The sequence below is a fragment of the Pseudomonas sp. MPR-R2A5 genome (assembly GCF_058793055.1).
In genome coordinates this window covers 23,706-80,090 of the sequence record NZ_JBXAFK010000026.1, presented here as the reverse complement: position 1 = coordinate 80,090, position 56,385 = coordinate 23,706, and the positions used below count along the sequence as shown (strand labels likewise).

Sequence of the window (56,385 nt, the reverse complement as noted above, 5' to 3'; positions counted from 1 at the left end):
GGCGAAATGCTCAAGCGCGCCAAAGCCGGTGAGCACGACATGGTTTCCGCAGGCTGGGTAGGTGATAACGGCGACCCGGATAACTTCCTTACGCCCAACCTGAGTTGCGATGCGGCCAAGAACGGCGAAAACTACGCCCGTTGGTGCAATAAAGAATTTCAGGACCTGATCGACAAGGCGCGTGCCCTCACTGAACCCGCCCAGCGCGCTGCACTCTATGAACAGGCACAGGACGTTTTCGACAAGGACCAACCATGGCTTCCCATGGCTTACCCGAAACTGTTCACCGCCATGCGCAAAAACGTAGAAGGCTTTACCCAAAGCCCTCTAGGTACCAATAACTTCGCCACCACCCAGGTGAAGTAAATAAGAAAAACGCTCGGCACCGTCGACCTTGACGGTGCTGGACTTGCCTAACCGGCTGATTGAGGTACACCACAAGATGTTTAGTTTTATTGCCCGCCGATTGGGGTTATTGATCCCCACGTTTTTCGGCATCACGTTGCTGACATTTGCGTTGATTCGCATGATCCCCGGCGACCCCGTCGAAGTCATGATGGGCGAGCGACGCGTCGACCCCGAGATGCACGCACAGGCAATGGAACGCCTCGGCCTTAACAAGCCGCTGTATGCGCAATACCTGGACTATGTGGGCAAGCTCGCCCATGGCGACCTTGGCGAATCGCTGCGCACGCGGACCAGCGTGTGGACCGAGTTCACCGCCCTCTTCCCGGCGACCCTGGAACTGTCCATGGCCGCCCTGTTGTTCGCCGGCATCCTGGGCCTGTTGGCCGGGGTGATCGCGGCCCTGAAGCGAGGATCCCTGTTCGACCATGGGGTGATGGGCATCTCCCTGGCGGGATATTCGATGCCGATCTTCTGGTGGGGCCTGATCCTGATCATGTTCTTCTCGGTAAGCCTGGGCTGGACCCCGGTTTCCGGGCGTATCGACCTGCTCTACGACATCGAGCCGCGCACCGGCTTCATGCTGATCGACACCCTGCTGGCTGACGAGCCGGACGCCTTCTGGGATGCGCTGCACCACCTGATCCTGCCGGCCATCGTGCTCGGCACCATCCCTTTGGCGGTGATCGCGCGGATGACCCGTTCGTCGATGCTCGAAGTGCTGCGCGAAGACTACATCCGTACCGCCAAGGCCAAAGGCCTGTCGCCTGCACGCGTGGTGTTCGTCCACGGCCTGCGTAACGCGCTGATCCCGGTGCTGACCGTGGTTGGCCTGCAAGTCGGCACCCTGCTGGCCGGTGCGGTTTTGACCGAAACCATCTTCTCGTGGCCCGGCATCGGCAAATGGCTGATCGAAGCCATTGGCGCGCGGGACTACCCGGTGGTGCAAAACGGCATCCTGCTGATCGCCTGCCTGGTGATCCTGGTGAACTTCGTGGTGGATATCCTCTACGGCTTCGCCAACCCACGCATCCGTCACCAGCGCTGAGATCATGACCATGACCACACCTACTCCCGTGTCAGCAGTCGATCAAAGCCTGCTGTATCCGTCCCCGTACAAAGAATTCTGGCAAGCCTTCTCCAAGAACAAAGGCGCGGTCGCCGGCCTGCTGTTCATGTTGCTGATCGTGTTCTGCGCGCTCTTCGCCCCTTGGGTGGCGCCGCATAACCCGAGCGAGCAGTACCGCGACTTCCTGCTGACCCCGCCGTCATGGCTGGAAGGCGGGCAGATCCAGTTCCTGCTCGGCACCGACGAACTGGGCCGTGACTTGCTCTCGCGCCTGATCCAGGGTTCGCGCCTGTCGCTGCTGATCGGCTTGTCGTCGGTGGTGATGTCGCTGATCCCGGGCATCCTGCTGGGTCTGTTCGCCGGGTTCTTCCCGCGCCTGCTGGGCCCGACCATCATGCGCCTGATGGACATCATGCTGGCCCTGCCGTCCCTGCTGCTGGCGGTTGCCATTGTCGCGATCCTCGGCCCTGGCCTGATCAACACCGTGATCGCCATTGCGATCGTGTCCTTGCCGTCCTATGTCCGCCTGACCCGTGCTGCGGTGATGGGCGAACTGAACCGCGACTACGTGACCGCCGCACGCCTGGCCGGTGCCGGCCTGCCACGCCTGATGTTCATCACCGTGCTGCCTAACTGCATGGCACCGCTGATCGTACAGGCCACCCTGAGTTTCTCCTCGGCGATCCTCGATGCCGCGGCCCTGGGCTTCCTCGGCCTTGGCGTACAACCGCCAACCCCGGAGTGGGGCACCATGCTGGCTTCGGCCCGTGACTACATCGAACGCGCCTGGTGGGTGGTGAGCCTGCCTGGCTTGACCATTTTGCTCAGCGTGCTGGCAATCAACTTGATGGGTGACGGCCTGCGCGATGCGCTGGACCCGAAACTCAAGAACGCCGCCTGAGGAGATTCCCATGTCACTGTTAGAAATCAAGAATCTCAACGTGCGCTTCGGCGACAAGACCGCCGTGCCGGTGGTCGATGGCCTCGACATCAGTGTCGACAAAGGCGAAGTACTGGCAATCGTTGGTGAGTCTGGCTCGGGTAAATCCGTGACCATGATGGCGCTGATGGGCCTGATCGAGCACCCCGGCATCGTCACTGCCGACGCCCTGAACTTCGACGGCAAGGACATGCTCAAGCTGAGCAACCGCCAGCGCCGCCAAATCGTCGGCAAAGACCTGGCAATGGTATTCCAGGACCCGATGACCGCGCTGAACCCCAGCTACACCGTGGGTTTCCAGATTGAAGAAGTGCTGCGCCTGCACTTGAAAATGTCCGGCAAGCAAGCACGCAAGCGCGCTATTGAGCTGTTGGAAAAGGTTGAGATCCCAGGCGCTGCCAGCCGGATGGACGCCTACCCGCACCAACTGTCCGGCGGTATGAGCCAGCGTGTGGCCATCGCCATGGCGATTGCCGGCGAGCCCAAGTTGCTGATCGCCGACGAACCGACCACCGCATTGGACGTGACCATCCAGGCGCAGATCATGGACCTGCTGCTGGCGTTGCAGAAAGAGCAGAACATGGGCCTGGTGCTGATCACCCACGACCTCGCCGTCGTGGCGGAAACCGCCCAGCGCGTGTGTGTGATGTACGCCGGCCAGGCGGTGGAAGTCGGCCAGGTACCGCAACTGTTCGACATCCCGGCACACCCCTACAGCGAAGCGCTGCTCAAGGCGATCCCCGAGCACAGCCTCGGCGCCACGCGCCTGGCCACGCTGCCGGGTATCGTGCCCGGCCGCTATGACCGCCCGCAGGGTTGCCTGCTGTCGCCGCGCTGCCCGTACGTGCAGGAAAGCTGCCGCCAGACCCGCCCAGGTCTTGACCCTAAATCAAACAGCCTAGCGCGCTGCTTCTACCCCTTGAACCAGGAGGTGGCGTAATGGCCGTCGTTCTTACCGCCCGCGACCTGACCCGTCACTACGAAGTGTCCCGTGGCCTGTTCAAGGGCCACGCACTGGTACGCGCGCTCAATGGTGTGTCGTTCGAGCTGGAAGCCGGCAAGACCCTTGCGGTCGTGGGCGAATCCGGTTGCGGCAAATCCACCCTGGCCCGCGCGCTGACGCTGATTGAAGAACCGTCCTCGGGGTCCCTGAAAATCGCCGGCCAGGAAGTCGCCGGCGCCGACAAGGCCCAACGCAAGCAATTGCGCAAAGACGTGCAGATGGTGTTCCAGAGCCCGTATGCCTCGTTGAACCCCCGCCAGAAGGTCGGTGATCAACTGGGCGAGCCGCTGCTGATCAACACCCACCTGTCCGCCGCCGAACGTCGCGAAAAGGTCCAGGCGATGATGAAGCAGGTGGGCCTGCGCCCTGAGCATTACCAGCGCTACCCGCACATGTTCTCCGGTGGCCAGCGCCAGCGCATCGCCCTGGCCCGCGCCATGATGCTGCAACCCAAAGTGCTGGTGGCGGATGAGCCGACCTCCGCACTGGACGTATCGATCCAGGCCCAGGTGCTCAACCTGTTCATGGATTTGCAGCAGGAATTCAACACCGCCTATGTGTTCATCTCCCACAACCTGGCGGTGGTGCAGCACGTGGCCGATGACGTGATGGTGATGTACCTCGGCCGCCCGGTGGAAGTGGGCCCCAAGGAAGACATCTACGCCAGGCCTCTGCACCCTTACACCCAGGCACTCCTGTCGGCCACCCCAACCATCCACCCGGACCCGAACAAGCCGAAGATCAAGATCGTTGGCGAGCTGCCTAACCCGCTGAATCCGCCGCCTGGCTGCGCTTTCCACAAGCGCTGCCCGTACGCGACCGAGCGTTGCAGCAGTGAGGAGCCGCTGTTGCGGCCGTTGGATAACCGTCAGGTGGCATGCCACTACGCGGAGCAATTCGTGGCCTGAAGCAGCCCCACCCTCTTGTAGGAGCGAGCTTGCTCGCGAAGATCGTCAACGATAACGCAGCCTTTTCAGGTTTATCGTGGCGCTCTCCGTTTTTTCGCGAGCAAGCTCGCTCCTACAGAGGTTGGGGGTTAACGCGTTCTACAGCCCCTCCCGTCAGGTTGCGCATCAACCGGGCGGGAGGGGCTTTTTTTTGCCAGGTCTACGTCTGGCTATCGCCTTCATCATCCGGGTTGTCATCGTCCGGCTCGTCGGTGGTGGAGTCGTCATCGTCCTTGCTGCCACCTTGGCCCTCGTCGCCTGGCTCCGCTTCGGACTTGGCCAATTGCAGGACCTTGCCATGCCCACTCTGCGCCGCAGACACTGCCGCCCCACTCTGCACCGGGTTATGTGCCCAGGCCGTCGACATTCCCAACGACAACAGCACCAGTACCTTCAGCAACAACACTAAGCGTTGAACAATATTCATGGTTGATTCCGTCCGGTCAGTAGGTGAATCGCGCACGGCGGCCGTTTAGTACCGCCAGCGTTGACGCTAGTCCCGATGCCGGATTCTTGCCAATCCCCTGCCTGGTCGAAAGCAAAAATGTGAAAGGGGGCTTGCCCCCGATGGCGGAGTGCCAGCCCCCAATGTACGGGCTGACACACTGCTATCGGGGGCAAGCCCCCCTCCCACATTCTGTTTGGCGACGCTCAGGAATTAATGGTGCTCGCGAGTAGCCCGGAATTTCACATCCGGCCAACGCTCTTCCATCAGCGCCAGGTTGACCCGTGTCGGCGCCAGGTAGGTCAAGTGACCGCCGCCGTCGACCGCAAGGTTTTCCACAGCCTTGTTGGAGAACTCTTCCAGCTTCTTCTTATCGCTGCAGTCGATCCAACGCGCCGAATACACGGTGATTGGCTCGTAGGAGCACTCAACCTTGTATTCCTCTTTCAAGCGGCTGGCGACCACATCGAACTGCAGCACGCCCACAGCGCCGAGGATGATGTCGTTGCTGCGCTCGGGGAAGAACACTTGGGTCGCGCCCTCTTCCGCCAATTGCTGCAAGCCTTGGCGCAACTGCTTGGATTTCAGCGGGTCGCGCAGGCGCACACGGCGGAACAGTTCCGGGGCGAAGTGCGGAATGCCGGTGAAGCCCAGCGTTTCGCCTTCGGTGAAGGTGTCGCCGATCTGGATAGTGCCGTGGTTGTGCAAGCCAATGATGTCGCCAGCGTAGGCTTCTTCAAGCTGCTCACGCTCGGAGGAGAAGAACGTCAAGGCGTCGCCGATACGCACGTCCTTGCCGGTACGCACGTGGCGCATCTTCATGCCTTTTTCGTATCGGCCGGAACAGATGCGCATAAAGGCGATACGGTCGCGGTGCTTGGGGTCCATGTTCGCCTGGATCTTGAACACGAAACCTGAAAACTTCTCTTCCACCGGTTCCACGGTGCGCTCGTTGGCCACGCGTGGCAGTGGGCGCGGCGCCCAGTCCACCACGGCGTCGAGCACGTGGTCGACCCCGAAGTTGCCCAGGGCCGTACCGAAGAATACCGGGGTCAACTGGCCGTCGAGGAATTCCTGCTGGTTGAACTCATGGCAGGCACCCTGCACCAGTTCCAACTGGTCGACAAAACGGTCGTACTCGTCACCCAGGTGGGCGCGGGCCTCGTCGGAGTCGAGCTTCTCGATGATTTTCACATCCGTACGTTCATGACCGTGGCCGGCGGTGTAGACAATGATGTAGTCGTCGGCCAGGTGGTACACGCCCTTGAAGTCGCGGTAGCAACCAATCGGCCAGGTGATCGGCGCAGCCTTGATCTTCAGGACCGCTTCGATTTCATCGAGCAGTTCGATCGGGTCGCGGATATCGCGGTCGAGTTTGTTGATAAAGCTGACGATCGGCGTATCACGCAGGCGGCACACATCCATCAAGGCGATGGTACGTGGCTCGACGCCCTTACCGCCGTCGAGGACCATCAAGGCCGAGTCCACCGCGGTCAGGGTGCGGTAGGTGTCTTCGGAGAAGTCTTCGTGGCCCGGGGTGTCGAGCAGGTTGATCATGTGATCGCGATACGGAAACTGCATGACCGACGTGGTAATGGAAATACCCCGTTGTTTTTCCATTTCCATCCAGTCGGAGGTGGCATGGCGGTCAGATTTGCGGGATTTCACCGTGCCGGCCACTGCGATTGCCTTGCCCATCAGCAAGAGCTTCTCGGTGATGGTGGTTTTACCGGCATCGGGGTGGGAAATAATGGCGAAAGTGCGGCGTTTCGCGACTTCGGCGGCCTGGTGGGTCATGGGAAATCGCCTGGCAGGTGAGTCAAAAAAGGGCGGCGAGTATAGCGCAAACCCAGGCTGGCGGACCACCGTTCACCCCATTGGGGGTGGCTAAATACTGCCAAGTGTGGAACCTTTTAAAAGGTAGAGACGTCCACTCCCCTGCTACCGCACTCGGAACAGGGGCTGAAAAATCAGCAAGTTAGCCTGACGAGGCTGCGCTCATGGCTTGACCTCATGCCGCTTTTGCCGGCATTGGCAAGCTGCTTTTCGCGACCACATTCGAAGACAGCCAGGAATGGCATGCCACGAAGGAATGTGTTCGCCGACAGAAGAAAAAAGGAGTCCGCCTGTGGCTATTCGCTATGGCAAAGGGCTGATAGGAGGAGCGGTTGTCGTCGCTCTCCTGGCCCTGCTGGTCCACTGGATCGGCATCAACACGATCGAACTGTACCGCGACGATTTATTGTTTTACCTGCAAGCTCATCTGATTCTCGTCCTGGTCTCCATGCTGGCCGCCCTGATTGTGGGCATCCCCGCCGGTATCCTGCTCAGCCGACCGAACATGGTCGGGCGCGCAGAACGCTTCATGCAGATTTTCAACATCGGCAACACCGTCCCTCCCCTGGCCGTACTGGCCATCGCCCTCGGCGTCCTCGGCATCGGCAGCGGCCCGGCCATCTTCGCGCTGTTCCTCGCCTCCTTGCTGCCCATCGTGCGCAACACCTACGAAGGCCTCAAAAACGTTCAAGGCTCGTTGAAAGAAGCCGCCACCGGCATCGGCATGACCCCGCGCCAGGTGCTGTTTCGCGTCGAATTGCCCAACGCCGTGCCGATCATCATCGGCGGTGCGCGCGTGGCCCTGGCGATCAACGTCGGTACCGCGCCGCTGGCGTTCCTGATTGGCGCCAACAGCCTGGGTAGCCTGATTTTCCCCGGCATCGCCCTGAACAATCAGCCGCAACTGCTGCTCGGCGCCGCGTGCACCGCGTTGCTGGCGTTGCTGCTCGACGGCCTGGTGACCATGGCCAGCCGCCTCTGGCTGGAACGCGGGTTGCGTCCGTCTTAAGGCTCGGCAAAGGAAATCACATGAAAAAACTGACTCTGATATTGAGCTGCGTCCTGCTGTTTGCAGGTTTTGCGCACGCCGCTGAAAAACCCGTGATCCGCATCGGCGCCCGGGTGTTCACCGAACAGACCCTGCTCGCCGAAATCACCTCCCAGTACCTGCGCACCAAGGGTTACGACGCCCGTGTGACCGGTGGCCTGGGCAGCAACCTGGCACGCAGTGCCCAGGAAAGCGGGCAACTGGACCTGATCTGGGAATACACCGGCGTGTCGCTGGTGGCCTACAACCACGTCGATGAGAAGCTCGACAGCGCACAGTCCTACGCCAGGGTGAAAGAACTCGACGCGAAAAAAGGCCTGGTCTGGCTGTCGCCGTCGAAATTCAGCAACACCTACGCGTTGGCCCTGCCCGAGAACGTCGCCAAGGAATTCCCGCAGATCAACAGCATCAGTGACCTGACCCAAGCCTTGGCCGAGAAAACCAAAGGCACGCGCCTGGTCGCCCTAGACACCGAATTCGCCAACCGTTCCGACGGCATGGGCGGCATGGTCAAGCTGTATGACATGAACCTCACGCGCAAAAATACCCGGCAGATGGACGCCGGCCTGGTCTATACCGCGCTGCGTAATGGCCAGGTATTTGCCGGCCTGGTCTACACCACTGACGGTCGCCTGAACGCGTTCAAATTGAAGCTGCTGGAAGACGACAAGCACTACTTCCCGGACTACACCGCCGCCCCCGTGGTGCGCCAGGTTTACCTGGACGCGCATCCGCAACTGGAGGCTGACCTCAAGCCCCTGGCCGCGCTGTTCGACGACAAGACCATGCGCGAGTTGAACGCGCGGGTCGACGTCGACCATGAAAGCCCATCCGCTGTTGCCGCCGATTTCCTGCGCCAACATCCGATCAACTAAGAAGGAGAAGACATGGAATTCCTGAACGCCTTTTCCCATCTTGATTGGGCCCAAGTCCTGCACCTGACCTGGCAGCACATCACCCTGGTCGGCATCGCGGTCATCCTCGCGATTGTCGTCGGCGTGCCCCTCGGCGTGCTGATGACCCGCTTCCCAACCCTCGCCGGCCCCCTGCAAGCCAGCGCCACGGTGCTGCTGACCGTACCGTCCATCGCGCTGTTCGGCCTGCTGCTGCCGTTCTACTCCAAATTCGGCCAGGGCCTGGGGCCGATGCCGGCGATCACCGCGGTATTCCTCTATTCCCTGTTGCCGATCATGCGTAACACCTACCTGGCCCTGACAAGCGTGGATCCGGGCATTCGCGAGGCCGCCAAAGGCATCGGCATGACCTTCGGCCAGCGCCTGCGCATGGTCGAACTGCCCATCGCCGTGCCGGTGATCCTCGCCGGGGTACGCACCGCCGTGGTGATGAACATCGGTGTGATGACCATCGCCGCCACCATCGGCGCCGGCGGCCTGGGTGTACTTATTCTGGCTTCCATCAGCCGCAGCGACATGTCGATGCTGATCGTTGGCGCCGTGTTGGTCAGTCTCCTGGCCATCTTCGCCGACCTGCTTCTGCAATGGCTGCAACGCTCGCTGACTCCAAAAGGACTGCTCAAATGATCGAACTTCAAAACCTGACCAAGACTTTTCAAAGCAACGGCAAAACTGTCTCCGCCGTTAACGACGTAAGCCTGACCGTCAACGAAGGCGAGATTTGCGTATTCCTCGGCCCTTCGGGCTGCGGCAAGAGCACCACGCTGAAAATGATCAACCGCCTGATCAAGCCCACCTCGGGCAAGATCCTGATCAACGGCGAAGACACCACCGACCTGGATGAAGTGACCCTGCGCCGCAACATCGGCTATGTGATCCAGCAAATCGGCCTGTTCCCGAACATGACCATCGAGGAAAACATCGTGGTCGTGCCGAAATTGCTCGGCTGGGACAAACAAAAATGCCACGACCGCGCCCGCGAGTTGATGAGCATGATCAAGCTCGAGCCCAAGCAGTATTTGCATCGCTATCCGCGTGAACTGTCCGGCGGCCAGCAACAGCGGATCGGCGTGATTCGCGCACTGGCGGCCGATGCCCCGCTGCTGCTGATGGATGAGCCGTTCGGCGCAGTCGACCCGATCAACCGCGAGATGATCCAGAACGAGTTCTTCGAGATGCAACGCGCGCTGAACAAGACCGTGATCATGGTCAGCCACGACATCGACGAAGCCATCAAGCTGGGTGACAAGATCGCCATCTTCCGCGCCGGCAAGCTGCTGCAGATCGACCATCCGGACACCCTGCTGGCGCATCCGGCCGATGAGTTCGTCAGCAACTTCGTGGGCCAGGACAGCACCCTCAAGCGCCTGCTGCTGGTGAAGGCTGAAGATGCGGCCGACAACGCCCCGTCGGTGAGCCCGAAAACCCCGGTGGCCGAGGCCCTGGAGCTGATGGACGAAACTGACCGCCGTTATGTGGTAGTCACGTGCACCGAGAACAAGGCACTCGGCTATGTACGTCGTCGCGACCTGCACCGTCAGACCGGCACCTGCGGCCAGTACCTGCGTGAGTTCAACGCCACGGCGGCGTACGACGAGCATTTGCGCATCCTGTTGTCACGCATGTACGAGTTCAATCGCTCGTGGCTGCCGGTGATGGATGCGGAGCGGGTGTTCCTGGGTGAGGTGACCCAGGAGTCGATTGCCGAGTACCTGAGTTCCGGTAAGTCGCGTGGGGGCAAGACCAGTATTGTTTCGCCTGCAGAGACTGCCCTGGCCTGATCTGACACAACACGCTTAAAACTGTGGGAGGGGGCTTGCCCCCGATGGCGGTGTATCAGTCAATATATTCATGACTGACACACTGCCATCGGGGGCAAGCCCCCTCCCACATTTGGCCTGTGGTGTGTCAGGGAAATCCTCCTAATTATCCGCCTGCGGGGAACATCAATCCGTCACACCTGTCGGTTACATAAGTAGCTGCACGCGGTCCCGCGACGAACGCGTGCAAAAACGCGACATTTTTAGTTGATCTATGGCCCCTCACGTCCTAAAGTTCGCGCCGAACGTCCATGCTGGAAACGATCCATCCGGCTCAAGTACTGACGACGAGACAGCAAGGCCAAGGGTAGCGATAGCCCCATGGCCTTTTTGCTTTCGGCGACATGCCTTGGGAAGTAGGCGAACCAAAGTGGGGATACGGAGGACGTTCAGTTGCACCCATTGATCAAATCAGTTTGCCCTTAGGAGTTCCCAGCATGTCGATCAACGTCGAAGATTATTTCGCGCGCGCCACTTTTGACAAAATGAAGGCGTTCGCCGACAAGCAAGAAACCCCGTTCGTGGTGATCGACACCGCGATGATCAGCCAGGCCTACGATGACCTGCGCGCCGGTTTCGAATTCGCCAAGGTGTATTACGCGGTCAAGGCCAACCCTGCCGTCGAGATCATCGACCTGTTGAAAGACAAGGGTTCGAGCTTCGACATCGCCTCGATCTACGAGCTGGACAAGGTCATGGACCGCGGCGTCAGCGCCGACCGTATCAGCTACGGCAACACCATCAAGAAATCCAAGGACATCCGCTACTTCTACGAGAAGGGCGTACGCCTGTTCTCCACCGACTCCGAAGCCGACCTGCGCAACATCGCCAAGGCCGCGCCGGGCTCGAAAGTGTATGTGCGTATCCTCACCGAAGGTTCGACCACGGCTGACTGGCCTCTGTCGCGCAAGTTCGGCTGCCAGACCGACATGGCCATGGACCTGCTGATCCTCGCCCGTGACCTGGGCCTGGTGCCGTACGGCATTTCGTTCCACGTGGGCTCGCAGCAACGCGACATCAGCGTGTGGGACGCGGCAATCGCCAAGGTCAAAGTGATCTTCGAACGCCTGAAGGAAGAAGACGGCATCCACCTCAAGCTGATCAACATGGGCGGCGGCTTCCCGGCCAACTACATCACCCGTACCAACAGCCTGGAAACCTACGCCGAGGAAATCATCCGTTTCCTCAAGGAAGACTTCGGCGACGACCTGCCGGAAATCATCCTGGAGCCGGGCCGTTCGTTGATCGCCAACGCCGGCATCCTGGTCAGTGAAGTGGTATTGGTTGCACGTAAATCCCGTACCGCCGTCGAGCGTTGGGTGTACACGGATGTGGGCAAGTTCTCCGGCCTGATCGAAACCATGGACGAAGCCATCAAGTTCCCGATCTGGACCGAGAAGAAAGGCGAGATGGAAGAAGTGGTCATCGCCGGCCCGACCTGCGACAGCGCCGACATCATGTACGAAAACTACAAGTACGGCCTGCCGCTGAACCTGGCGATCGGTGATCGTTTGTACTGGTTGTCGACCGGTGCGTACACCACCAGCTACAGCGCCGTTGAGTTCAATGGCTTTCCACCGTTGAAGTCGTACTACATTTAAGACCGCTGCGCTGAAAAAAACCCATGACGTGTCATGGGTTTTTTTTAGGGCTCAGGAAAGGCTCGCGGCCCGTTGTCGGTAGGCATCAGCCATCGCCCGAATCTGCGGATCATTCGCCGCCGCCAGCGCCTTGTGCGCCACTCGCAAAAACTTCAGGTTCCCGCCGGCCAGCGCCTTGCGCAACCACTCCAGCGCCGCGTCGACCTGGCCCTTGTCGGCCAGCACCGCTGCATAACTGAACTGGCCACGAAAATCGCCGGCTTCGGCTGAGCGTCGATACCAGGCCACGGCAGCATCCAGATCCCTCGGGCAATACTGCCCCTCTTCCAGATAGCGCCCCAGCAGGTTCATCGACTTGGCGTGGCCTTGCTCTGCCGCCTGGCGATAACACGCCAACGCATGGGGTTGATCCTCGGCAACACCGCGCCCGGTGGCCAGCAGATTGGCGTAGTTGTACAACCCCCAATCCAACCCGGCGTCTGCCGCCAGCCGGTATTCACGGGCCGCCGCCGCTTCGTCCACGGCGCTCCCCCAGCCATGCTCCCGGCAACGTCCCAGCATATTGCGCGCCATCCGGTGCCCGCCCTGGGCCGCGATCTGGAACCAGCGCAGTGCCAGCGCTTCATCGCACTCGATACCACGGCCCTCCAGCAGGATTTGCCCGAGTAAAGCCTGGGCGTCGACCACACCCTCCTTGGCCGCGATCAGGATCGCCTGGGCTGCTCGAACGGGAGAGTCATCGAGCATGGATTGCAATTGCTCGACGTTGAGCACTTCTTCACGCCGCAATAAAAACCCCATGCTCAGACCTCGACCCAGCGGCGCAACAGGTTGTGGTAAGTGCCGGTGAGCTGGATCAACGCTGGGTGGTCGGGGACAGCGGCGGTCAGTTGCTGGATCGCGCCATCCATTTCGAACAGCAAGGTGCGCTGGCTGTCTTCGCGCACCAGGCTTTGGGTCCAGAAGAACGAGGCGTAGCGTGCGCCACGAGTTACCGCGTTGACTTTGTGCAGGCTGGAGCCGGGGTACAGCACCATGTCGCCGGCCGGCAACTTGACCCGTTGCAGGCCGAAAGTGTCCTGGATCTCCAATTCGCCGCCGTCGTAGTCCTCCGGGTCGCTGAAGAACAGCGTCGACGACAGGTCGGTGCGTACCCGCTCATGGCTGCCCTTGGGCTGGCGCACGGCGTTGTCGATATGGAAGTCGAAACTGCCTCCTGCGGTGTAGCAGTTAAGCAACGGCGGGAAGACCTTGTGCGGTAACGCTGCCGACATAAACAGCGGGTTTTGCCACAAGCGCTCGAGCATCGCCGCACCGATTTCCTTGGCCAAGGGGTGGCCTTCGGGCAATTGCAGGTTGTGCTTGGCTTTGGCGGACTGGTGCCCGGCGGTGATTTTGCCGTCGGCCCAATCGGCGGTTTCCAGGGCTTGGCGGATGCGCAGCACTTCCTCACGAGAGAACAGGCCGGGAATGTGCAGCAGCATGGGACGATACCTGGGAACGAAGAGGCGCCAATGGTATTGATTCTTATCCTCTCTGTAAAACGCCTAGACGGATGAGCGTGTAAAAACCGTAAGCCAAAAGTGTAAAGAATGTAAATTCAGTACAAATAGCAATGTATCTCAATTGATATAAAATCTTGTTACACCTATATTTCGCGACCTCACATCCTTGGGGAAAGGACACGTCATGTCGCGCACCACTCTAAAAACACCTGCCAGTTCACCACGCCTGCTGGCTTCGGCCATCGGCGTCGCCCTCGGTGCCAGCTCCGTCGCCCACCTGGCGCAAGCGGCCGAAGACACCGGGCAGAAAGGCCAGCGCAACAGCATCTCCCTGGGGGCTACCAGCATCACCGGCGAAGAACAGGACAACACCTCCTACCAGGTCGAAAAAGCCTCTTCGCAAAAGTACACCGCGCCGCTGGTGGATACGCCGCGCTCAGTCACCGTGGTGCCGCAACAGGTACTCAAGGACACCGCCGCCACCTCGTTGCAGGACGCCTTGCGCACAGTACCGGGCATTACATTCGGCGCCGGCGAAGGTGGCAACCCACAGGGGGATCGCCCGTTCATCCGTGGTTTTGACGCCCAGGGCGACACCTACCTGGACGGCGTACGCGACACCGGCGGCCAGAGCCGTGAGATCTTCGACATTGAATCCATTGAAGTCAGCAAGGGCCCGAATTCCTCGTTCGGCGGGCGCGGCTCGGCCGGTGGCAGCCTCAACCTGGTGAGCAAGACGCCACAAGCACGGGACTTCACCAATGGTGGCTTCACCTATGGTTCCGACCAGACGCGCCGCTATGTGCTCGACGTCAACCGTCAGTTCCTCGACACCGCCGCATTCCGCCTGAACCTGATGAGCCACGAACAAAACGTGGCCGGTCGCGACGCCGTGAACTACGACCGCTGGGGCGTAGCGCCCTCGCTGACTTTCGGCCTGGGTACGCCGACCCGCGTCAACGTCAGCTACTACCACATGGAAAGCGACGACCTGCCGGACTCGGGAATCCCCTACGGCTACGGCTCCTCGACCGCCACCGCTCACGTGCATGACAAACCCAACGACGGTGGCGACAGCAATAACTTCTATGGCCTCAAGAGTCGCGACTTCCGCAAGACCCGCGCTGACATCAGCACGTTTTCCTTCGAGCACGACTTGAACGACACCATGACGCTGAAAAACACCCTGCGCCATGGCAGCACCGGCCAGGACTACGTGCTCACGCAACCGGACGACAGCAAACTCAACGTCAACAAGTACGGCACCGTGTGGCGCCGCGCCAACACCCGTGTCTCAACCACCACCACGACCACCAACCAGACCGATCTGTTCGGCAGCTTCCAGGCGCTGGGCTTCAAGAACACTTACTCCACCGGCCTGGAGTTCACCGGCGAAGAAACCCGCGTCAGCGGCTACACGGTCAGCCCCAACGCCAACCCGACGTGCACCGTGGTCAAGGGCAGCCTGGGCGGCCAATGTACGTCACTGAGCAACCCGACCCCGGATGATGCCTGGACCGGCAGCGTCGCACGCAACTACAACGGCACCAACACCAAGGCCACCAGCCGTGCCGCCTATGTATTCGACACCATCGAACTTGACCCGCAATGGCTGCTGAATGTCGGCCTGCGCTACGACACCTTCGACACCGAAGCCAACACCAATGCCACCACCGGCCGCACCAAGATCAAGGACGACAGCCAGTTCTTCAACTGGCAGGCCGGCCTGGTCTGGAAGCCGGTGGAGAACGGCAGTATCTATGCGTCCTATGCCACCTCGGCAACGCCAGCCGGTGGCTTGGTGGGTGAAGGTGCCGACGGCAACCCACTGTCTGCGGGCGCCGCCACCAGCGACCTGCAACCGGAAGAGACCGTCAACTACGAGCTGGGCACCAAGTGGGACCTGTTCCACGATCGTCTGTCACTGACCGCTGCGGTGTTCCGCACCGAGAAGAAAAACACCCGCATCCTGGTCGACGCCCTGACTTACCAGAACGCCGGCGAATCCCGCGTCGACGGCCTGGAATTGTCCGCCAGCGGCAAGCTCACCGAACAATGGCAAGTGTTCGCTGGCTACAGCTACCTCGACAGCGAACTGGTCAGCGCCGGCCTCAATGGACGTAACGGCGTTGTCAGTACGGGCTCGAACAAAGGCAACCAGATGCCGAACACGCCGAAGAACACCTTCAGCCTGTGGACCACCTACGACATCACCTCGAAACTGACCATCGGCGGCGGCGCGTTCTACGTCGATGATGTCTACGGCGATGCAGGCAACACAGTCTACGTGCCGTCCTATACCCGCTTCGACGCCATGGCCAGCTACAAGCTGACCAAGAACGTCGACCTGCAACTGAACGTGCAAAACCTGACTGACAAGACCTACTACGACAAGGCGTTCTCGACCCACTTCGCCAACCAGGCAGCCGGCCGTACGGCATTGTTGACCACCAGCTTCCACTTCTAAGGCGGCCAACCGCTCGCCCAAGCCCCACGCATCGGATGCGCGGGGCTTTTTGCGTGTAAAAAAGAATGTTTCTCGAACAGCCACGGCATAATGCGCGCCGTGCCCTACATATCCAGATAGACGAGGCGGTCCGACGTGTTGAAGAAAACCCTGTTCCAGTTGCACTGGTTCTTCGGCATCACTGCCGGTCTGGTGCTGGCCTTGATGGGGATCACCGGGGCTGCGGTCTCGTTTCAGGATGAAATCCTGCGCGCGCTCAACCCCAGCGTATTGTTCGTGCAAAAGCGCGAAGCCGGCGTACTGCCACCCGCCGAACTGGTGCGCAAGCTCGAAGCCACCGAAGGCAAGACCGTTTCGATGCTGTGGGTGGAAAGTGACAGCGGCAACGCCGCGCGCGTGTCCTTCACCCCGCCACCCGGCGAACGCCGTGGCCAGATGCGCTACTTCGACCCCTACACCGGCGACTATATGGGCGATGCCGTCGGCCAGGACGTGTTCGGTTTTATCCTGCAGTTGCACCGTTTCCTCGCCATGGGCGAAACCGGCCGCCAAATCACCGGGGCCTGCACCCTGATCCTGCTGTTCTTCTGCCTGTCCGGCCTGTACCTGCGCTGGCCGCGCCAAGTGGCGAGCTGGCGCGCGTGGTTGACCCTGGACTGGCGCAAAAAAGGCCGCAGCTTCAACTGGGACCTGCACTCGGTATTCGGCACCTGGTGCCTGTTGTTTTACCTGTTGGCCGCGCTGACCGGGCTGTACTGGTCCTACGACTGGTACAACCAAGGCGTGACCAAACTGTTGTCCGACGCCCCGCAGAACGAGCGGATGCGCAAGCGTGGTCCACCCCCTCAGGGGCCGGCGCCGGTCGCCAACTATGACGCGATGTGGAGCAGCATCTACAGCAACGCCGGCCCCGGCTTGAGCGCCTACAACATCCGCATGCCGGCGGTCGCCGGGCAACCGGCCATCGTGTATTACCTGCTGGCAAACTCCCCCCATGATCGCGCGCTCAACCAGCTCAACCTGGACCCGGCCACCGGCGAGGTCAAATCCCATGACCGCTACGCCAGCAAGCGCCTCAAGTCGCAGTTGCTGACCAGTGTCTATGCGCTGCACACCGGCAGTTACTTCGGCCTGGTCGGACGGATTGTCCTCACCTTCAGTTCGCTGCTCATGCCGCTGTTCTTTATCACCGGCTGGCTGTTGTACCTCGACCGTCGCCGCAAAAAACGCCAGGTGCGTGATGCGCGCAACGGCCTGGCAGCCAACCCCAGCGATGCAGCGGCCTGGCTGATCGGTTTTGCCAGCCAGAGCGGCTTTGCCGAGCAATTGGCCTGGCAGACCGCCGGACAATTGCAGGCCGCGGGGCTGCCAGTGAAGGTGCAGTCCCTGGGCAGCGTAAGCCCCGAAGACCTGCGCCAGTCGGCACATGCGCTGTTTGTGGTGAGCACCTTCGGCGACGGCGAAGCCCCGGACAGCGCGCGGGTTTTCGAACGCAGCGTGCTGGGCCAGAACCTGCCCCTCAAAGGCTTGAACTACTCGGTATTGGCCCTGGGTGATCGCCAGTACGAACACTTCTGCGGCTTTGCCCGGCGCCTGCATTTCTGGCTGACCCACCAGGGCGGCACCCCGTTGTTCGCCCCGGTGGAAGTCGACAGCGGCGACAGCGCTGCGCTGCTGCACTGGCAACAACAGCTGGGGCAGTTAACCGGCCACGCACCGACGGCGGCCTGGCCGACCGCCCAATATGAAAACTGGACCTTGAGCCAACGCACCCTGCTCAACCGTGGCAGTGCCGGTTCGGCCGTCTACCTGCTCGGCCTCACCAGCCCGTCGCCACAGTCCTGGGAAGCCGGCGACCTGGTCGAAATCCTGCCACGCAATGGCCCGCAGGCCATCGAACGCTTCCTGGGGGGCCTGGGCCTGGCTGGCAGCGATGGAGTCCTGCTCGACGGCCTGCCGCACACCCTCGACCAGGCCCTGGCAACCCGCCAACTGCCGGACAACCGCACGCACCTGGTCGGCCTGCACGCCCAGGCCCTGGTGGACGCGTTGGTGCCGCTGGGCATGCGCGAATACTCCATCGCCTCGATTGCCAGCGACGGCGTACTCGAACTGATCGTACGCCAGGAGCGCCACCCGGACGGCAGCCTGGGCCTGGGCTCCGGCTGGCTCACCGAACATGCCGCCATTGGCACCGCGATCAGCCTGCGCCTGCGCCGCAACAGCGGCTTCCACCTGCCGCAGGTGCCGGTACCGTTGATCCTGCTCGGCAACGGCACCGGCCTGGCCGGTCTGCGCAGCTTGCTCAAGGCGAATATTGCCAACGGCCAACAGCGCAACTGGCTATTGTTCGGCGAGCGCAATATCGCCCACGACTACCTGTGCCAGGACGAGCTGCAAGGCTGGCTGGCCAGTGGTGACCTGGCCCTGCTGGACCTGGCGTTTTCCCGGGATCAGGAGGAGAAGATCTACGTGCAGGATCGCCTGCGCGAATCGGCCGATGCACTGCGTAAATGGCTCGCGGACGGTGCGGCGATTTATGTGTGTGGAAGCTTGCAGGGGATGGCGACCGGGGTGGATCAAGTACTGCATGAGGTGCTGGGCAGCGAGGTGGTGGAGCGCCTGATCGAACAGGGCCGCTATCGTCGCGACGTGTACTGAGATCCTCTAGCCACTGAAGAACCTATGTGGGAGGGGGCTTGCCCCCGATAGCGGTGTATCAGTCAATTCATGGGTTACTGACCCGCCGCTATCGGGGGCAAGCCCCCTCCCACAGTTTTTGACTGTATTCCAAGTCAGTTTTTTACTGTATTCCAAGTCAGACCGGTTGCAGCTTTTGCTCGAACACTGAAACCCCATCCAGATCGCGCAGCATCACCGTCAACTCTGCTGTCTGCCCATCAATCTGCACCTCGCCAAAAAACTGGAACCCGGCAAACGGCGAGGTGTTCTGCGCCGGTGGGGCCTTCTCGAACACCACCTCGGGCCCAAAGGTTTTATCCAGCGGATTCGGACCGAAGCTGCCCGCATTCAAAGGCCCGGCGACGAACTCCCAGAACGGCTCGAAATCCTGGAACGCCGCACGATCCGGGTGGTAATGGTGCGCCGCGCAGTAATGCACATCGGCCGTCAGCCACACGTGGTTGCGTACCTGTTGGGCACGTAGAAACCCCAACAATTCGGCAATCTCCAACTCTCGACCTTGCGCCGGGCCTGGGTCGCCGTTGGCGATGGCTTCCCAGCGCGGCACGCCGGGGCTGACTTCACCGTCGGGCACACCGAGGCCGATAGGCATGTCGGCGGCAATCACCTTCCACTGGGCCTGGGAGGCCTTGAGTTCGCGCTTGAGCCAGTCCAGTTGCTCACGGCCAAGGAAGGGTTTTTCGCCGCCCAGGTTGTCGTCGTTGGGGCCGCGATAACTGCGCATGTCGAGCACGAAGACATCCAACAAAGGGCCATAACTGAGCTTGCGGTAGATGCGCCCGCCACCGTCGGCGCTTTGTCGGCGCATCGGCGAATATTCCAGCCACGCCTGGCGCGCGCGGCCGACCAGGGTGTTGATGTCCTTGATCTGGTAACGCTCATCCAACTGCTTGCTCGGCGACCAGTTGTTCACCACCTCGTGGTCGTCCCACTGCCAGATCTGCGGCACCTCGGCGTTGAAACGCCGCACGTTTTCATCCAGCAGGTTGTAACGGTAGTTACCACGATAGTCGTCGAGGCTTTCAGCAACTTTGCTCTTGGCTTCGGTGGTGATGTTGCGCCAGATGCGCCCGCCCTCGGTGGTCAGTTGCGCAGGGACCGGGCCGTCAGCGTAGATGGTGTCGCCACTGTGGATAAAAAAGTCCGGCAAGCGCAGGCGCATGGCTTCGTAGATGCGCATGCCGCCAATGTCCGGATTGATCCCGAAGCCTTGGCCGACGGTGTCGCCGCTCCATACAAAACGAATATCGCGGCGCTGTTGCGGCACGCTGCGCAAGTGGCCGAACCACGGTTCGCTGGCGACGCCGGTCTGGGCATCTTCGAAGTGCACGCGGTAGAAAATCGCCTGGTCGGCGGGCAGGCCGGTGAGTTCGACACGCGCGGTAAAGTCGCTGCGGCTGTCGGCCAGCGGCGAGACGAATCGGCGCGGGTTACTGAACACACTGCGGGTGTCCCACTCCACCACCATCCGCGCCGGGCGGTCGCTGCGGCTCCAGATCATCGCGCGATCACCGAGCAGGTCGCCGGACTGCACACCATCGGTCAGTTGCGGACGGTCTTTGACCGACGCGATTACCGCCGGCGCCAGGCCAGGCAGCAACAGGCCGGCGCCGACGACTTGCATCACGCGGCGACGGCCAAGGTCGAAGTGGCTCATGCAGGTGCCCTCTTGAGTATGAAAAGGGCAAGTTGAACACGCGTGGATGAAGTGGATGTGACACCGCCCCACCCACATTGTCCATGGCGTCAGGCTTGGGCGGGCGCGGCCGTCAGTTCCACCGCTTCCGGACGTTTGATCAGTGCATACACCAGCCCGGTCAGCAGGCTACCGGCGACGATCGCCAGCAGATACAGCAGCGCATGGTTCATCGCATTCGGGATGATCAACACAAACAACCCACCATGGGGCGCCGCCAGCTTGCAGCCAAAGTACATCGACAGCGCTCCCGTCAGGGCACCGCCAGCGATGCTGGAGGGGATCACCCGCAGTGGGTCCTTGGCGGCGAACGGGATCGCGCCTTCGGAGATAAAGCACAAGCCCAGAATCATCGCGGCCTTGCCCGCTTCACGCTCGGTCTGGGCGAATTTGCGCCGCGCCAGGAACGTGGCGATGCCCATGCCGATCGGCGGCACCATACCCGCCGCCATGGTCGCAGCCATCGGTGCGCCGCTCGATGCCGCCAGCAAGCCGACGGAGAACGCGTACGCGGCCTTGTTGATCGGCCCGCCGAGGTCGACACACATCATGCCGCCCAACAGAATGCCCAGCAGCACCGCGTTGGTGGTGCCCATGGTGCTGAGAAAATCCGTCAGCCCCGTGAGCAGACGCGCCACGGGTGGGCCGACCAGGTAAATCATCGCCAGGCCGGTGAACAAACTCGCCAGCAACGGGATGATCAGGATCGGCTTGAGTGCCTCCAGGCTCTGCGGCAAACGTATCGCGCGGGTGATCAGCTTGACGCAGTAGCCGGCGAGGAAACCGGCGAGAATCCCGCCGATAAACCCGGCGCCCAGCGTACCGGCCAGCAGCCCGCCGATCATGCCGGGGGCCAGGCCCGGACGGTCGGCGATGGAGTAGGCGATATAGCCCGCCAGCAGCGGCACCATCAGCATAAAGGCCTGGTCGCCAACGGTCTTGAGGGCCGCTGCCAGGGTGCCTTTTTCTTCGAAGGCATGGATGCCGAACACAAATGACAAGGCGATCAACAAGCCGCCCGCCACCACCATCGGCAACATGAACGACACACCGGTCAACAGGTGTTTGTACACCCCGGTTTTTTCCGACTTGGCTACCGCACCGCTGGCCGCGCTTTCCACGGCGCCTTCGGCGAGGGCCTTATTAAGAGTCGCTTCGGCCTGCTTGAGGGCGATGCCGGTGCCGCAGCGGTAGATCTTCTTGCCGGCGAAGCGCTCGGTGGCGACTTCAATATCCGCCGCCAGCAGTACCACGTCGGCGTCGGCAATCGCCTGCGGGCTCAGCGGTGTGCGCGCGCCGACCGATCCCTGGGTTTCCACCTGCAAGTCATAACCCAGTCGCTTGGCCGCCTGCTGCAAGGCTTCGGCGGCCATGAAGGTGTGCGCGACACCGGTGGGGCAGGCGGTAATCGCGACGATACGCGGGGCCTGCTTCGTCGCCACCGGGGCTTGGCTGACGACATACTCCCGGGCTTCTTCTGCGCCACGGCGCAGTACCGCGTCAACGTCCTGCAACGCCTGCGCCGGGGTGCTCTGGAACACGCGCTTGCCGACAAACCGCTGCATGTCCACCGGGGTGCTGCTGACCAGCAAGACCCATTCGGCGTCGTCGATGATCGCCTGGGACAACTGCCGTTCCGGGCGCTGCACGTCGACCACTTCAACGCTGGTGCTCCACCCCTGGCGCTGCGCGGCAGCGTCCAGCAAGCGCGCGCACAGCACACTGGTGACCATACCGTTCGGGCAGGCGGTAACAATGGCTAACTTCATCACAAACCCTCTTATTGTTCTGTCAGCGGGCGCACATGGACGCCGCTTTCGAGGCGCGCCAACTGCGCGTCATCGCTGATGCCAAAGCCGATCTGCGTCACCGCCATGGCGGCAATCGCCGTGGCGCGGCGCAAGGTGGTTTCGGGTACATCGAAGCTGAGCAAACCGTGGAGCATGCCGGCCAGCAACGAATCCCCCGCGCCTACGGTGCTGGCGACGCGGACCTTGGGCGGCGTGGCCTGCAGCGCCGTGCCCGGGCTGAACCAGTTCACGCCGTCGGCACCGTGGGATACCACCACATGCTCAACGCCCCGCGCGTGCAGATGCTCAGCCGCGTCGGCTTGTTGCGCGACGGAATCCGTGGGGCAATCCAGGGCGTCAGCCAATTCTTCGGTGTTAGGTTTGATCAGCCATGGGCCAGCGTTCAACCCGGCGCGCAACGCGGCGCCGCTGGTGTCCAGAGCGACCTTCAAACCGAGGCCTTTCAACTGCACCAACAGGTCTTCGAACCACTGCGGGCTGACGCCACGCGGCAAACTGCCGGCGACCACCACCGCATCGTGCCCGGGGGCGATCAGCATGAGTTGGTTGAGCAACGCTTGCTGCGCCTGCTCGCTGACCAGCGGGCCCGGCGCATTGATGTCGGTGACGCGGCCATCCTGCTCGGCAATCTTGATGTTGCTGCGGGTTTCACCCGGCACGCGGATAAACGCATCGACAAAACCACGGCGAGCGATCAGCGCCTCGAACGCTTGGGGGTTGTCTTCCCCCAGAAAACCACCGACCGTCACTTGATGGCCCAGGTCAGCCAACACCTGAGCCACGTTCACGCCCTTGCCGGCCGCGTGGGTCTGCAGGGGTTCGCTGCGGTTGACTTCACCGGGCTCCAGGCGCGCCAAGCACACCGTAAGGTCCAACGCCGGGTTCAGCGTCAGGGTCAGAATCCTTGCCATCTACACGGCCTCCACAAGGGCTCGCACTTCGGCGGGCGAACCCACCGCAAGTGCTTTTTGCGCCAGGCCCTGGGCCTCGCTCAGACTGAATTCGCGCACGCGCGCCTTCACTTCGGGAATGCTGCGCGCCGACACGCTCAACTCGTCCACGCCCAGGCCCACCAGCACCGGCACCGCCAGCGGATCGGCGGCCAGCTCGCCGCACACACCGACCCATTTGCCATGGGCATGGGCCGCGCGCACGGTGATATCGATCAGTTGCAACACGGCCGGGTGCAAGCCATCGGCCTGGGCCGACAGCGTTGGGTGGCCGCGGTCGATGGCCAGGGTGTATTGGGTCAGGTCGTTGGTGCCAACGCTGAAGAAATCCACTTCCTTGGCCAGCACCGGTGCGAGCAACGCAGCCGACGGCACCTCGATCATGATCCCCAGTTGCAGATCGGCCACCGGGATTTCCAGGCGCAGGCGCTCGGTCATGTCCCGCGCTGCGCGCCACTCATCCACGCTGCCCACCATAGGGAACATGATGCGCAGCGGCCGGTTATCCGCCGAGCGCAGCAGCGCGCGCAATTGCGCCTCCATGATCTGCGGGCGTTGCAAGGTGAGGCGAATGCCGCGCACCCCGAGGAAGGGGTTTTCTTCCTCGGCGATCGGCCAATACGGCAACGGTTTATCGCCCCCCACATCGAGGGTGCGCACCACCAGCGGGCGACCGTCGAGGCCGTCCAGTACACGCCGGTATTCAGCTTCCTGGGTGGCTTCGTCCGGCGCTTGCGGGTGGGCCATGAAAATCAGTTCAGTGCGCAGCAAGCCAATGCCTTCGGCGCCCTGCTCCACCGCACTCGCTACGCCGGCGCTTTCGCCGATGTTGGCGAACACTTCCACGGCGTGACCGTCGCGGGTCACCGCAGGTTCGTGGCGCTGCGCCGAGGCGGCTTGCAGGCGTTGCTCGCGGGTGTCGCGTTCAACGGTGGCGCGTTGCAGGGTGGCAGTGTCCGGGGTGACATGCAGGCGGCCTCGCTGGCCATCGAGCAATAACAGGGTGCCGGCGGCCAGCAGCAACACGCCCGGGCCGGCGCCCACCAACGCGGGGATGCCAAGGGCACGGGCGACGATGGCACTGTGGGCCGTCGCCCCGCCACGGGCAGTGAGGATACCCGCGACCCGCGCCGGGTCGAGCCGCGCCACATCCGATGGGCCGACCTCGTCCATCACCAGAATGTAGGGGTCGTGCGGCTCCTGGGCCGTTTCAATACCGCACAGTTGTGCCAGCACGCGGCGACCAATGTCGCGCAGGTCAGCGGCGCGCTCGGCCAGCAAGGCGTCCTGCAACGCCTCCTGCTGCTTGGCGGCGGCTTCGATCACGCTCATCCAGGCCGCCTCGGCGCTTTCGCCCTGCTTGAGGCGGGTGTCGACTTCATCGGTCAGTTCCGGGTCGTCGAGCATTTCCTGGTGGGTGATGAAAATCTCGCGGATCGCCTTGGCCTGGCTGCGTTCGATCAAGCCCTGGATATCGCGACGCACGTCGTTGAGTGCGGCCTGCAAGCGCTGGCGCTCAATGGCCGAAGACTCACCCCGCAGCGGGTAGTCGAAGGGTTGCAGCACCTGGATATGCGCCGGGCCGATGGCGATGCCGGGGGCGGCGGCGATGGCCTGGAGCTGGCTGCCGGCCAACGGCGCGCTGGCCAGCGGTTCGATATCGAGGATTTCAACCTGGGCCACCACGGTCGGCAATGGCTCGACGTCTTCGCCAAGCCCTTCCTCCACCGCCGCCAACAACGCAGGCAGCGCATCGCCGGCGATGGTAGGTTCCGCGACAAACTCCAGTACCTGACCACGCCGTGCACCGAGGCTGAGCAGCTTACTCAAGCTTTTTACCGACACCGCGCCCACCGGGCCATCGACGATACGCACACGGATATCGCCCTCGAAGCTTTTCGCCAATTGCGCGAGGATCTTCGCCGGCCGCGCGTGCAGCCCATGGGCATTGGCCAGGGTGATGCGCACACTGGGCCAGTCGGGCGGCAGTTCGCCGCCGAGCACTTCGAGTACCGCACGGCTGCTGGTGGCGCGCCCCAGTTCCTGGCCGCGACCTTCGATCAACAACGCGCACAGGCGCTCCAGCAAAGCCTGGTGCGCTTCACCGAGGCTGGCCAGGCAGAACAGACCATTCAACGGCTGGCCGAGGTAACGCATGGGTTTATCCGGCGTGACAAACGCCAGGCCAGGGCGCTTGACCGTTTGCTCGCTGTGCAGCCACCACAGGCCATCGCCCAGGGGCAACGCATCGACTTGCTGCAACACCGCGGCAAAGCCATTGCTGACGCAGTCGGCCTGGCGCAGCAGACGAGCACCGCGCCATACCAGTTCTTCAAAATCGTCGGCCGACACGCCCAGGCTGATCATCTGTGCATCCAGCGCCAACTCCTGCGGCGCGCCTTGCAGCAACTTCAGCAAGGCCTCGGCGGAACCGGCACGACGCAGCGCCTGGCCCAGGTCGGTTTCACCGAGGGCGCGGGTCAGCAGTTGCAGCAAGCGCAGGTGTTCATCGGATTTGGCGGCAATGCCAATCGCCAGGTAAACGATCTGGCCGTCGCCCCAATCCACCCCTTCGGGGAACTGCAGCAGGCGCACGCCGGTGGAAAATACCTGGTCGCGGGTTTCGGGAGTCCCGTGGGGAATGGCGATCCCTTGGCCGAGAAAGGTCGAACCTTGGGCTTCACGGGCTTGCAAGCCGCTGAGATAACCCTCGGCGACCAGGCCATCGGCCACCAACTGGTCAGCGAGCAGGTGCAAGGCAGCAGATTTATCCACAGCCACCTGGCCCATGGATATCTGCTCGTGAGTGAGCTCAAGCATGCCGTTCTCCTAGTTAGTGCGGCGGGCGCACTAGGTATTGTTTTGAATAAATCAGTATAAAGTTGATCATGAATAAGCGACTGAGCAGTCAATTGGCAGTAGCCACTCAGTAGCGAACATCGCAAAAATACGCCTGCTGAAACGTTTAATCTAGAATTTATGGCAGATTACGCGTTAATTGCGCATCCTTGAAGAACCACTCGGCACTTGAGCTGAGACATTAGTCGTGTGCAGTAATCGGTTACGATTGGACAAAATGTCGGGGCCAGCTCTAAAAAACAAGGAAATCCCGGTTTGAAACTCAGTGATATCGCACGTCTGGCCGGTGTGTCCGTAACCACCGCCAGTTATGTCATCAACGGCAAAGCCGAACAGCAACGCATCAGCAGCGCGACCGTCGAGCGCGTGCGTGCGGTGGTCGAAGCCCATGGCTTTACGCCCAACCCCCAGGCAGCCGGGCTGCGCAGCCGGCATACCCGTACGCTGGGTTTTATCCTGCCGGACCTGGAAAACCCCAGTTACGCACGGATCGCCAAGCTATTGGAACAAGGCGCCCGCGCGCGCGGTTATCAATTGCTGATCGCCAGCTCCGACGACAATGCCGACAGCGAACGCCAACTGCTGCAACTGTTCCGCGCCCGACGCTGCGATGCGCTGTTTGTCGCCAGTTGCCTGCCGGCCAGCGACGACAGCTATCGCGAGTTACAAACCAAGGGTTTGCCGGTGATTGCCATCGACCGGGTGATGAACGCCGAACAGTTCTGCTCGGTGGTCAGCGACGACCGCCAGGCCTGCCAGCAACTGACCAGCAGCCTGCTGCAACCGGTGCCCAAGCAGATCGCGCTGATCGGTGCGCGGCCTGAGTTGAGCATCAGCCAGGAGCGCGCCGCCGGTTTCCGTGAAGCACTGCAAGGTTTTACCGGCGAAGTGATCGTCGAACAGGGCGAGGCCTTCAGCCGCGATTGTGGCCGCCAACTGATGGAGCAACTTCTCCATCAACTGGGGCATTTGCCTGACGCGCTGGTGACCACCTCTTACGTGCTGCTGCAAGGGGTGTTCGACGCGCTGCATGATTTCCCGCTCAGATCGCGCCCGCTACGCCTGGGGACCTTTGGTGATACGCAGTTGCTGGACTTCCTGCCGTTGCCGGTCAATGCCATGGCCCAGCAACATCAGTTGATCGCCGACACGGCGTTGCGCCTGGCCCTGGCCGCCATCGAAGAAGAGCAGTACCAACCCGGCGTGCATGCCATCGGCCGGACCTTCAAGCGGCGTATTCACGAGGCTTGAGTGTGGAGCTGATTGACACCCACACCCACCTCGACTTTCCGGACTTCGACAGCGATCGCCGGGAAGTCCTCGCCCACAGCCGCCAACTCGGCGTGCAGCGCATGGTGGTACTGGGGGTGTATCAGCAGAATTGGCAGCGGTTGTGGGACCTGGTGCAAGGCGATGAAGGCTTGTTCGCCGCCTTCGGCCTGCACCCGGTGTACCTCGATGACCATCGCCCCGCCGACCTGACGGAGCTGGGCGATTGGCTGACCCGCCTGCACGGCCATCGACAACTGTGCGCCGTCGGCGAGATCGGCCTGGACTACTTCCTCGAACAACTGGACCGCACACGCCAGCAACACCTGTTTGAAGCCCAACTAAAACTGGCCGTCGATTTCCAACTGCCGGCGCTGTTGCACGTGCGCCGCAGCCATGCCGCCGTGATTGCCACCCTCAAGCGTATCCGCCTGCCACGGGGCGGCATCATCCACGCCTTTGCCGGTAGCCGGGAAGAAGCGCGCGAATACATCAAGCTGGGTTTCAAGCTGGGCCTGGGCGGTGCCGCCACCTGGCCCCAGGCCCTGCGCATGCATAAGGTGCTCGCCCAACTGCCCCTGGACGCGGTGGTGCTGGAAACCGATTCGCCGGACATGGCCCCCGCCATGTACCCCGGCCAGCGTAACAGCCCGCAACACTTGCCCGATATCTGCACCGCGCTGGCCGAACGCATGGGCCTCAGCCCGCTATTGCTGGCTGAAGCGAGCACACGCAATGCGTGCGAGTTGTTCAATTGGTAGGGCGTTGACCGGCCTGACCACTTGCAGGTCCAAGGTCATCCGCTGCCGATGACGGGCGTAGCGTGCCACCAGGAAATGCACCAACAGCACCAGCAGTGAAATATTCAACTGCCCGATAACGCTGATCAGCCCGAGCCACTCTGCCACCAACGCCACGATCAGGGCCACGCAGGTGAACACCACCATGCTCAGTCGTACCAAGGCCCAATGGTCCAATGCCCTGAACTGACGCAGTTGCCGGGTGCAGCACAACTGCAGAATCCTATGGCAGTACGGGCAATCGAAGGGTTCTTCAATGGCAATGGCATTCAACTGCCAAGGCTTGAGTTCGAAGGTGATGTCGCAATGGGCGCAGTGCCCTTTGATGCCTATGGCAGCGGTCATCGTCTTGCCTCCCTTGGACTGTGATTATTGGCTGAAACAAATTCTCACCCATTCTCGGCAGCAAAGACGAAGTACAAGAAAATCAAGACAAGTACCACTCCAGTAAAAGAAACATCCTACTCAACAGTCTTACACGCGAAACGCGCCGATCAATTGCTTCAACTCAATCACCTGGCGCGACAACTGCCGGCTGGCCGCCTCGGCCTGATGGGCACCCTGGGCGGCATGTTCACCTGCACGATTGATTTCGACGATGTTCTGGTCGATATCGTGGGCGACGGCGGTTTGCTGCTCCACGGCTGCCGCAATCTGCTGGTTCTGATCGACGATCATGCCGACGGCACCCAGGATGTTTTCCAAGGCCTGCTGGACCTTTTCCGACTGCCCCACCGTGCCATTCGCCATGGCATGGCTGGTTCCCATAGCCTTGACCGCCGCGTCGACACCACTGTGCAAACGGCTGATCATCTGCTCGATTTCCTCGGTGGAGTGCTGGGTCCGCCGCGCGAGGGTGCGCACTTCATCGGCCACCACCGCAAAACCGCGCCCCTGCTCTCCGGCGCGAGCGGCTTCAATCGCGGCGTTCAGCGCCAGTAGATTGGTTTGCTCGGCAATGCTCTTGATCACTTCCAGCACGCTGCTGATCGATTGGCTATCGGTCGCCAACTGGTTGATCACCCGCACCGACTCATCAATGTCCAAGGCCAGGCGCGCGATGCTGCCTTGCTGGGATTGCACCAGGCCACGACCGCTGACGGTTTCATCGTTGACACTATGGGCGCTGCTGACCGCCGCCGCCGCATTGCGCGCCACTTCCTGCGCCGTGGAGGACATCTGGTTCATGGCGGTCGCCACTTGCTCGATCTGGCTGCGCTGGCCGGACACCGCCTGGTTGCTGCGGACTGAGACCGCCTCCACTTGGCTGGCTTGCAACTCGACCTGGCCGACGGTGTGGCCGACGCGCTCGATCAGGTCGTGGATCTTGGCCACGGTGCCATTGAACACCTCGCCCAGTTCCCCCAGCTCGTCGCGACTATGAGCGACGAACGTGACCGTCATGTCGCCCGCCGCCACCTTGTCCATCATCACCCCCAGGCGTCGCAGGGTGGTGCGGGTGGAGGCATAGAAGCCCGCGTACAAATAGAAGATCAGCAAAAACACCGCCGCCAGGGCGCACACCAGCACCACCATGTGCGTACGGTACTGCGCCAGGCGCTGCTCCAGCTGGTGCCCGAGAAACGCCAGCGTGGCTTCATCGAGCTGATAGGTCTGGGCCATCAGTTGGCTGACGTTGTCGTAGAAACCCTGCCACGGTGCGTCGAGGGTTTCAGCCATCACCACCTGCTCTTCGAAGACCTCACTGGCTTGCTTGAGGCTGGCATTGCTGGCCTTGGCCAGGCTGTCGAGCGCAGCGTGGGCGGCCTGGCTGGAACCGAGGGCGTCCTGGAGTTTCAGGGCGTATTCGGCGTGGAGTTTTTCCAGTTGCTGCAGCAACTCGTCAAAGCGGGTGCTGGAGGACGAATTGAGGAACCCCTGGCCCAGGGAATAGGCGCCCATCGCCCGCCCCTCCCCCAGCGTCTGGGTGACCTGCGGGGTGATGCTGGTGATCAGCTCGCTGAGCTGGCGCAAATCGCTCTGGGGGTCGCGGCTCAAGCCGGCCTGGCTGGCGATGATCTGGCTGAGCATCTGCGCTTTGTTGAGCAACTTGCCGATCAGCGCGCTTTTACTCAGCAGGGAGGACTCCTGCTGCTGGGCCTTGAAGGCAGCGATCAATTCGTCGCGCTTGGCATCGAAGGCGGCAATTTGCTCAGGGTCGGTGGTCATGGCCGTGAGCCCCTGCACCCGTGCCAACACATGCTGCTCCAACGTGGTGATCTTGCCTTCAAGGTCGCCAGCCTTACCGGACTGGCCCAGGGTTGCGTTGATTTGCACCTGGTTGTTGAGGGTTTCCAGGTCGCGGCGCAGGGCCAGGCTGCTGCCGAGCAGGTCGAGGCTTTGCAGTTCGATGCGGGTGCCCTGGAACTCACGCCACGAATCACGCACCAGGAAATAGTTGGTCGCCAGCATGGGCAGCAGGAACAGCACACTGATCAGGCTGAACTTCATGCCGAAGCTCAGGCGGTTCATCAGCGCGACGGCGGGATAGAGCAAGCTCTTCACGGGTGAACTCCCTTCCTATTATTTTTATTTGAGGCGCAGGGCGGCGGCAGAAAGCCACTATTTGGCGCTCCGTCTGTATAGCTCAAATCGAAAGGGAGTTTTGTAACTTAAGGTTAACGAGAACGGAGCCGGCGGGCCGGCTCCTCCCAGGTCAGGGCAGCACCGTCCAGATGGCGAACCCGGCATACCACAGCACCGCCGCACGCAGCAGCAGTTCCCACAGGCGATCCAGGCTGTTGATGCCATCAGCCCCCACCACCGGCGGCGGAATCTCAGCGGCCACCAGACCGACTTTTTCGACCAACTGCGCGGCGCTGATATCCCAGCTCAGCAATTCGTGAAGCATCACACGGCTGACCGCGACAAAGTTGCCCACCAGGGCAAAGCTGGCCGCGAGCAAGCGCACCGGTAACCAGTCGAAGGCATGGCGCAGTTGGCCGGCACGCTCGGCTACCAAGGGGTTCTGGCTGTGCTCACTGGCCAGTGCCAGCAGGCGATAAGCCAGGGCCGCGACAGGGCCCAGCAGGAAGTACCAGAAGATCACCGCGAAGAAACTCTGGTAGGCCTGCCATAGAAGATGGCCCTGAACCCGTTCCAGCAGTTGTTCCCCGCTGTCCGCTGCGATCTTCAGGTCTCGCTCGGCCACATGCTCGGCGGCCTGCAAGTCGCCCCGGCGCCACGCATCTCGAAACGGTCCGAGGCCGGCGAGCAGATCCCCCCGCCCCAGGCTGTAGATCACCACCAACAGGTGCACCGGCAACGCCAACAGGCCGTAGGCCACCGGCTCCAGTACCAGCAGCAGCAAGGCCAGCAAGGCCACCGGCAACAACACCAGCAGCGCCAGGATCAGCCACGGCTGCTTGCCCATGCGCGGGCTCGCCTCCAACTTGGCCAGCTCGCGTAACCAGCCGCCATCACGCTGCAACCGCTGGCGCAAGGCCGAGAATTTCTCGATCCACACGGCCAGCACCAATACCAGGAAACTCATTGTGCGTGTCCTCCATCCTGCAGGGCGCTACGAAAGCGTACCCAATCAAAAGCGGGGCCAGGGTCGGTCTTGCGCCCCGGCGCGATATCACTGTGGCCACAAATGCGCTGACGGGTAATGTCGGGGTAAGCCACCAGCAACTGGCGCGTCAGGTCGATCAGCGACGCATACTGCGCATCCGTGAACGGCAAGTCATCCGTACCTTCCAGTTCGATACCAAGGGAAAAGTCATTGCAGGTCTCACGCCCATCGAAGCACGAAACCCCGGCATGCCAGGCCCGGTCGAGGCACGATACAAACTGCGTCACCGTGCCGTCGCGCTCAATCAGAAAATGCGCAGACACCCGTAAGTCGGCAATCCCTTCAAAGTAGGGATGTTCCGTGACATCCAGGCGATTCTGGAAAAACGCGTGCACCTTGCCGGTCGCGAACTGCGCTGGCGGCAGGCTGATGTTATGCACCACCAACAGTGAGATTTCGCCGGTGGGGCGCTCGTTGAAGTTGGGCGAAGGGCAATGCGCAATGCCCTGGCACCAGCCGCTGGTGGGGTCCAACTGCATACAGGATCCTTGAACGTGACGAAGTGTGACCAGTATGCCGCGTTCCACCCGGTGGGTGCGATCACTTGCCGCGATTGAGTTGACGCAATGTGTTCGTCACCGCTGCCAGCGCGCGGTCGAACAACAGGCCATCGTCCAGCAGGCGCAAGGTGCCACGCTTGAACGCCAGCGCCAGTTGGCCGACGCTTTTCTCCAAGACCTTGAGCCCCATGCGGTTGACGAAAATGTAGCGGTTGGACGGTGCCATGATCGCCGTAAGCTTGCAGCGCAGGGGGGGTTCTTCAAGCGCCTGGAACTCGACCCAACCTCCGACACGCAGTTGCTGGACCTTGAGCCGCGCGGGATCGTCCAGCGGCAGGTCCTCGGCGGTGTCGGGCAGGCCCGGGCTGAGCACAAACGGCTGGCTGACTTCGACCAGGGTCTCGACACCCTCACCCGGCTGAATATGCAGGGCCTGCAACCGCACAAAAAACTCACGCGTACTGAAAGGATCGAACGCCGCGCTGGTCAAGCCATCGCGCAACGCTTTGAGCAAGCCCGGTAGTTGCTCCAGTAAATGCCGCCCGGCCTCGGTGTCCTGCTGCAGGCTCACACTCCAGATCAACTCGTCCATGGTCCGCAACCCCGCCTGCCATTGCACCGACTCTTCGCCGTGCTTGAGGCTGGCCAGCAACAGTACCTGGCTCCAGGCCTGCTGGAGAAATTGCACCACGGCGCGCGGCAGTACTTTGCCCAGCAGCCGGCGGTTCAGCACATCCGCCACGCGCTGGCGAGCCTCTTCGGTACGCAGGTGCCCGGCTTCAGCGTCACGGGTGTGCTGTTCGATCAGCTCACTGCGGCGCCGCTCGTTCGCGGTAAACGCGCAGAACTCCGTCAAAAGCTGGGTAAAAATCGCCGGATCCTCGACAAACTCGTTCAACAAACGCTGTACCACCTGCTCGATGCGCACGTACAGGCTGTCGCGCTGATACTCATCGCACGGGTTCCAGGTCATGGCCATGGCCGCGATTTCATTGAGCAGCCGACGGGCCGGGTGGCTGGGGCGACTGAAAAAACTCTTATCCAGCACCGCCACTTTCAGCAAGGGAATCTGCAAGCGTGCGATCAAGGCCTTGAAGGCGTCAGGCACGCCATGGTCATTGAGCATGAACTCGAACAGCAGGGCGATCAGGTTGATCACGTCTTCGTCGGCATCCTCCACCACGCGGGACTTGCCACTCTTGACACTGACCCGGGTCAACAGCTGTTCAAGCTGGTTGCGCAAGTCGAAGTCGTCCTCGACGTCCGGCTCCGGTACGTATTGCTGCAAGTGCGACAGCATGCGCAACAGGTCACGGGTGGCAATCGGCTGAGGTTCGGCACTGGCTTCGAGGGTGGGCGCCACGCTGCCACGTACGGCCGCCAGCAGTTCCTGCAGGGCGGCAAAGGCTTGCTGGCCGTTTTCGTCGACCGGTTGATCGGACGTCGGCACATTGTCTTCACGCGGATGCTCGCGTGTCGCCCGCCCGCCGAGGCGCCGCGACGGCACAGCCTTGAGCTCGGGCAGCACCCCCGTGGCAACCAGCAACTGATTGGCCTCGCCGTACAGGTAGTCGGCGTCGCTGAGGACGTACTTTTCAAATAGCTTGAGCATGATCAGCTTGACGCGGATTTCCACCCCGAGGCTGCGCCCTGCCCGCAGGAAGAACTCACACAACAACGCCGGCCCCAGGGGGTTCTCACGCTCATCCAGGTGCTTATCCAGCAATGCATTCAGGCGCGCGGTCAATTGCCCCAGGGCCAAGCCATCGCGATGGCGCACGCGAACCAGCATGGCCTCCAACGCCACGGTTTTTTCCCGGTCATCGCTGGAGGTGCCTGACGCCGTATCGTAGGAAACCACCGGAACCAACTGCAGGTCACCGCGCCCAGCCTGGCCCAGGTTGGCAAAGGCCTCGAACAATTGCTCCATGAACACCCGTTCGAAATTCTTGCGCTTGAGGCGCAAGTCGCGCATGGCTTCAAAGAAAATATGGTGATCGATGTTGTTGCGGGCCTTGTCGGCCATTTCGAACAGGGTGTCGTCGGCGTTATCGAACAGTTCCTGCAAGCCCTGCTGCAATTGTTGCGCGGACTTGTCGCGAACCTGCAGCAATACCACCGGCAGGCGAGCGAGCGGCGATGGCGTGGCCTGTGCCTTGTGAATAGGCACCACCTTTCCGTCATTGTGCATCCTGGCCTCCTGAAACGGCGGTGTGGGTTGGGGAACGATCGGGTACAGGGCCGGCTGGGCACTGCGGTTTTCCGGTTATCACCAGTACGTCAAAGCTATGACGCCAATTGCAAGGCGCGAGATTATCTTGCAAATGAGGGCCGTTGCGCCAGCAAACTCTGTCATTGGCGTGTAAATGAGCAGGTGGCTGGGTTCAAACGCGCGCTGCCCCTATAATCGGGGCACTTTGTTTGTGGAGCCTGTTATGCCGAACCTCCGTCTTGCCGACCTCACCGCCGAAATCGAAGCCAATGTGCGCCGCGCACTGCTGGAAGACATCGGCAGTGGCGACATCACCGCACAGTTGATCCCGGCCGAACGGCTGGCCAAGGCCACGATCATCACGCGCGATGCGGCGGTGATCAGTGGTACCGCTTGGGTAGACGCGGTGTTCCGCCAGCTGGACCCGCGGGTCGCCGTGCATTGGCAAGTCGCCGACGGTGAACGCGTGAGCCCCAACCAGGCGCTGTTCCACCTTGAAGGCCCGGCGCGCTCGCTGCTCAGCGGCGAGCGTTGTGCGTTGAATTTTCTGCAGTTGTTGTCAGGCGTAGCCACTCGGGCCCAGTACCTCGCCGATTTTGTCGCCAGCACCCAGGTCAAGCTGCTCGACACGCGCAAGACCCTTCCCGGCCTGCGCCTGGCGCAGAAGTACGCCGTGACCTGCGGGGGCTGCCACAACCACCGTATTGGCTTGTATGACGCCTTTCTGATCAAGGAAAACCATATCGCGGCCTGCGGAGGCATTGCCCAGGCCATTAACGCCGCGCACCAGATCGCCCCAGGCAAGCCGGTGGAAATCGAAGTGGAAAGCCTGGACGAATTGCGTGAAGCCCTGGCGGCGGGCGCCGATATCATCATGCTCGATGAACTGAGCCTGGATGACATGCGCGAAGCCGTGCGCCTGAATGGCGGCAAGGCCAAGCTGGAAGCCAGCGGCGGGATCAATGAAAACACCCTGCTGCCCATCGCAGAAACCGGAGTGGATTACATCTCCATCGGCGCGATGACCAAGGATGTGAAGGCGGTGGATTTGTCGATGCGCCTCAGTATTTGAGCACCTTAACTGTAGGAGCGAGCTTGCTCGCGAAAAACCTGAGAACGCCGCAGGATACCAGGCAGCCCGCGTCATCGTTAGCGATTTTCGCGAGCAAGCTCGCTCCTACACAAGCAAGCGCTTAAACCACCAGGTCATTCATCTCGCAGTACTCTTCCCACTCGACACCCAGCACCTCGGCCGCTTCCTTGTGCAGGGCCAGCCGTGCCGCTTCGAACTCTTCCAGTGTCGAGGTGTACTTGAGGGTCAGCTCCCAAGGCTGCAAGCCCTGGCTCTCGGCCTCGTCCTCGAATGCCCACTGGATCTGGTCACGCTGATCTTCAGCGCTCAGGTCCTTGATCTCTTCTTTAAGCTGCGGCGATTCCCCGATGTACTTGTCGAGGGCTGCTTGGTGCCGAACTTCCTGGGTCATCTCAGTCGTGGTCATGTTGTTCTCTTAGATCGAGGAATGGGGATGCATCTGGGTCATCAAGGTTGCGCAGATACAAAAGAACAGGCACGAATGCCGGCTCGTCTGGCCTTCAGAACCATTCTGGGATCATCTGAAAACGTTGCCTTTGAAACACTGTTGCCTTTGTGCCCGAGACAGGAATCGAACCTGCGACCTTCGCGTTACGAGTGCGCTGCTCTACCGGCTGAGCTACACGGGCGGTGGGCTAAAGCTAGCACCGCATCGGGCGTCCGGCAACTTACGGCGGTGAGAGGGCAATCACGCCCTGAGCCCAGAAGCGCGGTTGCAGGTACCCGCCACGGGTATCCAGATAGCGCTGCTGCGCTTGCTGGAGATGCGGCAGGTCACGCACGGCCACCCACACCAGCAGACCAACGGCCAACACACTCGCCACGTTCCAGGCGCTCCAGGCCAGGGGCAATGCGGGCGTTGCCGGGGTGCGCCAGGCATGCAACGCCATCAGCCAGCCCACCACCAGCGCCAACCACACCTGCGAGTTAGGCATCACGATCACACCATCCACCATGGACTGCGTCAGCGCGCCGATCAGCGACGCAAACAGGCAGGTGCGCAGCAGGTCGGCACACGTTGCAAATTGCGCCCGCTCACGGAGTACGCCAACGGTGGCCCAACTCGCCCGCCACGCCAGAATTGCCACGCATAGGGCCGATGGCATGCCCCATTCACTGGCCCATTGCAGGATCGCCTGATGGGGGTGGGCAGCAATGTTGTTGGCAATATCGGCGAAATGCATCGGCCCAAAACCCAACCATGGATGCTCGACCAGCATGTGCCACGCTTGCCACCAGATCGGGCCGCGCCCCGACAGAGAGGTGGTCAGGCGATCGGCTGCCGCCTGGGAAACTTCGATGCCCAGGTACCCCACCAGCACCGTGAACAAGAGCCAATACAGCAATAGCCCACCGCACAGTGCCACCCACTGCCAGGCCAGCCAGCGCCGCCCCCAAGGCCCCAGCACTGCCAGCACCCCACTTGCCATCGCCATGCCAAGCCACGTGCCACGTGTGCCGCCGCTGATTGCGATCAACCACCAGACACACAACAACGCCAACACCGCACTTCGTACGGGACGGCTGACGCCGGGCAGCAGCAGGGGAAGGGCCAGCAACGGCAGAGTGAAGGTCTGGAATTGACCGTAGAAACGCTTATTGGCAAAACCTGACAGGAGCAGGTCAGGGTCCAGTAACCGTTGACCACTGGTAATAGCCAGCAGGCCAGCATGCAGATACTGGATCGATTTGATCAGGCACAACAGCACCACGACCAGCACCAGGACGCGGTCCAAAGGCTCACCGCCGTGGCGCCGAAGCAAGGCAAATGCAAGCGCAATCGCCCCACAGACGATAAACAGCGCCACCTCGGTGAATGCCCAGAGTGGCTGGTGGGCCAGGGCCGAAGACAGCAGGCCCAGCCCGATAATCAGCACCAGGCCGATGGCGGTGGGCCGATCCACCAGCCGCTCAATCGGAGAAACCGACAGCCCATACAGCACCGCACACAATCCCAGGGCAATCTGCACCCCTCGTTGCAGGTCGTGCCCACTGAAGGGGGCACAGATACCCAGCACCAACAGGCACACCGCTGCCACCAGGAAAACATTGCCGCGCTGCTGCAGGGATAACGACATTGGCCACCTTTACATCCATGTGCGGGGCTTGACGTTAAGCGCCGCTGGCATCACAACCCTTGGCGGCGTATTTCGCCTCAGCGGTGGTCACGCACTTCCAGCCGGCGGTGGCGCTGCGCGTCAGGGTGATGGTCTTGCCCAGCACCGGCGCCGGGGCATCGAGTATTTCGCAACTGATGGAACCGTTACCGGTGGCGACATTCCCGGCCACGTCGATCTTGCAGTTGGCGGTCGGGCTGGTGCCGCCGACCAGTTCCAGCTTCGGCTCGGTGCCTTGGTTGAAAACATCCTCGTAGCCGGCTTTCAACGCGGTGATCTCAGCCAGCCCCGCGGTGAACTTGGCCTTGGCCTGGTGCGTGGTGTACATGGGCAAGCCGATGGTGGCCAAAATGCCGATGATTGCCACGACGATCAACAACTCGATCAAGGTAAAGCCTTTCTGACGCATCACATTCACTCTCCAGAATAGAACCCATGACAAGGCGCGTCCTGCACCCCGTATTTCACAGCCGCGCCAGTGTACTCACCCGCGAGCGGCCCATCGCGCACAAGACGCACATTCTGACATTTTATCGTGCAACACCAGGCCGCCCGAATTTGTCACCTGACTAAGCTATAAAACTTCGACGAACTGGGTGCGGAAATGGACATGGACAACGCTTCAAGGACCTACGCGTGGGAAGGCACCAACCGCCAGGGGCACAGGGTGTCCGGGCACACCACGGGCCACAACCTCGCCCTGATCAAGGCCAAGCTGCGCCAGCAAGGGATCCGCCCCAGCCGTGTGCGCAGGCAATTCCCCGGCCTGGCCTGCCTCGCCGCGCCGATCAAACCCACTGACATCGCCCTGCTCACCCGCCAGTTGGCGACCTTGCTGAAAGCCGGCATTCCTCTGCTGCAAGCCTTCGATATCATCAGCGACGGCTTCGAGAGCCGGTCGATGCAGGAACTGCTCAAGGGGTTGAAGCAGGACATCGCCGCCGGCACCGCACTGGCGACCGCGCTGCGCAAACAGCCACGCTATTTCGATGACCTGTACTGCAACCTGATTGCCGCCGGCGAACAGGCCGGGGCATTGGAAACGCTGTTGGAGCGCGTTGCCACTCACCTGGAAAAGAGTGAGCAGCTAAAGGCGCGAATCAAGAAAGCCATGACCTACCCGATCGCCGTCCTGGTGGTGGCGAGCCTGGTCAGCAGCATCCTGCTGATCCACGTAGTGCCGCAATTTCAGAACCTGTTCGCCGGAGTCGACCGACAGTTGCCCGGTTTTACCCTGCACGTCATCGGCCTGTCCACGTTCATGCAGCAAGCCTGGTGGGCTCTGGCGCTTGGCCTCGGGGCCGGTTTTTTCGCGCTGCGCCACGCCTATCGCGTAGCCCCTGGCTTTCGTCAGGGGCTGGATACGGGTTTGTTGAAAGCCCCCTTGGCAGGCACACTGCTGAAGAAATCGGCCGTGGCACGCTATGCCCGCATGCTTTCCACCACGTTCGCGGCTGGGGTGCCGCTGGTACAGGCATTGGATTCAGTGGCAGGTGCCGTCGGCAACGGGCCGTACAAGCAGGCGATCAAACATATGCGTCATGAGGTATCCACAGGCATGCAGTTGAACCAATCCATGGCCGCCAGCGGTCTCTTTCCAGGCATGGCAATTCAGATGACGGCCATCGGCGAGGAGTCGGGCACACTCGAGCGCATGCTGGAAAAAGTCGCGAACCACTATGAATCGGAAGTCGACAACCTGGTCGACAACCTCACCAGCCTGATGGAGCCGCTGATAATGGTGGTGCTGGGGGGCATTGTCGGGGCGCTGGTAATTGCGATGTACCTGCCGGTCTTCCAACTCGGTACAGCGTTTTGAACCTGCTGCTGACTGAGCAGCCATGGGCGTTTGTCGCAGTGGCCCTGGTACTGGGGCTGATCATCGGTAGCTTCCTCAATGTACTGGTATGGCGCCTGCCGAAAATGCTTGAGCGGGAATGGCGCGCACAAGCCCTTGAAGTGCTCGGCATGCCCGCCGACCCCGCCGGGCCCACCTACAACCTGATGCACCCCAACTCCTGCTGCCCGCACTGCAATCACCCGATTCGCCCGTGGGAGAATATCCCGCTGCTCAGCTACCTCATGCTCCGGGGGCGTTGCGCCCATTGTCAGCAGCCGATCAGTGCACGCTACCCCATCACTGAACTGGCCTGCGGGCTGATCTCGGCCATGGTGGCCTGGCATTTTGGCTTTGGCTGGCAAGCCGGGGCAGTCATGTTGTTGAGCTGGGGGCTGCTGGCAATGAGCCTGATCGATGTGGATCACCAACTGCTACCCGATATCCTGGTCCTGCCGCTGCTGTGGCTGGGGCTGATCATCAACAGCGCCGACCTGCTGACCGCACTGCCGGACGCACTGTGGGGCGCGGTGATCGGCTACCTAAGTCTGTGGACAGTGTTCTGGCTGTTCAAACTGGTGACCGGCAAGGACGGCATGGGCCATGGTGACTTCAAGTTATTGGCGCTGCTTGGCGCCTGGGGCGGCTGGCAGATTCTGCCGATGACGCTACTGATGTCTTCGCTGGTGGGCGTGATCGTAGGGCTGATTCTGATGCGCTTGCGCAAGGCTGAGATCTCGGCACCGATGCCGTTTGGTCCCTATCTGGCAATTGCCGGCTGGATTGCCGTGCTCTGGGGTGGTCAAATAACCGACTTCTATTTGCAGTCTGTCGGTTTCAGATGACCACTTCTGTTGCAACACCTTGGATCCTTGGCCTCACTGGCGGTATCGGCAGCGGCAAAAGCGCTGCGGCCCAGCACTTTGTCGACCTGGGCGTCGACCTGGTGGATGCCGACCACGCCGCCCGTTGGGTGGTCGAGCCTGGCCGTCCGGCGCTCGCCCGCATCGCCGAACACTTTGGTGCCGGCGTGCTGCAGCGCGACGGCCAACTGGACCGCGCCGCGCTGCGCAAGCTGATCTTTGAAGTCCCCGAAGAACGCCGCTGGCTGGAAGCCTTGCTGCACCCATTGATTGGCGAGGAGATTCGCAATCACCTGGCCCGCGCCCGATCGCCGTATGCGATCCTGGTGTCACCGCTGCTGATCGAATCCGGCCAGTACCACATGACCCAGCGCATCCTGGTGATCGATGTGCCGCAATCCCTGCAGATTCAGCGTACCCTGCTGCGCGACGGCATCAGCGAACAACAGGTGCAGGCGATTCTCAAGGCCCAGTCCAGCCGCGAAGACCGCCTGAAGCATGCCGATGACGTACTGGTCAATGACCGAGACCTCGCCTGGCTGCACAGCGAGGTCGAGCGACTGCACCACTTTTACCTTACTTTGCGTGGAGGCCGATCATGAGCCAACCCTTGACCGTCGAATGCCCAACCTGCGGCGCACCCGTGGAATGGAAAGCGACCAACCTCAACCGGCCGTTCTGCTCGGACCGTTGCAAGCTCATCGACCTGGGCGCCTGGGCCGCTGAGGAACACAAGATCCCCGTGGCGCCGGACGCCGAAGACGAGCTGTTTTCCGAAGACCTGCCGCCGCGCCATTAAGGCCGCATAAAGGCATATTCCTGCTGGTCGTCGAGGTTCTCTGCAAGGTATTGCAACTCGTCGGCCAGGTCTTCGAAACTGCGCACACCTTTGCTCTGCTGCACCACGGCGCTGAGCATCGCGCGCAGGGTCAAGCCTGGGTCAAAACCGATTTCCTGCGCCGCGTCCTGGCTTCTGCGCAACTCCTGCCGTGCCCACTCATACACACTCATGATTTGTACTCCCGCCTTGCTCAGGAAAAGTTTCGCAAAGCATGGGCCTGCCCCGCTGCGAGCGATTTGACCTGGGTCAAGTCTGCGAATCGTCGTCCTTCCAGGGTGCCGAGAGGTAGCGGGTGCGATTGAATGTCTCCAGCCATTCCGGGCAAAACACCACCAGCGCGCTGATCACCATGCCGTTGATAAAGGCTTCTGGAAAGATGATCAGCCACAGGTAACCGACAAAATCCTCCAGCCATTCCGGCATTGCAAAACGCCCGTCGAACCACAACAACCCCAGCCCCACCAGCAGGCAGAGCAAGGCTGACAGCGCAGCGGCAAAAAAACCGGAACAGAAGATATACACGAAGGGATTGCGTGGCTGCGCTCGCTCCACCAGCAACGCGCAGGCTTCGGTGACCAGCACGGGCAGCACGACCAGCAGCAGGCCGTTGATGCCTACCGCCGCCAGGTCCTGGCGCCCCAACAGCATCAAGCCCAACTGGGCGGCAAACCCGCCGACAATTGCCAACGGCCAATCGAGCAACAGAGTAACGGCGGTCATGCCGATAAAGTGGTAGGAGACGCCGGTGTCGAAATCCCGCCGCACCAGCCATAACATGAACAGCGCGAACACCGTGCCAAACAGCAAATGCTGGCGCCGCCGATCGGCGAACAGCTCGACCCACGGCGAACGCAGGATCGCCCACAACAGCACAGGCGCATACAGCAACCAGCCGATGCCGAGGGTTGCCGGCGCCAGCACTGCCGCACTGATCACGGCTTGACCTGTTCCAGGGCTTGGCGCAGTTCCGCGGCCGAGCTGTACTCGTGTTGAGCAATCAACTTGCCGTTATTCAGTTGCAGCCAGAGCACTTTATCCGCGGGCGCGGGATAGCGCGGAGCAATACGGGCGTCCCGGTCGAGCATCACCCGATAGTTGTAGGCTTGCATCGCCGGCACCGCGAACAACTTGGCGACCAGCCGAGGCATGCGCTGGATGTCTGCGACAAACACGGCGTGGCGCGCCTCGAGATAACCTTTGGGCTGGCCTTGCAAAGCCGCGTCCACCTGCTTGGCGGCGTCCATGCTGCGGGCGACCAACAGGATCTGCGCCTGGTCATCCAGGGTGTAGGCCTGATCGAACTGATCCAACAGGGTCCAGGGCGCCACGCGCTCGCCCACCTCAACGGCCTGGGCCCAGACAGGCAACAGGCTCAGCAACAGCACGGCAAAAAACTTCACTGCACACCTCATGCTAGGGAGAACGGACAAGTGGCCAGTCTACACCGAGCTTTTGCGGCGGGACTTCCTGCCGTCATCATTTGGACGCTAAGCTGCATGCATGGATGACTCAGATTATTTGCGCCTGCTCACCGTAGCGGCCGAACAAGCCAACGCGTTCCTGTCCAATGCCCGCAAATGGGAGCGTGAGCGTTGGGTCTGCCAACGCCTGCTGCAAGGCTTGAATGTGCCGTACCGCGCCGAAGAGTTTCACGCCGCCGGGCAGGAGCCTCCGGACGTACTGTTTCGCGACGCCAGTTTCGAGGTGTTCTTCGTTCTGGATGAGGGGCGGCGCCTGAACGACGAATGGCGCGATGAACTGTTGCGTCGGCGCAGTGCGTTCTCCCTGAGCCAACTGGTTCGGCGCGAAGCCAAGCCGCGACGAATTCCGGCCCATGAGTTCCTGTTGCGCCTGGCGCCGACCCTGCGCAAAAAAGCGCACAACTACAAAGAGCGCGGGATGGACCTGGGCGAGTTGGATATCGTCGCGTTTGCCAGCCTCAAGCGCGAAGTCCTGGACCTCAACAGTCACTTCCCGCCGCCCACCGAGTACCTGCGCCAGGGCTGGCGCTCGCTGTCACTGGTGGGGCCGACGTTTGCACGGGTGCTGTTCGCCCACCCGGACGCGCCGGATTTCTTGCGCAACAACCTGGGCCGCAGCATAGTGTTCGACGTGGGCATCAGCCTGTGACACGGGCACAGGCTACGCTTATAGCGTTTGCGCCCACCCACCGACTGTAACGTGGCGCCCTTCTGCAACGTCTACCTGACGAGGCCTTTATGACCAGCCGCCTGAACCCCGATGACCAACAGCATGTCGAAGAGTACCTGCAACTCTCCCAGAACCAAGTCGAGCGCAAGCCTTTCCGGCCATGGCTGCTCCTTGTGGTGGTGCTGGTGGCGGTGATTGGGCTCGGCCTGCTGAGCCGCCTTTTGAGTTACCTGACGCTATGAGCTGCCTGGCGCTCGCGGGGGTAACTGCTCCGATTTCTTTTAGCCTTGCGAGATATCCCCATGACCCATCGTATTATTATCGTCGGCGGCGGCGCCGGCGGCCTGGAGTTGGCTACCCGCCTGGGTAAGACTCTGGGAAAACGCGGCACCGCCAGCATCACGCTGGTGGATACCAACCTGACCCATATCTGGAAGCCCTTGCTGCATGAAGTGGCCGCCGGCTCGCTGAACTCTTCGGAAGACGAACTCAACTACGTCGCCCAGGCCAAATGGAACCACTTCGAGTTCCAACTGGGGCGCATGAGCGGGCTCGACCGTGAACAGAAGAAAATCCAGCTGGCGGCGACCCTCGATGAAGAAGGCCGCGAACTGGTGCCTGCGCGCGTGCTGGGCTATGACAGCCTGGTGATCGCGGTCGGCAGCACCACGAATGACTTCGGCACCGAAGGCGCAGCGCAACACTGTCTGTTCCTCGACACGCGCAAACAGGCGGAACGCTTCCATCAGCAACTGCTCAACCACTACCTGCGCGCCCATGCCGGGCAAACCGACGTGGTGGAAAAGATCAGCGTCGCCATCGTCGGTGCGGGAGCAACCGGTGTCGAACTGGCGGCCGAACTGCATAACGCCGCCCACGAACTGGCGGCTTATGGCCTGGATCGCATCAAACCCGAAAACATGCATATCACCTTGATCGAAGCCGGCCCACGGGTGCTGCCCGCCCTGCCGGAGCGGATTGGCGGGCCGGTGCATAAGACCCTGGAGAAGCTTGGCGTGACGGTGCTGACCAACTCGGCGGTCAGCGAAGTGACGGCCGACGCGCTGATCACCAGCAGCGGCCAAGTGATTCCGGCCAGCCTGAAAGTGTGGGCCGCCGGCATCCGCGCGCCAGCCTTCCTCAAGGACATCGACGGCCTGGAAACCAACCGCATCAATCAACTGCAGGTACTGCCGACGCTGCAAACCACCCGCGATGAAAACATCTTCGCCTTCGGTGACTGCGCCGCCTGCCCGCAACCCGGCACCGACCGCAACGTGCCGCCACGCGCCCAGGCCGCGCACCAGCAGGCTTCATTGCTGGCCAAATCGTTGAAGCTGCGGATCGAAGGCAAGGACCTGCCATCGTACAAGTACACCGACTACGGCTCGTTGATCTCGCTGTCGCGCTTCTCGGCGGTGGGTAACCTGATGGGCAACCTGACAGGCAGCGTGATGCTCGAAGGCTGGCTGGCGCGGATGTTCTATGTGTCGCTGTACCGCATGCACCAGATGGCACTGTATGGCGTCTTCCGCACGGCGATGCTGATGCTGGGCAGCAGGATCGGGCGCGGGACCGAGCCGCGACTCAAGCTTCACTGACAACACGGTCCCTGATGGGGCTCGGCTAATGGGGGCGGGGGCTTGCGCCCGATGACGGTGAGTCGGCTGAGTAATGAGTGGCTGACACACTGCTATCGGGAGCAAGCCCCCTCCCATATTCGCTTTGTGTTGGATTTGAGAAAATTCCAGGCAAAAAAAATCCCCGTATCTTTCGATACGAGGATTTTTAATATGGTCGGGGTAAGGGGATTCGAACTCCTGACATCCTGCTCCCAAAGCAGGCGCGCTACCGGACTGCGCTATACCCCGGTAAAAAAAGGCGACCTTTCAGTCGCCTTTCACGACCAGGGCTTTTGACCTCTGATCTTAAGATCTGATTCCAGCGTTAACTGGTCTCAAAAATGGTGGGTCGTGTGGGATTCGAACCTACGACCAATTGGTTAAAAGACAATTGGTTTTAGTGCTTCATAGCCCAGGATCGTGTTCGCTACACATAGCTGTTTCCGTGGCCTCGCAGCCTCTAATGAACCCACATTAGAGGCTCCAAACCATGAAAATCTCTGCGGTCGTTTCGACCAAAGGCGGCGTAGGCAAAACTACCATCGAGGCCAACCTCGGCGCTTTTTGTGCGGATGCAGGCCTGCGCGTGCTCATGATCGACCTAGATCCTGCACAGCCTTCGCTCTCCTCGTATTACCAATTGGTCGATGAAGCTCAAGGAGGCATCTACGACCTGCTGGCATTCAATATCACCGAATCAGCCAAGATCATATCCAGCACCACGATACCAAACCTGTCGCTTGTCATTTCCAACGACATCAACAACCAACTGAACAGCCTGATCCTGCAAGCACCTGACGGACGGTTGCGACTCGCCAACCTGATGCCGGGCTTCAAAGATCATTTCGACCTGGTACTGATTGACACCCAAGGCGCCAGGTCGGCAATGCTCGAAATGGTGGTCCTAGCCTCTGATTTGGTCATATCCCCACTTCCGCCCAATATGCTCGCTGCACGGGAGTTCAGCCGGGGATCCATGCAGATGCTGGACGGCCTGCGCGCCTATGGGCGCCTGGGCATGAAAATCCCTCCTGTGCGGATCGTCGTCAACAATCTCGACCAAACCACCGACGCGCAAATGATCGAGCAGTCGGTACGGGAAATTTTCCAGGACAATGACGAAATCAACGTTCTGGAATGCGTCGTCCCCTCCGCAGTGGTGTTTCGTAACAGTTCATCCCTGGGCGTCCCAGTACACCGCTTGGAATACAGACAGCCTTCCAACCGCATATCCCCTGCAGCCCTTGTCGTGATCCGCCAATTGGCCATTGAGCTTTTTCCAGAATGGCGTGACCGCTTCGAGGCCATGACCGAGGAAAAGGTAGCTAACTTGGTGAGGGAGGGTCGTTGAAATGGCGAAGCCCTCCATTACCGACGCCCGCAGTATTACTGCAAACCTCATCCTAGAGGTTGGCAAGTACTACAGCGCTCAGCAATTGCGCAGCTTGCAAGCCAAGCTCAGTGGAACCGCACGAGAAATCCGAGCCCTGACAAGCGGTTACCAATTACCCGGTCGGATTGGCGCTCAGTTGAGCGTTGACCAGCTTCAGCTTTTGCAGGACGCCGCGAAGCTTATCGAGTCAGTGAACTCGAACATTAAGCACGCGAAGGAAAAGCGCGGCCGCGACGAAAACCAAGCCAAACGCCGTCAGCAAAGTCGATATGCCGAAGCCAAACGCCTGGTAGCTGAAACATATTTAGAACCCTTTGCTCCTGAGCCAACGGCTTTGGACCCTCTTCTAGATATTCTTAAAACAGCGCTGACGCTTAATCGAGCAGACGTTTTCAGGAATGGTTATTCCCCTAGGGAGTTCAATCTCAGGCTCCGTGATTACCTGTCGCCTGCCAGAACTCGAAAGCTCATTGGCTGGACCAGCCCAAGTGCTTTTTGGATAAGCACGGTTCTCTCTCTTCGTAATGACGTTGTGCAAGCTGTTGAGCAAGAGATTGCTTACGACGATGGGTCAAGTGTTCAAGACCGCCTTGATGCCCTGAAACAGAAGGTTGCGGACTGCCTTGCCCGGACTCACCTCTCTGCTGATGAGGAAGAAACACTTCGCCTGTGGTCAGAGGCGCTCTCCCCCCGCCTCCAACAGGAAGGGGGTGAATGATGGACAAGCAAAAAGTCCTCAGCAAGGTCGCCAAACTCATGGCGCTGGCCAAGTCACAAGGCGCTGCCCCAAACGAAGTGGAAATTGCACTTCGTCAAGCTCGCCATTTGATGAATCAGTACAACTTGGAACACACCGAAGTCGCTGCCCATACAATCGAAGAATCCATTGTGGGTACCAAAACCCGTCGGGCACCGCAGGATTGGCTGCACAACCTGGCCTCAATCTGTTCCCAAGCCTTCGATTGCAGCCACTTGGCGTATTTCAATCCGCTACTTGGCTGGTCCTTCAAGTTCTTGGGGAAAGGTATTTCACCCGATCTGGCAGCTCACACCTATTCAACGCTGCATCACCAGCTTGTCGCAGCCCGACGAGCTCATGTTGCCCAGCAGAAGCGCTGCCAACTGAAAACCAAACGTCACCGCGGCCAACTGTTTGCCGAGGGCTGGCTCAATGCCGTCGCCTCTAAGGTGAACCAGTTTGCAGGTGGGATAGACGAAAACACTGCGCTGGAGATCCAAGCCTACCTGGAATGGCATCATCCAAAACTAACGCTAGCCATTATCAAGCCCATCGAAGCCAAAGGTCATGACACCCGCTCTTTGCAAGCGGGATGGGACCAGGGCAAGCATGCCAGGCTGCATCGTGGTGTCGGACAGCAGTCACAAGGAGCCCTTGGGCATGGAGGGAGCCAATGAGAACTCATTCGCTTTCACCTTTGGCCATGGCGGCGCTGGAACAAGCCAGATCCCAACTTGGGCTTGCCCCGGTTCACAAACACCATGTTTGGAGTGAGGCAGAAGAGCGCTCGCTCATTGCCCGCTATCCCAATGAACCGACTCAGGTCCTAGCCGCCGAATTGGGGCTCAGCGTCTATCAGGTCTATGCCAAAGCCAAACGGCTGGGCTTGAGCAAAAGCGCCGAGTTTCTTCGCAGTAGTCTCTGTGGCCGGCTTGACGGCAAGTTGGGCGCAGAATTCCGCTTTCCCAAGGGATCCGTCCCATGGAATAAGGGCCTTAAGGGGCTCCCCTCCTCTGGCCGTATGACTCAGACGCAGTTTAAGGCCGGCAATAAACCGGGGAACTGGCTGCCTATTGGCAGCCTGCGCACAACTCCTGACGGTTATCAGCAGAAGAAAATCACCGATACCGGTTACCCACCCGTTGACTGGAAAGCCGTGCATGTACTGCTTTGGGAGGAGCATCACGGACCAGTCCCTATAAACATGTGCGTGTGCTTCAAGGACGGCAACAAGGCCCATATAGCCCTGAATAACCTGGAGTTGCTGACGAGAGCAGAACGTATGCGTCGGAACACCATTCATCGGTATCCGGAAGAGCTGAAATCCGCAATACGCGCTATCGGCAAACTCAAACGCACCATCCGGGAGGTTGAACATGAAGAACAAGATTGAAGATCTACGTAATCACCTGTTCGTCGCGATCGAGAGCCTCCTGGACCCAGAAAGACCAATGGAAATCGAACGGGCCAAAGCGGTTGCCGAGGTTGCTCAGGTCATGATCAATTCAGCGAAGGTTGAAGTCGACATGGTCAAAGCCCTGGGGGCACGCAACGGGAGTGGTTTTCTTCAGATAGGCCAGGAGTCTGGGAAATGAATCACCTTGACCTCTCACCTCCCTACTCCGTAGAGGCTGAACAAGGTGTGTTAGGTGGGCTACTGCTCGACAACAACACCTGGGATCTCGTCGCAGACAAACTGGATGCCTCTGATTTTTTCCGACACGACCATCGGTTGCTGTTCCGGACAATGGCAAGCCTTGCTGACAAGTCCATTCCGTTCGACATCGTCACCGTCCACAACGCGTTGGAGGAGCCAGACGAAGCCGGAGGGCTGAGCTATCTGGGCGAGCTGGCCAAAAACACGCCGTCTGTAGCCAACATCGAGCATTACGCATCCATCGTGCGTAATCGCTCTCGGCTCAGACAGCTCATGTCCCTTGGATACCAATGCTCTCGCGAGGCGACAGACCCGTTGGCAAGTGCGGAGGATGTTCAAGAATCAATTGAACAGCAACTGTTCGCTCTGGGTGAAGGCAAGAGCGCAACGGAATTCGTCAATATCAACCAATGCCTGACGAACGTCGTCGAACAAATAGACGAACATTTCAACGGCAATATCACCGTGACCGGCCTGCCTTCAGGCCTGGAGGACCTGGACGAGCTGACGTCGGGTTTTCAAGAAGCCGACCTGATCATCCTCGGCGCGCGCCCGTCTATGGGGAAGACCTCTCTGGCCTTGAACTTCATAGATACGGCTCTGCAGGCAAAGCTTGATCGTACAGTTCAGGTTTTCAGCATGGAAATGCCGGCCAAAGCACTGATGTATCGATTGATGGGCATCCTAGGCCATATCGATCTGGGCAGGCTATTGAAGGGCAAGCTCGATGATGATGATTGGCCGAAGCTGACTGCAGCGGTTTCTCGTATTAATGGCTATGGAGAGCGGCTGGTCATCGACGACTCATCAGCGCTCACGCCTGCAGTAATCAGAGCTAAATCTCGTCGAGCAGCTCGTCGCTTCGGACACCCGAGCTTGATCCTGATCGATTACCTGCAGCTCATGCGCTGCCCAGGTCAGGAAAACAGGGCCAACGAGATCAGCGCTATATCCCAGTCCCTCAAGGCCCTAGCGAAAGAGATGAATTGCCCGGTGGTTGCGCTTTCCCAGCTCAACCGAGAACTGGAGCGACGGCCAAATAAGCGTCCGATCAACGCAGACCTGCGTGATAGCGGTGCGATTGAACAGGACGCGGACCTGATTATGTTCGTCTACCGGGACGAGGTGTACCACCCTCAGAGCGAACACAAAGGCATTGCAGAAATCATTCTCGGCAAGGCGCGTAACGGCCCAACTGGGACCGTACGAACAGCCTTCATCGCCAATCAGACCCGGTTTGCCAACCTCAGTCCCAACGCCGGCTGGCAAGGGGCTCAACTATGAAAAAGCACACCTCAGCGATGAATACTCTCGTACGCATCACTCACTGGTGCCTTCAATGCGATAGCCACCACCCGAAACATCAAGTGAGTGGCGCTCCAGCCTTACCCGGCGGTGAAGTGGACGAGCTTATTTGCCCTACTTGCAATAGCTATGACATCGAGGAGCTTCAGGAGGTGTCGGATGCACAGTAGCGCCGAGCTATTTCCTAGTATCCATGCCGGTGCCGTGTTCGAAGCCTCTGCTGTGGCTCATGCCCATAAATCTGGGATCAACCCGGTGGAGCTCGACGCATTAGCTCAAGCGATCGGCCGCCTTGCTCGTGACCACAGCACCGTGGTCCCAATGAGCATGCGTGAGGATCTGTTGGAGTTTGAGAAGCTCGGCTACGTCGAGCTGACCAACACGCCCAGCGCAACAATTACCGTTGAACTGCTCTGTGCGGGCGCCTTGCTATCCAGCTACTTCTGGTCGGTTTGGGTGCCCCGCTACCTCCAGTGCTGCTCGCTGAAAGTGGCCGTCATGTCTCACCTGCAACACCCCGCGGAAGTTCAGCACTGCAGCGTGGTGTTCCGCGTGCCTGGAGCACGTGAGGCTACGCGTCACTTTTTGCATGAGCTCGGTACCAAGTTTCCTGGCGATCAGGCTGAAATCATCGCGATCCAGACCGGTAACGTTCTGGCAGACAGGGATGCAGAGCTATGACCACCAATCTCCTACGCGGAAAAAGCGAGAGCCTTCGTGTACTCGTGAAGTTTGCTGAAGCGAATGGCTGGACGGTGTCTCGCACTCAAGGTGGCCATATCAAGTTCACGAAATCTGGCCTTGGATCGATTTACACCTCATCAACCGCAAGCGATTACCGCTCAGGCCTCAACGCCAAAGCCCGTATTCGTCGTGCTGATCGAGCTCAAACCCTACACTCGCAGGAGGCAATCTAATGCCTATCCGTCATTGCATCGTCCACCTGATCGACAAAAAACCCGATGGCACACCTGCTGTTCTCCAGGCACGCGATTCGGAGCTATCCGAATCGGTCGCCATCGAGAACATGCTTGCCGACCTCAACGAGAGCTATAACGCCAAACAAGGCAAGGCCTGGGGTTTCTTCCATGCCGAGTCCGGCGCGCACCCGTTTAGCGGCTGGTTAAAGCAGTACTTTGAAGGTGACCAGGACTTCACCGCCTTCAGCCACACGGCGGTCGAGCATCTGCAAAAGCTGATGGAAGAGTCCAACCTCTCCACCGGTGGCCACGTACTGTTTGCCCATTACCAGCAAGGCATGACCGACTACCTAACTGTCGCCCTGCTCCACCACAGTGAAGGCGTGGTGGTTACTGACGATCTGGACGTCACTCCTTCACGCCACCTGGACGTTGGCCAGTTGCACCTGGCAGCGCGTATCAACTTGTCCGAGTGGCAGAACAACAAGCAATCCAAGCAGTACATCTCGTACATCAAAGGCAAAAACGGTAAGAAGATCTCGGGGTATTTCAGCGACTTCATTGGCTGCATGGAAGGCGTCGACGGCCCGGGCGAAACCCGCGCCCTCCTCAAGGCGTTCAGCGACTTCGTTGAAAACGAAGACCTGCCAGACGAATCGGCCCGCGAGAAAACCAAGGCCCTGGTGGACTACGCCACCAGCCAGGCCAAGCTCGGTGAACCCATGGGCCTGGAGGAACTGTCAGGCTTGATCGATGAAGATCGCCCCAAGGCGTTCTACGACCATATCCGCAATAAGGACTACGGCCTGTCGCCGGAAATCCCCCTGGATAAACGCACTCTCAACCAATTCCGTCGGTTCACCGGCCGTGCCGAAGGCTTGTCCATCAGTTTTGAAGCGCATCTGCTAGGGGACAAGATCGAGTACGACGAGGCGTCCAATTCATTAGTCATCAAGGGGTTACCTACCCAACTCACTGATCAGTTGAAACGTCGCTGAACACACTTTCTACCCTAGGCATCGGAGCCCACCATGAGTAACAAACCACAGCGTCTGCATGAAGAAAAATTCGTTATTCGCCTGCCCGACGGGATGCGCGAACGCATCGCGTTGGAAGCACGTGAAAACGCCAGGTCGATGAACTCAGAAATTGTTTATCGGCTGGAGACAACTGCCGAACTTGAAGCTGCTCTGGATCGTGCTTTGAAAATCATTGACCAGCTTTTGGCGGCAAGCCCGGCTTATGAGCAGCCAGGAGCCAGAGTATGAAAGCGTCTTTGGCCCAAACCATGAAAGATAAGCTGTTGCTGCCGGCGTTTGAATCGAAGTCGCCGGTGGCAGCGCGAATGAGCGACCCCATCGTCGATACCCCCATGCTGTTGACTCTCGACGAAACGCTGCCGTATGACGAAAACCCAAGGACGACTCGTAACCCGAAGTACGATGAAATTAAAGAGTCGATACGAAATCGGGGACTCGATACGCCACCTCCCGTCACTCGTAAACCTGGGGAAGATAAGTACCGGATCCGCAACGGCGGCAACACTCGCCTGGCAATTTTAAACGAGTTGTATCGTGAGACCGGCGACGAGAAGTACTTCAAGTTTCACTGCCTATTTCGACCCTGGGACGCCGTTCGGGGCGAAATCATCTCGCTCACCGGCCACTTGGCTGAAAACGACCTCCAAGGCCAGCTCCTGTTCATTGAGCGGGCTATTGGGGTCGACAAAGCGAGAGCGCTGTATGAAACAGAGGCAGGGGAGTCTATCTCATTACGTGAGCTTTCACGGCGGCTGTCAGCGGATGGCTACCCGGTCTCCGCGTCTCACTTGAGTCGTATGCACGACACCATTCGGTACTTACTGCCAGCAATTCCAGGCGCGCTGTACTCTGGACTGGGAGTAGACAGAATCATAAAGCTTCTGTCTTTGCGCAAAACAGCTCTTCAGTGCTGGGATCGCAATTATCAAGAGCAGGAGCAGCACCTTGATTTCGATACGCTTTTCCAAGATGTACTGTCCCAGTTTGAGGGCGACGCTGAAGAATTTCTATTCCAGCGATTTCAGGACGAACTGATAGATCACCTTAAAAAGCCGCTGAACCTCGGCTACGAGCAAATACTGTTGGAAATCACTCAGAACCAGGACCAATTGCGCCGGTCTACGCCGGTTCTTGAGCTGCCACAGTACCCTGCATCGCAATTTGAGGGGGGGACTCAACTTAACGTTTCGAACAATGGCATTGAGGCTAATCAGAACCCTCTACAACTACCCCCTACTACTTCGGGGGGCAGCACACATAAGACGACGCCCTCCAAAGAGAGTCCTTCACCTCAAGGGGTGCAACAGCAACTGGCCCCAACTCCGCAGGAGCAAATGAGCCCACAAGAGCGCCAAGCACGTATCGATGGGCACGTTGCGAGCCCTGTGAAGACTTCTCCCAGAGTCGACAAGATGAAACGGGAGCTCGCTGCGCTTGACGGTGAGGTCTTGCCCGACTTCGCCTCCAATGCCTTGGTGGCCATCCCTGTTCAAGCTGGCGGACTCAATCCCATTTCTGACCTTTGGTACATCGAACGCGAAATAGACAATACCGCGACCCTGCGTCAGCACATCGCTCAATTGGCTCGCGAAATAGCCAGCTCGGTCAAAGCCCCAGGTCAATTTATCGATATCGATGGTGGCGTCGGGTTCAGCTACCGACACCCCGAAGCGGAAGTCGAAATTACTGCCACAGCCCAACATACCTTGACGCTGCTCCAGTCTTTGAGCGGCTCGATGGCCATCGTACTGAAAATGATTCAGCAGCAACCCAAGCTTCAAATCGACGCGTTGGCTGACTTTGAGTTCGCAGCCGGACTGGGCCAGATCTTACTGGGCCAGCCTCACACAAAAGATCAGCCCCCTGAAAGTGAATGCCGTCTCAGCGACGGCGCTCTAGTGAAGCTGTTCCGCATTATTCGTCTCGCAAGACGTTTGATTGACCTGGAAATCCAGTCAGTCGCCAACAACGGTCCGAATTCAGCCAGTTAACACACGGACTCTACAAGGGGGAGTCGTCATGTCCAAGACACCAATAAATGAAGCAATCCTGTCACAGGTGCTTCATCACATGCGTAATGGCCAACTTCGGCGCTGCATCGAAATGGGCCTGGAGCCAGAGATATTGGCTCAGCTCCAACAACCTTCAGTACTGAGCTTGCTGCTTAACACTCCCGTGTCTTGGTGCAACGTCACCATTGATGGGGACATGGTAAAAAAACTACTGTCAGGCGCGCAGCGTTCTGATGAAGAAGTGCGCATGATTGAACGTGCGCTGCGACTTGGCGCGACCACTCAAATGCTGCAACAGTTCTTCGGGCTGTCTCCGCAGGATGTGGCCCTTCAACGCCTAATGATCGGCGTGACGGCACGTCGTGGCCGTTGGCGCGAATTCAGTGAGGAGATGGACGCTCAGCTTTGGTACCGATGGACGCACCTAATGCAAGAGCATCAGGTAGAGCTTGGCGACAGTCTCGCGTTGCTGGACATCGCCATGTTGGTCGCCGAGGAACTCAATGCTCCACAGGATACTAGCCCAGATGAGACCCACGAAAACCTCAGCCTGGCCATCATCTGGCATCGCATTCAGTCCTGGATAAAGGAAGGGCTTTACCCTCCTGCAAACCCTGGCCTTCCGAGAAGGCTACAGCTTGTGTCTTCTCAACGACTTGCACAGCCTGCAGCGACATCGGTGGAAGGTGACTCTGTATTATGAGGTTGTCTCGGCTTCCCTTGTCGACGCTTTTAGACTCGGCCTCGGGTCACCTTGAAGCTCATTTGCTTCAGAAAAAAGAGTCGGCGCCTCCGGGGATTGAAGGGTCTTCCCCCTACTCCGGAATTATTTTCAGCGGGAACCCACACGAAACGGTTCCTCGCCGATTGCTTTTGGATGATCGCTTAACCCCGCTTGAAAGAAACACCTGGCAGGTATTTCGCCTACTGATCAATGACGACGGCCTTACGGCGTTCCCTACCTATGACCAACTGCGGCCATATTTGGGTATGCAACCCGGTAGGCCTGCCTCGCGTGAAACTGTATCAAAAGCATTAGTGACCTTACGTCTCACCCGTTGGCTTAGCCTGGGGCGACGGGTGCGCAATGATCTGAGTGGACAAGTGCAAGGCAACGTCTACCTGCTTCACGACGAACCGGTCACACCGGCCGAAGCTATAGAGTTCGACAAGGACTACTTGCAGCTACTCGCGCAGTCAATGCAGCACCAGACCAAGGTGATTCGCGAAGTGGCAGAAATTGCCTGGAAGGAATTTGCAGCTGATCCTGATGTTGGCCAACGCTTACCTAGCAGGCTGGACATCATCGAATCCCGCATGAATAGCCAGGCCTGGACCAAAGCGCAGGCTCCAGTCGTTCTTAAAGCGACTGAGTTCGGAATCCGAACTCAGCAAAATATAGCTCTATCTCCACTGAGTTCGGATACCGAACTCAGTGAAAAAGGCGAAGAGCGAATCGCTTTGGAGCAGAGTTCGGATGCCGAACTCAGCCGTAAATCACTGAGTTCGGACTTAGTTCGGCATCCGAACTCATATAGTACGTATACAGATACACACAAAGATGTTTGTAAAAGCTCTGTACATGTACCGCCCACACCAAACGACATCGCTGCCGATTTGCTCGGTGCACTGCATCGACTACCGGTCGAGCAAAAACAGAACGCGGTCCTGGCGCTGCAAAAGGTTCCAGCAGAGTTGAAAACCGCGCTCATCAAACAATGGGTCCACCGCTGTGACTCGGGAGGGGTCCGAAACCCGCTTGGATACTTAATGACGCTCGTCGGCATGGCCGTTCGCGGCGATTTCAACAGCCAATGGAACCCTGACGACAAGGCAAAAGCGAGCCCCGAGCGTCAAGACGCTTCAGCCCCGCCAGAGGGCGCAGAGCAGCCGACGAAGACGCTAACGCAGACGCGTAGCCCTGAGTCGATACAAACCGCAAAACACACACTCAGCGGAATGCTGCATCTGCTGAAGCCTAATCGGGGTACACATCCATGATGTCAGGTGGACAACCAGAATATCGTGGTAACGCGGCCCAGAGCGAAGCGGTCGTGACCGGAATCTGTGCCAGCTACACAGCAAGTGTTGCGGCCCGCAACACCCTGACAGGAACCGAAATACGCCGCGGCCGCCACGCAAGTGACTCGGCCCAAATCACTTGCCCAGGATCCGGCATTCGTGCCAGCGACACGGCAAGTGTTGTGGCCCACAACACCCTGACAGCATCCGGCACCGGAGGTGGCCGCCATATAAGTGGTGCGGCCCGCACCACCTTGGCAGGATCCGGCATCCGTGCCGGCGACATGGCAAGTGTTGTGGCCCACAACACCCTGACAGCATCCGGCACCGGAGGTGGCCGCCATATAAGTGGTGCGGCCCGCACCACCTTGGCAGGATCCGGCATCCGTGCCGGCGACA

Annotated in this window: 53 protein-coding genes, 2 tRNA genes and 2 pseudogenes (1 of these 57 cut by a window edge); 35 read left to right on the top strand and 22 right to left on the bottom strand. The window is 60.3% G+C overall.

The features are described from left to right. The 5 genes from AC1Q6I_RS19170 to AC1Q6I_RS19150 form a co-directional block, all read left to right on the top strand. Positions 1-366 carry the 3' end of an ABC transporter substrate-binding protein gene (locus AC1Q6I_RS19170; RefSeq protein WP_024073413.1) on the top strand. Its footprint begins 1,233 nt before the window's first position, so the window shows 366 of its 1,599 coding nt (coding positions 1,234-1,599); its start codon lies beyond the left edge, outside the window; its stop codon occupies positions 364-366. 76 nt (positions 367-442) lie between these two features. Beyond that, positions 443-1,453, top strand: a complete 1,011-nt coding sequence (locus tag AC1Q6I_RS19165; RefSeq protein ID WP_003215992.1) for an ABC transporter permease subunit — start codon at positions 443-445, stop codon at positions 1,451-1,453. Between the two features lie 10 nt (positions 1,454-1,463). Continuing rightward, positions 1,464-2,375: an ABC transporter permease subunit gene (locus AC1Q6I_RS19160; protein WP_026139829.1), complete on the top strand. Its 912-nt coding sequence runs from the start codon at positions 1,464-1,466 to the stop codon at positions 2,373-2,375. Between the two features lie 10 nt (positions 2,376-2,385). Then, positions 2,386-3,354, top strand: coding sequence for an ABC transporter ATP-binding protein (locus AC1Q6I_RS19155; protein ID WP_024073411.1), 969 nt, complete (start codon positions 2,386-2,388; stop codon positions 3,352-3,354). Next, positions 3,354-4,325, top strand: a complete 972-nt coding sequence (locus tag AC1Q6I_RS19150; protein WP_102624186.1) for a peptide ABC transporter ATP-binding protein — start codon at positions 3,354-3,356, stop codon at positions 4,323-4,325. Before AC1Q6I_RS19155 ends, AC1Q6I_RS19150 begins: the two co-directional genes overlap by 1 nt. A gap of 199 nt (positions 4,326-4,524) precedes the next feature. Here the strand turns inward: AC1Q6I_RS19150 and AC1Q6I_RS19145 are convergent, their stop codons facing one another. Together AC1Q6I_RS19145 and AC1Q6I_RS19140 are read right to left on the bottom strand one after the other, a co-directional pair. Continuing rightward, positions 4,525-4,791 carry a hypothetical protein gene (locus AC1Q6I_RS19145; protein WP_024073409.1) on the bottom strand — a complete coding sequence of 89 codons (267 nt, stop codon included), beginning with the start codon at positions 4,789-4,791 and terminating at the stop codon, positions 4,525-4,527. Positions 4,792-5,022: 231 nt separating this feature from the next. After that, positions 5,023-6,606 (bottom strand): peptide chain release factor 3, encoded by a 1,584-nt coding sequence (locus AC1Q6I_RS19140; protein ID WP_024073408.1) that lies wholly within the window; start codon positions 6,604-6,606, stop codon positions 5,023-5,025. Between the two features lie 331 nt (positions 6,607-6,937). Here AC1Q6I_RS19140 and AC1Q6I_RS19135 point away from each other — a divergent pair, with 331 nt between their 5' ends. The 5 genes from AC1Q6I_RS19135 (at position 6,938) to AC1Q6I_RS19115 (ending at position 12,028) form a co-directional block, all read left to right on the top strand. Continuing rightward, positions 6,938-7,654, top strand: a complete 717-nt coding sequence (locus AC1Q6I_RS19135; RefSeq protein ID WP_102624187.1) for an ABC transporter permease — start codon at positions 6,938-6,940, stop codon at positions 7,652-7,654. Between the two features lie 20 nt (positions 7,655-7,674). Further along, entirely contained in the window at positions 7,675-8,568 is an 894-nt protein-coding gene (locus AC1Q6I_RS19130; RefSeq protein ID WP_024073407.1) for a glycine betaine ABC transporter substrate-binding protein, read from the top strand. A gap of 12 nt (positions 8,569-8,580) precedes the next feature. Next, positions 8,581-9,234 (top strand): ABC transporter permease, encoded by a 654-nt coding sequence (locus AC1Q6I_RS19125; protein ID WP_024073406.1) that lies wholly within the window; start codon positions 8,581-8,583, stop codon positions 9,232-9,234. Next, entirely contained in the window at positions 9,231-10,388 is a 1,158-nt protein-coding gene (locus AC1Q6I_RS19120) for an osmoprotectant ABC transporter ATP-binding protein OsmV (protein ID WP_102624188.1), read from the top strand. Before AC1Q6I_RS19125 ends, AC1Q6I_RS19120 begins: the two co-directional genes overlap by 4 nt. Positions 10,389-10,864: 476 nt before the next feature. Then, positions 10,865-12,028, top strand: a complete 1,164-nt coding sequence (locus tag AC1Q6I_RS19115; RefSeq protein WP_024073404.1) for a type III PLP-dependent enzyme — start codon at positions 10,865-10,867, stop codon at positions 12,026-12,028. A gap of 51 nt (positions 12,029-12,079) precedes the next feature. On the opposite strand, the gene AC1Q6I_RS19110 is transcribed toward AC1Q6I_RS19115, so the two are convergent. Next, positions 12,080-12,829 (bottom strand): tetratricopeptide repeat protein, encoded by a 750-nt coding sequence (locus tag AC1Q6I_RS19110; protein ID WP_102624189.1) that lies wholly within the window; start codon positions 12,827-12,829, stop codon positions 12,080-12,082. 2 nt (positions 12,830-12,831) lie between these two features. After that, the gene (locus AC1Q6I_RS19105; protein ID WP_024073402.1) at positions 12,832-13,512 is read right to left on the bottom strand and encodes a Fe2+-dependent dioxygenase; all 681 of its coding nucleotides are present in this window, start codon (positions 13,510-13,512) and stop codon (positions 12,832-12,834) included. A 205-nt stretch (positions 13,513-13,717) separates the two neighbouring features. On the opposite strand from AC1Q6I_RS19105, the gene AC1Q6I_RS19100 reads away from it, so the two are divergent. Next, positions 13,718-16,000 (top strand): TonB-dependent receptor, encoded by a 2,283-nt coding sequence (locus AC1Q6I_RS19100; RefSeq protein WP_024073401.1) that lies wholly within the window; start codon positions 13,718-13,720, stop codon positions 15,998-16,000. Between the two features lie 135 nt (positions 16,001-16,135). After that, entirely contained in the window at positions 16,136-18,661 is a 2,526-nt protein-coding gene (locus tag AC1Q6I_RS19095) for a PepSY domain-containing protein (RefSeq protein WP_102624190.1), read from the top strand. Between the two features lie 157 nt (positions 18,662-18,818). Here the strand turns inward: AC1Q6I_RS19095 and AC1Q6I_RS19090 are convergent, their stop codons facing one another. The 4 genes from AC1Q6I_RS19090 to ptsP form a co-directional block, all read right to left on the bottom strand. Beyond that, positions 18,819-20,360, bottom strand: coding sequence for an alkaline phosphatase D family protein (locus tag AC1Q6I_RS19090; RefSeq protein ID WP_102624191.1), 1,542 nt, complete (start codon positions 20,358-20,360; stop codon positions 18,819-18,821). An 89-nt stretch (positions 20,361-20,449) separates the two neighbouring features. Continuing rightward, on the bottom strand, positions 20,450-22,168 hold the full coding sequence (locus AC1Q6I_RS19085; RefSeq protein ID WP_102624192.1) for a PTS fructose-like transporter subunit IIB: 1,719 nt from the start codon (positions 22,166-22,168) through the stop codon (positions 20,450-20,452). 11 nt (positions 22,169-22,179) lie between these two features. After that, positions 22,180-23,121: a 1-phosphofructokinase gene (gene pfkB / locus AC1Q6I_RS19080; protein ID WP_024073397.1), complete on the bottom strand. Its 942-nt coding sequence runs from the start codon at positions 23,119-23,121 to the stop codon at positions 22,180-22,182. After that, positions 23,122-25,980, bottom strand: coding sequence for a phosphoenolpyruvate--protein phosphotransferase (gene ptsP, locus AC1Q6I_RS19075; RefSeq protein WP_024073396.1), 2,859 nt, complete (start codon positions 25,978-25,980; stop codon positions 23,122-23,124). It abuts the gene before it with no gap. Between the two features lie 294 nt (positions 25,981-26,274). Here ptsP and cra point away from each other — a divergent pair, with 294 nt between their 5' ends. Next, entirely contained in the window at positions 26,275-27,270 is a 996-nt protein-coding gene (cra, locus tag AC1Q6I_RS19070) for a catabolite repressor/activator (protein WP_024073395.1), read from the top strand. Between the two features lie 2 nt (positions 27,271-27,272). Continuing rightward, entirely contained in the window at positions 27,273-28,049 is a 777-nt protein-coding gene (locus AC1Q6I_RS19065) for a TatD family hydrolase (protein WP_024073394.1), read from the top strand. Here AC1Q6I_RS19065 and AC1Q6I_RS19060 read toward each other — a convergent pair. The 6 genes and pseudogenes from AC1Q6I_RS19060 to AC1Q6I_RS19035 all read right to left on the bottom strand — a co-directional run bounded on the left by AC1Q6I_RS19060 (position 27,996) and on the right by AC1Q6I_RS19035 (position 34,353). Further along, on the bottom strand, positions 27,996-28,433 hold the full coding sequence (locus AC1Q6I_RS19060) for a hypothetical protein (protein ID WP_024073393.1): 438 nt from the start codon (positions 28,431-28,433) through the stop codon (positions 27,996-27,998). The genes AC1Q6I_RS19065 and AC1Q6I_RS19060 overlap by 54 nt on opposite strands. 129 nt (positions 28,434-28,562) lie before the next feature. After that, positions 28,563-29,072: pseudogene (locus AC1Q6I_RS19055) on the bottom strand (methyl-accepting chemotaxis protein); the annotation flags it as partial. 348 nt (positions 29,073-29,420) lie between these two features. Beyond that, a pseudogene (locus tag AC1Q6I_RS19050) lies at positions 29,421-29,624 on the bottom strand (HAMP domain-containing protein); the annotation flags it as partial. Positions 29,625-30,744: 1,120 nt separating this feature from the next. Continuing rightward, positions 30,745-31,581, bottom strand: a complete 837-nt coding sequence (ampE, locus tag AC1Q6I_RS19045; protein WP_024073391.1) for a regulatory signaling modulator protein AmpE — start codon at positions 31,579-31,581, stop codon at positions 30,745-30,747. Continuing rightward, a complete protein-coding gene (gene ampD, locus AC1Q6I_RS19040; protein WP_102624193.1) occupies positions 31,578-32,141 on the bottom strand; it encodes a 1,6-anhydro-N-acetylmuramyl-L-alanine amidase AmpD in 564 nt (187 codons plus the stop codon). Before ampD ends, ampE begins: the two co-directional genes overlap by 4 nt. A gap of 61 nt (positions 32,142-32,202) precedes the next feature. Beyond that, the gene (locus AC1Q6I_RS19035; protein WP_102624194.1) at positions 32,203-34,353 is read right to left on the bottom strand and encodes a DUF1631 domain-containing protein; all 2,151 of its coding nucleotides are present in this window, start codon (positions 34,351-34,353) and stop codon (positions 32,203-32,205) included. A 244-nt stretch (positions 34,354-34,597) separates the two neighbouring features. On the opposite strand from AC1Q6I_RS19035, the gene nadC reads away from it, so the two are divergent. After that, complete coding sequence (gene nadC, locus AC1Q6I_RS19030) at positions 34,598-35,446, top strand: carboxylating nicotinate-nucleotide diphosphorylase (protein ID WP_024073388.1); 849 nt, start codon at positions 34,598-34,600, stop codon at positions 35,444-35,446. Between the two features lie 121 nt (positions 35,447-35,567). Here nadC and AC1Q6I_RS19025 read toward each other — a convergent pair whose 3' ends face one another. The 4 genes from AC1Q6I_RS19025 to AC1Q6I_RS19010 all read right to left on the bottom strand — a co-directional run bounded on the left by AC1Q6I_RS19025 (position 35,568) and on the right by AC1Q6I_RS19010 (position 37,993). Next, positions 35,568-35,873 carry a DUF6388 family protein gene (locus tag AC1Q6I_RS19025; protein WP_102624195.1) on the bottom strand — a complete coding sequence of 102 codons (306 nt, stop codon included), beginning with the start codon at positions 35,871-35,873 and terminating at the stop codon, positions 35,568-35,570. Between the two features lie 150 nt (positions 35,874-36,023). Then, a tRNA-Thr gene (locus tag AC1Q6I_RS19020) sits at positions 36,024-36,096 on the bottom strand. Between the two features lie 39 nt (positions 36,097-36,135). Then, the gene (locus tag AC1Q6I_RS19015; RefSeq protein ID WP_102624196.1) at positions 36,136-37,545 is read right to left on the bottom strand and encodes an O-antigen ligase family protein; all 1,410 of its coding nucleotides are present in this window, start codon (positions 37,543-37,545) and stop codon (positions 36,136-36,138) included. Positions 37,546-37,579: 34 nt separating this feature from the next. Then, positions 37,580-37,993 (bottom strand): pilin, encoded by a 414-nt coding sequence (locus AC1Q6I_RS19010; RefSeq protein WP_102624197.1) that lies wholly within the window; start codon positions 37,991-37,993, stop codon positions 37,580-37,582. A 201-nt stretch (positions 37,994-38,194) separates the two neighbouring features. On the opposite strand from AC1Q6I_RS19010, the gene AC1Q6I_RS19005 reads away from it, so the two are divergent. The 4 genes from AC1Q6I_RS19005 to yacG are packed head-to-tail and all read left to right on the top strand — an operon-like array spanning position 38,195 to position 41,083. Further along, entirely contained in the window at positions 38,195-39,403 is a 1,209-nt protein-coding gene (locus AC1Q6I_RS19005; protein ID WP_102624198.1) for a type II secretion system F family protein, read from the top strand. Continuing rightward, a complete protein-coding gene (locus AC1Q6I_RS19000) occupies positions 39,400-40,266 on the top strand; it encodes a prepilin peptidase (RefSeq protein WP_069075202.1) in 867 nt (288 codons plus the stop codon). The genes AC1Q6I_RS19005 and AC1Q6I_RS19000 overlap by 4 nt, the downstream gene beginning before the upstream one ends. Then, positions 40,263-40,886, top strand: coding sequence for a dephospho-CoA kinase (gene coaE / locus AC1Q6I_RS18995; protein WP_102624199.1), 624 nt, complete (start codon positions 40,263-40,265; stop codon positions 40,884-40,886). The genes AC1Q6I_RS19000 and coaE overlap by 4 nt, the downstream gene beginning before the upstream one ends. Further along, positions 40,883-41,083, top strand: a complete 201-nt coding sequence (gene yacG / locus AC1Q6I_RS18990; protein ID WP_017845472.1) for a DNA gyrase inhibitor YacG — start codon at positions 40,883-40,885, stop codon at positions 41,081-41,083. The genes coaE and yacG overlap by 4 nt, the downstream gene beginning before the upstream one ends. Here the strand turns inward: yacG and AC1Q6I_RS18985 are convergent. From AC1Q6I_RS18985 to AC1Q6I_RS18975, 3 genes are all read right to left on the bottom strand, one after another. Next, the gene (locus tag AC1Q6I_RS18985; RefSeq protein WP_003171680.1) at positions 41,080-41,295 is read right to left on the bottom strand and encodes a hypothetical protein; all 216 of its coding nucleotides are present in this window, start codon (positions 41,293-41,295) and stop codon (positions 41,080-41,082) included. The two genes, yacG and AC1Q6I_RS18985, sit on opposite strands and share 4 nt — an antisense overlap. 76 nt (positions 41,296-41,371) lie before the next feature. Beyond that, on the bottom strand, positions 41,372-42,061 hold the full coding sequence (locus AC1Q6I_RS18980) for an energy-coupling factor ABC transporter permease (RefSeq protein ID WP_024073381.1): 690 nt from the start codon (positions 42,059-42,061) through the stop codon (positions 41,372-41,374). Further along, complete coding sequence (locus AC1Q6I_RS18975; protein ID WP_102624200.1) at positions 42,058-42,525, bottom strand: FAD/FMN-containing dehydrogenase; 468 nt, start codon at positions 42,523-42,525, stop codon at positions 42,058-42,060. The genes AC1Q6I_RS18980 and AC1Q6I_RS18975 overlap by 4 nt, the downstream gene beginning before the upstream one ends. Before the next feature lie 100 nt (positions 42,526-42,625). On the opposite strand from AC1Q6I_RS18975, the gene AC1Q6I_RS18970 reads away from it, so the two are divergent. The 3 genes from AC1Q6I_RS18970 to AC1Q6I_RS18960 all read left to right on the top strand — a co-directional run bounded on the left by AC1Q6I_RS18970 (position 42,626) and on the right by AC1Q6I_RS18960 (position 44,877). Next, complete coding sequence (locus tag AC1Q6I_RS18970; RefSeq protein WP_017845475.1) at positions 42,626-43,255, top strand: DUF1780 domain-containing protein; 630 nt, start codon at positions 42,626-42,628, stop codon at positions 43,253-43,255. Between the two features lie 89 nt (positions 43,256-43,344). Then, entirely contained in the window at positions 43,345-43,518 is a 174-nt protein-coding gene (locus AC1Q6I_RS18965) for a DUF3094 family protein (protein ID WP_024073379.1), read from the top strand. Between the two features lie 60 nt (positions 43,519-43,578). After that, positions 43,579-44,877 (top strand): NAD(P)/FAD-dependent oxidoreductase, encoded by a 1,299-nt coding sequence (locus AC1Q6I_RS18960; RefSeq protein ID WP_017845476.1) that lies wholly within the window; start codon positions 43,579-43,581, stop codon positions 44,875-44,877. Positions 44,878-45,070: 193 nt separating this feature from the next. Here the strand turns inward: AC1Q6I_RS18960 and AC1Q6I_RS18955 are convergent. Then, positions 45,071-45,147, bottom strand: a tRNA-Pro gene (locus AC1Q6I_RS18955). 241 nt (positions 45,148-45,388) lie between these two features. Between AC1Q6I_RS18955 and AC1Q6I_RS18950 the strand changes: the two genes are divergently transcribed. From AC1Q6I_RS18950 to AC1Q6I_RS18890, 13 genes are all read left to right on the top strand, one after another. Next, a complete protein-coding gene (locus AC1Q6I_RS18950; protein ID WP_008437313.1) occupies positions 45,389-46,249 on the top strand; it encodes a ParA family protein in 861 nt (286 codons plus the stop codon). A gap of 1 nt (position 46,250) precedes the next feature. Then, positions 46,251-47,009, top strand: coding sequence for a hypothetical protein (locus tag AC1Q6I_RS18945; RefSeq protein ID WP_008437314.1), 759 nt, complete (start codon positions 46,251-46,253; stop codon positions 47,007-47,009). Beyond that, positions 47,006-47,707 (top strand): DUF2786 domain-containing protein, encoded by a 702-nt coding sequence (locus AC1Q6I_RS18940; RefSeq protein WP_008437315.1) that lies wholly within the window; start codon positions 47,006-47,008, stop codon positions 47,705-47,707. Before AC1Q6I_RS18945 ends, AC1Q6I_RS18940 begins: the two co-directional genes overlap by 4 nt. Continuing rightward, entirely contained in the window at positions 47,704-48,423 is a 720-nt protein-coding gene (locus AC1Q6I_RS18935) for an HNH endonuclease signature motif containing protein (protein ID WP_020301295.1), read from the top strand. Before AC1Q6I_RS18940 ends, AC1Q6I_RS18935 begins: the two co-directional genes overlap by 4 nt. After that, positions 48,407-48,625, top strand: a complete 219-nt coding sequence (locus AC1Q6I_RS18930) for a hypothetical protein (RefSeq protein ID WP_008437317.1) — start codon at positions 48,407-48,409, stop codon at positions 48,623-48,625. The genes AC1Q6I_RS18935 and AC1Q6I_RS18930 overlap by 17 nt, the downstream gene beginning before the upstream one ends. Continuing rightward, entirely contained in the window at positions 48,622-49,971 is a 1,350-nt protein-coding gene (dnaB, locus tag AC1Q6I_RS18925; protein ID WP_008437319.1) for a replicative DNA helicase, read from the top strand. Before AC1Q6I_RS18930 ends, dnaB begins: the two co-directional genes overlap by 4 nt. 180 nt (positions 49,972-50,151) lie before the next feature. Beyond that, positions 50,152-50,673 (top strand): hypothetical protein, encoded by a 522-nt coding sequence (locus tag AC1Q6I_RS18920; protein WP_008437321.1) that lies wholly within the window; start codon positions 50,152-50,154, stop codon positions 50,671-50,673. Beyond that, positions 50,670-50,909, top strand: coding sequence for a type II toxin-antitoxin system HicA family toxin (locus AC1Q6I_RS18915; RefSeq protein WP_008437325.1), 240 nt, complete (start codon positions 50,670-50,672; stop codon positions 50,907-50,909). The genes AC1Q6I_RS18920 and AC1Q6I_RS18915 overlap by 4 nt, the downstream gene beginning before the upstream one ends. After that, on the top strand, positions 50,909-51,910 hold the full coding sequence (yejK, locus tag AC1Q6I_RS18910) for a nucleoid-associated protein YejK (RefSeq protein ID WP_008437326.1): 1,002 nt from the start codon (positions 50,909-50,911) through the stop codon (positions 51,908-51,910). Before AC1Q6I_RS18915 ends, yejK begins: the two co-directional genes overlap by 1 nt. A gap of 33 nt (positions 51,911-51,943) precedes the next feature. Beyond that, the gene (locus AC1Q6I_RS18905; RefSeq protein ID WP_008437327.1) at positions 51,944-52,180 is read left to right on the top strand and encodes an Arc family DNA-binding protein; all 237 of its coding nucleotides are present in this window, start codon (positions 51,944-51,946) and stop codon (positions 52,178-52,180) included. Next, on the top strand, positions 52,177-53,943 hold the full coding sequence (locus AC1Q6I_RS18900; protein WP_008437328.1) for a ParB family protein: 1,767 nt from the start codon (positions 52,177-52,179) through the stop codon (positions 53,941-53,943). The genes AC1Q6I_RS18905 and AC1Q6I_RS18900 overlap by 4 nt, the downstream gene beginning before the upstream one ends. Positions 53,944-53,971: 28 nt before the next feature. Continuing rightward, positions 53,972-54,667 (top strand): DUF2857 domain-containing protein, encoded by a 696-nt coding sequence (locus AC1Q6I_RS18895; protein WP_008437329.1) that lies wholly within the window; start codon positions 53,972-53,974, stop codon positions 54,665-54,667. After that, the gene (locus AC1Q6I_RS18890) at positions 54,664-55,965 is read left to right on the top strand and encodes an STY4528 family pathogenicity island replication protein (protein ID WP_019816979.1); all 1,302 of its coding nucleotides are present in this window, start codon (positions 54,664-54,666) and stop codon (positions 55,963-55,965) included. The genes AC1Q6I_RS18895 and AC1Q6I_RS18890 overlap by 4 nt, the downstream gene beginning before the upstream one ends. Positions 55,966-56,385: the final 420 nt, after the last annotated feature.

Excerpts from the sequence above, each read along its gene's own strand:
- AC1Q6I_RS19165 (WP_003215992.1), top strand. The coding sequence starts at position 443 with ATGTTTAGTTTTATTGCCCGCCGATTGGGGTTATTGATCCCCACGTTT.
- AC1Q6I_RS19160 (WP_026139829.1), top strand. The coding sequence starts at position 1,464 with ATGACCACACCTACTCCCGTGTCAGCAGTCGATCAAAGCCTGCTGTAT.
- AC1Q6I_RS19155 (WP_024073411.1), top strand. The coding sequence starts at position 2,386 with ATGTCACTGTTAGAAATCAAGAATCTCAACGTGCGCTTCGGCGACAAG.
- AC1Q6I_RS19150 (WP_102624186.1), top strand. The coding sequence starts at position 3,354 with ATGGCCGTCGTTCTTACCGCCCGCGACCTGACCCGTCACTACGAAGTG.
- AC1Q6I_RS19145 (WP_024073409.1), bottom strand. The coding sequence starts at position 4,791 with ATGAATATTGTTCAACGCTTAGTGTTGTTGCTGAAGGTACTGGTGCTG.
- AC1Q6I_RS19140 (WP_024073408.1), bottom strand. The coding sequence starts at position 6,606 with ATGACCCACCAGGCCGCCGAAGTCGCGAAACGCCGCACTTTCGCCATT.
- AC1Q6I_RS19130 (WP_024073407.1), top strand. The coding sequence starts at position 7,675 with ATGAAAAAACTGACTCTGATATTGAGCTGCGTCCTGCTGTTTGCAGGT.
- AC1Q6I_RS19125 (WP_024073406.1), top strand. The coding sequence starts at position 8,581 with ATGGAATTCCTGAACGCCTTTTCCCATCTTGATTGGGCCCAAGTCCTG.
- AC1Q6I_RS19120 (WP_102624188.1), top strand. The coding sequence starts at position 9,231 with ATGATCGAACTTCAAAACCTGACCAAGACTTTTCAAAGCAACGGCAAA.
- AC1Q6I_RS19115 (WP_024073404.1), top strand. The coding sequence starts at position 10,865 with ATGTCGATCAACGTCGAAGATTATTTCGCGCGCGCCACTTTTGACAAA.
- AC1Q6I_RS19110 (WP_102624189.1), bottom strand. The coding sequence starts at position 12,829 with ATGGGGTTTTTATTGCGGCGTGAAGAAGTGCTCAACGTCGAGCAATTG.
- AC1Q6I_RS19105 (WP_024073402.1), bottom strand. The coding sequence starts at position 13,512 with ATGCTGCTGCACATTCCCGGCCTGTTCTCTCGTGAGGAAGTGCTGCGC.
- AC1Q6I_RS19100 (WP_024073401.1), top strand. The coding sequence starts at position 13,718 with ATGTCGCGCACCACTCTAAAAACACCTGCCAGTTCACCACGCCTGCTG.
- AC1Q6I_RS19090 (WP_102624191.1), bottom strand. The coding sequence starts at position 20,360 with ATGAGCCACTTCGACCTTGGCCGTCGCCGCGTGATGCAAGTCGTCGGC.
- AC1Q6I_RS19085 (WP_102624192.1), bottom strand. The coding sequence starts at position 22,168 with ATGAAGTTAGCCATTGTTACCGCCTGCCCGAACGGTATGGTCACCAGT.
- pfkB (WP_024073397.1), bottom strand. The coding sequence starts at position 23,121 with ATGGCAAGGATTCTGACCCTGACGCTGAACCCGGCGTTGGACCTTACG.
- ptsP (WP_024073396.1), bottom strand. The coding sequence starts at position 25,980 with ATGCTTGAGCTCACTCACGAGCAGATATCCATGGGCCAGGTGGCTGTG.
- AC1Q6I_RS19060 (WP_024073393.1), bottom strand. The coding sequence starts at position 28,433 with ATGACCGCTGCCATAGGCATCAAAGGGCACTGCGCCCATTGCGACATC.
- ampE (WP_024073391.1), bottom strand. The coding sequence starts at position 31,581 with ATGAGTTTCCTGGTATTGGTGCTGGCCGTGTGGATCGAGAAATTCTCG.
- ampD (WP_102624193.1), bottom strand. The coding sequence starts at position 32,141 with ATGCAGTTGGACCCCACCAGCGGCTGGTGCCAGGGCATTGCGCATTGC.
- AC1Q6I_RS19035 (WP_102624194.1), bottom strand. The coding sequence starts at position 34,353 with ATGCACAATGACGGAAAGGTGGTGCCTATTCACAAGGCACAGGCCACG.
- nadC (WP_024073388.1), top strand. The coding sequence starts at position 34,598 with ATGCCGAACCTCCGTCTTGCCGACCTCACCGCCGAAATCGAAGCCAAT.
- AC1Q6I_RS19025 (WP_102624195.1), bottom strand. The coding sequence starts at position 35,873 with ATGACCACGACTGAGATGACCCAGGAAGTTCGGCACCAAGCAGCCCTC.
- AC1Q6I_RS19015 (WP_102624196.1), bottom strand. The coding sequence starts at position 37,545 with ATGTCGTTATCCCTGCAGCAGCGCGGCAATGTTTTCCTGGTGGCAGCG.
- AC1Q6I_RS19010 (WP_102624197.1), bottom strand. The coding sequence starts at position 37,993 with ATGCGTCAGAAAGGCTTTACCTTGATCGAGTTGTTGATCGTCGTGGCA.
- AC1Q6I_RS19005 (WP_102624198.1), top strand. The coding sequence starts at position 38,195 with ATGGACAACGCTTCAAGGACCTACGCGTGGGAAGGCACCAACCGCCAG.
- coaE (WP_102624199.1), top strand. The coding sequence starts at position 40,263 with ATGACCACTTCTGTTGCAACACCTTGGATCCTTGGCCTCACTGGCGGT.
- yacG (WP_017845472.1), top strand. The coding sequence starts at position 40,883 with ATGAGCCAACCCTTGACCGTCGAATGCCCAACCTGCGGCGCACCCGTG.
- AC1Q6I_RS18985 (WP_003171680.1), bottom strand. The coding sequence starts at position 41,295 with ATGAGTGTGTATGAGTGGGCACGGCAGGAGTTGCGCAGAAGCCAGGAC.
- AC1Q6I_RS18970 (WP_017845475.1), top strand. The coding sequence starts at position 42,626 with ATGGATGACTCAGATTATTTGCGCCTGCTCACCGTAGCGGCCGAACAA.
- AC1Q6I_RS18965 (WP_024073379.1), top strand. The coding sequence starts at position 43,345 with ATGACCAGCCGCCTGAACCCCGATGACCAACAGCATGTCGAAGAGTAC.
- AC1Q6I_RS18960 (WP_017845476.1), top strand. The coding sequence starts at position 43,579 with ATGACCCATCGTATTATTATCGTCGGCGGCGGCGCCGGCGGCCTGGAG.
- AC1Q6I_RS18950 (WP_008437313.1), top strand. The coding sequence starts at position 45,389 with ATGAAAATCTCTGCGGTCGTTTCGACCAAAGGCGGCGTAGGCAAAACT.
- AC1Q6I_RS18945 (WP_008437314.1), top strand. The coding sequence starts at position 46,251 with ATGGCGAAGCCCTCCATTACCGACGCCCGCAGTATTACTGCAAACCTC.
- AC1Q6I_RS18940 (WP_008437315.1), top strand. The coding sequence starts at position 47,006 with ATGATGGACAAGCAAAAAGTCCTCAGCAAGGTCGCCAAACTCATGGCG.
- AC1Q6I_RS18935 (WP_020301295.1), top strand. The coding sequence starts at position 47,704 with ATGAGAACTCATTCGCTTTCACCTTTGGCCATGGCGGCGCTGGAACAA.
- AC1Q6I_RS18930 (WP_008437317.1), top strand. The coding sequence starts at position 48,407 with ATGAAGAACAAGATTGAAGATCTACGTAATCACCTGTTCGTCGCGATC.
- dnaB (WP_008437319.1), top strand. The coding sequence starts at position 48,622 with ATGAATCACCTTGACCTCTCACCTCCCTACTCCGTAGAGGCTGAACAA.
- AC1Q6I_RS18920 (WP_008437321.1), top strand. The coding sequence starts at position 50,152 with ATGCACAGTAGCGCCGAGCTATTTCCTAGTATCCATGCCGGTGCCGTG.
- AC1Q6I_RS18915 (WP_008437325.1), top strand. The coding sequence starts at position 50,670 with ATGACCACCAATCTCCTACGCGGAAAAAGCGAGAGCCTTCGTGTACTC.
- yejK (WP_008437326.1), top strand. The coding sequence starts at position 50,909 with ATGCCTATCCGTCATTGCATCGTCCACCTGATCGACAAAAAACCCGAT.
- AC1Q6I_RS18905 (WP_008437327.1), top strand. The coding sequence starts at position 51,944 with ATGAGTAACAAACCACAGCGTCTGCATGAAGAAAAATTCGTTATTCGC.
- AC1Q6I_RS18900 (WP_008437328.1), top strand. The coding sequence starts at position 52,177 with ATGAAAGCGTCTTTGGCCCAAACCATGAAAGATAAGCTGTTGCTGCCG.
- AC1Q6I_RS18895 (WP_008437329.1), top strand. The coding sequence starts at position 53,972 with ATGTCCAAGACACCAATAAATGAAGCAATCCTGTCACAGGTGCTTCAT.
- AC1Q6I_RS18890 (WP_019816979.1), top strand. The coding sequence starts at position 54,664 with ATGAGGTTGTCTCGGCTTCCCTTGTCGACGCTTTTAGACTCGGCCTCG.